This is a genomic window from Streptomyces sp. NPDC001514 (assembly GCF_053597075.1).
This window is the reverse complement of the sequence record NZ_JBSFHO010000005.1, coordinates 1-56711: the sequence shown is the minus strand read 5'-3', so window position 1 is coordinate 56711 and position 56711 is coordinate 1. Positions and strand designations below refer to the sequence as shown.

Here is a 56711-nt window from a genome sequence, read left to right as displayed (position 1 = left end):
GGCACGCCCACTTGTCCCCGCCCACCACGACGACATCGGCGCCCTCGTGCCGTGCGCGCTCGTCGAGCTCGCGGCCGAGCCGCACCGCGGCGTCGTGCCACCGTGCGACCGGGACGTGCCGGGACAGGCGCTCACCCGGGGCGACGCTGGACACGGGCCACGTACCGCACTCGGCCACCACGGTCACGGTGCCTTCGGTCCCGGCCGTCGGGAGCCCGCCGTAGTGCACGACCACCGCGAGATAGGGGATCTCCGGCAGATGCTGCGCCACGAGGGGCATCGTGTCGGGAAGCGTGCTGTAGTGCGCAAAGTCGTGCGCGGGCGGAGCCGGCAGCTCCCCGTCCAGCACCAGCGCCCCGTGGGCCGAGAAGATCGCCTGCCCGTGCATGCCGGGCAGCTCCGCATCCGTACCCACCACCCGCTCCACGGCGCTGATGGACGCCAGGTCCGCGCCCTGCCGGGCCAGCTCGTCGCGCAGACGGCGCCAGCGCAGCGCGATGGCCCGATCCGGATCCTCGATGTCGCGCGAGGTGTCCAGATAGACGGAGGTGAACGGACCCGGCTCCGCGTAGAGAGGCTGCAGGAACGACAACCTCATTGCCACTCCTTGTCGCTTGTCTCCTCCCTTCGATGATGCACGCGCCTCGCGCGGGACGGCACGAGCGGCCGCCGACGGAGGTCCGGCCGGGACCCGGGCCGGACGGCGGTCAGGCGCCCAGTGCCGAGGCCGGCTGGGCCCGGGAGCGGACGTCCGGCTTCTGGTAGATGCGGGTCAGCCGGGCCTCGACCGTCTTCACGCTCAGGTACAGCTTCGCCGCCGCCTCCTGGTTGCCGGCTTCCTGGCCGACCAGCTGCGCGAGGCGCAGCTCCGCCTCCGTGAGAGCGGAGAGGACGCTGCCGCGTGCCGCCGGGGCGGGTTCCGGAGCGCCGGTCGGGGTCTCCTTGGCGAGCCCCAGCCAGACATCTGCCCGAATCGGATTGAGCCGACGCTCATTTGAACGCTCCGCCTGTCTCCTCCGTATGTAGCTCGGTGCTTCCTCCCGCAGTCGGATGCGAGCACGGCCGACCGGAAACGACGCAGGAGTTCCAGTGAGACAGACCAGACGGAGACGTTCGAAAAGCGGCAGAAGAGTGGTCGGTGCCTCGATCGCGCTGATGCTGGCAGGGGGAGGACTCATCGCGGTCAACACCTACGCCTCCGCCGGCGAAGGATGGGGCCGCCCCGGCGAACAGGGTGACCAGCAGCAGAACCAGATCCGTTCCGCGTCCACCATCAAGTGTCCTGAGGTTGCGAACGGGCTCCCCGAGGTCCCGGAGGGCGCCAGGCCGGAGGTCGATCGTGAACTCGCCACGATGGACAGCCAGATCACCGAGGCGTACGAGCGGTTCGTCGATGAGCAGGAACAGATAGCGCGGGATCCGCAGTTCGCCGAGAACGCAGTCCTCGGGCCGCTGAAGAGCAAGCGCACGGCGAGCATCGAGCGCATCGTCATAGCGATCAGCCGTGTGACCGGGGAGCGCCCGCAGGGGCTGGAGTCCATGGCTCCTTGTACCTTGCAGGTGGACGACGCGGACGACGCGGGCGGAGCCGGCTCCGGTGAGGGCGACGGTCAGGACAACGGCAACGGCGAGGGCGATCAGGGCAACGGGAATCAGGGCAACGGGAATCAGGGTGGCGTCGGCCAGGCGGGCAACGGTCCTGAGGCATCCGACTTCGTCGACATCCAGTCCGTCCAGCCGAATGTCCAGAGCCCTCGCCGGCTCGGCGACGCCTCTCGCGGCACCTTCTCCACCGACTGCGGCGTGAACGCCAACGGCAAGTTCAATCCGGACAACGTGATCGTTGCGCCCGGTGTGAGCAATGGCGCGCACCATATGCACGACTACGTCGGCAACCAGGCCAATGACGCCTTCGCGAGTGACGACGATCTTGCAAACGGCGCGACCACGTGCCGCGACCAGGGGGACAAGTCGACGTACTACTGGCCGGTGCTGCGCCTGCAGAACGATCAGAACGAGGCCGATGCCGACGCCGACGGCGGCGGGAAGGACAAGAACGTCGGAAAGATCCTCACTCCGGGCGAGGTCACGCTGAACTTCGTGGGCAGCCCTGTCGGCAAGGTCGCCGCGATGCCGCGATTCCTGCGGATCATCACCGGTGACGCCAAAGCCTTCGTCAACGGCAACGCGAATGCCAACGCCTCGTGGAGCTGCACCGGCTTCGAGGACCGCCAGTTGAAGGACAAGTACCCCATCTGTCCCGAGGGCAGCCAGGTGGTGCGGACCTTCAAGTTCCAGAGCTGCTGGGACGGTCAGAACACGGACAGCGCCAACCACCGTACGCATGTGGCCTTCGCCGACGAGAACGGCCGCTGCCAGAACGGCTTCAAGGCCATCCCGCAGCTCGTGCAGCGGATCGTCTACAACGTGCCTCCGCCGGTCCTCGACGGTGAGAACCCCGTGGTGTTCGCGGTTGACTCCTTCCCAGAGCAGCTGCACAAGCCGGTCACCGACCACGGCGACTTCATCAACGTCTTCGACGACGATCTGATGCAGGGCATGGTGAGCTGCATCAACGACGGACGCCGCTGCGGCCCCGGCGACGCCGGCGGCCCCGGGGCCCCTCCGGCCGGCGATGGTCAGGAGCCTGGGGGTGAAGAGCCTGGTGGTCAGGAGCCTGGTGGTCAGGAGCCTGGTGGTGAGGAGCCTGGTGGTGAGGAGCCGGGGGCTGAGGAGCCCGGTGGTGAGAAGCCCGGTGGTGAGGAACTCGAGGGCCAGCAGCCGGAGCCTGAGAAGTCCGCGGTGCAGCAGCCGGAGCCTGAGAAGTCCGCGGTGCAGCAGCCGGAGCCTGAGAAGTCCGCGGTGCAGCAGCCGGAGGCCCAGAAGCCCGCGGTGCAGCAGCCGGAGCCTGAGAAGCCCGCAGTGCAGCAGCCGGAGCCCGAGAAGCCCGCGGTGCAGCAGCCTGAGGCCCAGAAGCCCAAGGTTCTCTCCGGGGCGGGTGCCGGCACATCCAGCCCTCAGGCCACGCCGGATGCTCGTAAGAACAATCCTGTCCCCGACACCGTCAACGAGCCCCAGGCAGCCGGGGGCGGGCTCGCCGCCACCGGCGCCCAGCTGTGGCCCTCCGCGGCCGGAGCCGCGCTGCTGATCGCGGGCATCGTGCTCCTTCGGACGCGCAACCGCCGGGAGCACGCCCGACATCGGTGACGTCGGCTCTGCTCCAGCCCCCGCCGGGCCATCCATGCTGCCCACGGGCTCCCGGCGCATACCGAAGCGGCCGTCTGCGGGATGCGCGGGAGCCCGGCGGGGGACACGGATGGCCTGGCCCGCTCTGTCGCCTGTGGTGGACACCCGCGTAGATTCGGACCGGCGGCGCGGCGGATCACTACGGGGGCAGACGTGGACTGGGGGACTCTCATCGCGACGGTCAGCGGTGGCTCGATCGCCATATCCGGCACGGTTCTGGCCGATCATCTGCGCCGTCGTCACGAGGACGACCGCGGTGTGGGGTCACGCAGACGCGCCGTGTACATCGAGTTCATCGCTGCCGCCGGGGCATGCCATGCCCGGCTGCGTCAGATCGCCGAGGACCCGGGTGCCGATGCCGACCTGGACGCGGTCACCCGCGCGGCGCTGAACGACGCCGGGATCTACGAAGCGCGCGAAAGGCTGTTCATCGACGCCAGCACCGCGGTCGCCGGCGCGGGGCAGGCGATGTTCGAGCGGCTTCGTGTCCTACAGCGTGCCGTCGCCGCGGGGGGCTTCGCTGACGTCGTCTGCCTTCCATCCGTGATCTTGCGTGGGTATCCCCGGCTTCAGTCGGGGAGGGAAACGCACCCTTGGCTCGGAGGCGTGAAGCGTCGTAGGTCTCTGCACGTCCGCCGTGAGGGTCACAGGGGCCGCTTCTGTCCTTCGATGTACTGGCGGATCACGGTCAGCGGTGCGCCGCCGCAGGAGCCCGCGAAGTACGAGCGGGACCAGAACGTCGAACCCATGCCGACGCTGTTTATGCGGCCGGTGTACTCGGCGCGAAGGTACCGGGAACTGACGCCCTTGAGGCTGTTGATCAGCTTGGACAGGGCGATCTTCGGCGGGTAGTGCACCAGCAGGTGTACGTGGTCGGCCTCGCCGTTGAACTCCCGCAGCTCCACTTCGAAGCTGGCGCACACGTCGCGAATGATCTCCTCGCACCGCCTGAGCATGTCGTCATCGAAGATGCCGCGCCGGGACTTCGTGACGAACACCAAGTGAGCGTGAAGGTTGTAAGCGACGTGGCGGCCCGTGCGGATATCGGGGTTTGGTTCCCAGCGTGGTGACATACACTAAGTGTAGAATGATCACGCTGACTCGAACCGAAGGGGGTGGGCCGGGTGATCCGTGCGTACAAGTTCCTCATGCGGCCCACCGTGGGCCAGACGATCGCACTGGGCGAGATGCTGCGGGATCACTGCTCCCTCTACAACGGGGCCTTGCAGGAACGCCGCGACGCCTACCGGCACGTCTCGAAGACGACGGTCCGGTACGGGCAGCAGTCCGCGCAGCTCAAGGAGATCCGGGCCTTCGACCCCGAGCGGCAGGGACGCTGGTCCTTCAGCTCGCAGCAGGCCACCTTGCGGCGTCTCGACAAGGCGTTCGCCGCGTTCTTCCGCCGTATCAAAGCCGGAGACAACCCCGGTTACCCGCGCTTTCGCGGTGTCGGCCGCTTCGACACGGTGGACTTCCCCAAGGACGGCGACGGCTGCCGCTGGGACTCCACCCCGCATGACCCGGTGACCCGCGTCCGCCTCCAAGGCGTCGGACACGTGCGCGTGCACCAGCACCGCGCCGTGGTCGGCAAGGTCAAGACCGTCTCGGTCAAGCGTGAGGGCAAGCGCTGGTACGTAGTGCTGACCGCCGAGCTGGCCGAACCCGAGCCGCTGCCCCCGACCGGCAGCGTGGTCGGCATCGACATGGGCATAGCCTCGTTCCTCACCACATCCAACGGTGAGCACGTCGCCAACCCTCGCCACGCCCGCAAGGCAGCCGCGAAACTCGAAGCCGCACAACAAGCCCTCTCCCGGTGCAAGCGCGGTTCGAAGCGCCGCCGCGAGGCCGTGCAGAAGGTTGCCACCCTGCACCGCAAGGTCCGCCGCCAGCGCCTGGATCACGCACACAAGACCGCTCTTGTCCTCGCACGCGAACACGATTTCATCGCGTACGAGGACCTCAAGATCCGCAACATGAGCGCCACCCCCGCACCCAAGCCCGACCCCGACCAGCCGGGCACGTTCCTGCCCAACGGGGCCGCCGCCAAGGCAGGGTTGAACCGTTCGATCGCTGATGCCGGATGGGGGGTGTTCCTCGCGATCCTGAACGCCAAGGCTGAGAGTGCCGGACGGGAAGTGATGGCCGTGGATCCCCGCAACACCTCCCGGCGGTGCCCCGAATGCGGACACACCGCCAAGGAGAACCGGCCCACACAGGAGAAGTTCCACTGCCTCTCGTGCGGCCACCAGGCGCACGCTGACACGGTGGGCGCCCTGAACGTTCTACGGGCCGGGCTGGTCCGTCGCGAAGCCCAACCGGCATAGCGAGAAGCCCCCACCTTCAGGTGGGGGAGGAGTCACGACGCCTACCACCCCTGGGGGGCGCGGTCTGGGAGTATCGCGTCGCGGTGCGCGAAGAACTCGAGGGGCGGTCACTGTCGCCCGCGGCCTTCGGATGGGAAGCATGGGACGGCACCGAGCGGTGCCTGACATGCCGCCCGGCGGCAACTTCGGCGCCGGACGGCGGCTCCGGTCAGACCCCGAACAGCACCACTCCCGCCGCAACCGATCCCGCCACCGCCCCGCCGTAGCAGAACAGGGCGATCACGCCGCCGAGCCTCTTGAGCCGCAGGCCGTCGTACAGCGTGTAGCGGAAGCGGTGGGCCCAGTGGAAGAGGCACAGCACGCACAGGCCGAGGAGGATCACCTTGGTGACGGGCTGCCGCAGCACGGAGAGCAGATGGGCGTGGTCGGGGGTCGGGAGCCAGCCCAGGGGGAAGGCGACGCCGAAGAGGAACAGCAGCACGGGGACGAGCAGGGCCGCGGCCGTACCGCCCGCGCTGAAGAGCAGCCACAGCAGCGGCTCCGGTGATCTCCTGCTTCTGCTCCTGCCCATCGTGCTACCCGCCCAGGATCAGCCAGGCCGTGGCCGCCGACAGCAATGCCCACAGCAGGTAGTGGAGTGCCACGATCGAGCGCGGGCGCACGCGCCGGCCGTGCAGGCGCACCACGAGGGCCCGCGGCGCCAGGCCGAACCAGGTGATCGTGTGCAGCAGGACGAACAGCAGGGCGATCATGTTCAGCGCGACGATCCATCCGCCCGAGCTCCAGGTCCGGAACCGGGCGTATGCGTCACCGCCGTCGGCGACCGCGCAGGCGAGCAGCAGCAGGTACACGACGAACCAGGCGATGAAGACACTGCTGAGTTCCCGCAGCACGAACACGAAATAGGCGCGCCGCTCCAGCCACCAGAAGGCGGGGACGGGCTTTCGGTACAACGCCGGGCGGGGCCGGGCGGACGACCGGCTCATTGCGAGCCCCGTGGCCAGAGCAGCTCCTTGAGCGACCGTGTCGCCGCCGTGAGCTTGTAACGCTGGATGGCGCCGGCCGGGTCCACGCCCTTGGGACAGGCCGTGGTGCACTCGCCGACCAGGGTGCAGGCCCAGACGCCCGCCGCCGAGCTCAGCACGTCCCGCCGGTCCTCGGCACCCTCGTCCCGCGAGTCGAGGTTGTAGCGCTGGGCGAGCGCGATGGCTGCCGGGCCGACGAAGCCCGGATCGAGCGCGTACACCGGGCAGGCCGCGTAGCAGAGCATGCAGTTGATGCACATGCTGTACTGCTTGTACTCGTCCATCTCCTCCGGCCGCTGCGGGAACTCGCCCTCGTCCAGCGGCTTGTCCTCGGCACGGATGATCCAGGGTTTCACCTCGGTCAGCTTGTTCATGAAGTCGCTGATCTCGACGACGAGATCGCGGATGACGGGGAAATTGCCCAGCGGCTCCACCCGTACGGGCCCCGGCGCGGCATCGGTCAGGAACGACGAACAGGTCAGCTGGGGTTCGCCGTTGACGGTCATCCCGCAGCTGCCGCAGATGCCCATCCGGCACGACCAGCGGTACGACAGCGTCCCGTCCACATGGTCCTTGATGTGGTTGAGTCCGTCGAGGACCGTCCATTCCTTGCGCAGCGGCACCTCGTACGACTGCCAGGTCGGCTCCGTCTCCTGCTCCGGCCGGTAGCGGGCGACCTGCAGGGTGATCCGGTCGGTGTCCGTCGTCGCCGCTTTGTGGGTCATCGCTACTGCCTCCCGTACACGCGCTCACCCGGGGACCAGCGGGTGATCGTCACCGGCAGATACTCCACGCGCGCGGAACCGTCCGCTTCACGGTGGACGAGCGAATGCGCCAGATAGCGCCGGTCGTCCCGGGCCGGGAAGTCCGTGCGCTGATGTGCGCCGCGCGACTCCTCGCGCAGCAGCGCGCACCGCACGATGGTGTCGGCCACATCCAGCATGAACGACAGCTCCAACAGGGTGATCAGCTCGGTGTTGAACGCCCGGCTGTGATCGTCGATCGCCGCGCGGCCGAAGCGTTCGCGCAGCTGGAGCAGGGTGTCTGCCGCCTTGTCGAGGGAGTCGCGGTCGCGGTAGATCCCGGCCGCGTTCTCCATGGTGTCCTGCATCGCCGTACGGATGTCCGCGATGCGCCCCCGGCCGTCCGTGTGCTCGGAGACCAGGCGGTCGAGCCGCCGTCGCTCGTCGCGGGCCCGGGCCAGCACGGCGGCGCCGGGCCCGGACCCGGCGGCGGCACGCGCCGACTCGGCCGCGGCCCGGCCGGCCCGGGCACCGAACACCAGCAGCTCCGGAAGCGAGTTGGAGCCAAGCCGGTTGGCCCCGTTGATGCTCACGCAGGCCACCTCACCGGCGGCGTACAGGCCGTCGAGACCGGTGGCACCGTCCATGCCGGTGTGGATCCCGCCCATCATGTAGTGGACCACCGGCCGCACCGGGACCAGCTCGGTGACCGGGTCGATGTTCTGGTACCGCAGACACAATTCCCGTACGAAGGGGAGCTTGGTGTCGATGAGCGCGGCGCCGAGATGGCGCAGGTCGAGATGGACGACGGGCCCGTGCGGCGTCGGTGTGGTCCTGCCCTTGTCGAGCTCGTGCACGAACGCCTGCGAGAGCCGGTCCCTGGGCCCGAGCTCCATGCTGCGCAGCACGGGCACGGGTTCGGGCCTGCCGAGGTCGTAGTCCTGCAGATAGCGGTAGCCGTCCTTGTTGAGCAGCCACCCGCCCTCGGCGCGAGCGGCCTCCGTGATCAGGATCCCGGTGAACGGCAGGCCCGTGGGGTGGTACTGGACGAACTCCATGTCCTTGAGCGGCGCGCCCGCCCGGTAGGCCAGGGCCATGCCGTCACCGGTCTTGATGTTGGCGTTGGTGGTGAAGGGATAGACCCGGCCGCAGCCGCCGGTGCACACGATGACCGCGCGGGCGATGATCGTCTCGACCCGGCCGGTGGCCAGCTCGATCGCCACCACGCCGCGCACCCGGCCGTCGTCGACCAGCAGCGTGCTGACGAACCACTCGTCGTAGCGCACGATGTCCCGGTACGACAGCGCCGTCTGGAACAGCGTGTGCAACAGGTGGAAGCCGGTCTTGTCGGCGGCGAACCAGGTGCGCATCTTCTTCATGCCGCCGAAGGCCCGGACCGCGATGTGCCCGTCCTCCGTCCGGCTCCACGGGCAGCCCCAGTGCTCGAGCCGCAGCAGCTCGCGCGGTGCCTCGTGGACGAAGGCCTCCACGGCGTCCTGGTCGCAGAGCCAGTCCCCGCCGGACACGGTGTCGTAGGCGTGCTCGTCGAGACTGTCGTCAGCACCGGCGACGGCGGCGGCTCCGCCCTCGGCGGACACCGTGTGGCTGCGCATGGGGTAGACCTTCGAGATGATCGCCACGCTCAGTCCCGGATCGGTCTCCGCGACGGCGATGGCCGCACGCAGCCCCGCCCCTCCGCCCCCGATCACGACGACGTCGTGGGACGCGATGACGTCCTGGGAAGCGGTCATGTCACCACCCCGGTGTCCGGACCGGATCAGCCTTCGTGCTCGGCGCTGTGCTCGTCCTGGAGGACCGTGCCGTCATGACGAACGGTCCTGACCTGCACGCTGCCGTCATGGAACTCATGACGTGTCCGGCGACAGCCGCAGGCGTAGGTCACGTCGTCGAGGACCAGCCCGGCCGCGTCGTTCTCCTGATAGCGCAGCCCGTCGACGATCCGGCCGCAGGGAGCCCGCTCGTCGGTGAAGTCAATGGTGTTCCCGACCAACACCCACCTCCTCGACAACCGCTGCGGAGCCGTCGTTCCCTCGGGCGCACGGTAGGCACGGCAGTGCGGCTGCGGAGCCGTCCGGCCGCGGAGCCGTCCGCGTCACTACGTACAGTGATCGTACCGCCAGGGGTGGGGCCTCGCAGGCCGGGAACGGTGCTCGCGGCGGTGGGCCACGCCTCAGCCGGCCGTGGGCCCGTCCGCCGGGATGGCCGGCGGACGCAGCCCTGGCCAGGCGCCCAGTGCCGCGGCCAGCTGGGCCCGCGAACGGACGTCCAGCTTCTGGTAGATGCGGGTCAGCCGGGCCTCGACGGTCTTCACGCTCAGATACAGCTTGGCCGCCGCCTCCTGGTTGCTGGCTCCCTGCCCGACCAGCTGTGCCAGGCGCAGTTCCGCCTCCGTGAGAGCCGAGAGGGCGCTGCCGTGGGCCGACGGGGCGGGTTCCGGAGCGCCGGCCGGGGTCTCCTTGGCGAGCCCCAGCCAGGGCGCGGCACCTGCACGTTCGAACACCGCGGCCGCGGCCTGCAGCGCGTTCTGCGCCGCCGACCGGCGTCGGCGGCGGCGCTCCACGCGGGCGAGCGCCACCAGCGCCCGGCCGCGCTCCAGCGGCAGGCCTGCCGCGCCGAAGGCCTCGGCGGTGTCCGTCAGCATCCCGGCGGCCGCGTCGGGCTTTCCGCTCGCCGCCAGATACAGCGCGTACACCCGGTCGCAGCCCAGCAGCACGGTCGTACGGCCGAGGCGCTCCGCGACCGGACGGACGTGGGCGAGCAGGGCCACGGCCTCGTCCGGGGCGTCGTTCGCGAGCAGAGCCTCGGCCAGTTCCTCGTGCCAGCGGAGCATGGAGGGGTCGACGGTCGCCTGGGCGCGTTCGCCGGACTGAACGCGGCGCAGGACGTCCAGGGCGTTCGCCACATCACCCGTGACGAGCTGGACACGGCCGAGCGCGTACAGGCTGCGGGAGAGGAAGACATGGTCGCCCTCCTCCTCGGAGGCCTGGGCGCTGCGCCGCGCATAGCTGGCGGCGCGCGCGAAGCTGCCGCCCGCGGTCTCGGCGAGGGCCAGCGCGTACCAGGCAGGGCCGGGGGAGAGGCCCGCCTCCAGGGTCAGCGCGAGCGACCGTCCGGCGTGCGAGAGCGCCGCCGCGCACTGGCCCTGCCGGGCCTCGACCTCGGCGAGCGTACGGAACAGCTCGATGGCGTCCTCGACCGGGCCGCGCCGCTCGACCAGCGGCAGCAGGGCACCCAGCTGGTCTCGCGCGTCGGTGAGCCGGTCGTCGAAGAGTGCATGGCGGATCGTCAGGATCTGGGCCGCGTTGCGGACCCCGAGCGGACGCTCGACCTTTTCGAGGGCCCGCGCCTCGGCGAGCACCCGATCGGCGTCCGGCGAGCCCAGAACCCGTTCCATGCGTGCCTGGACGGTCAGCGCCCTGGCGGTCGTCATCCGGTCGCCGACCGATGAGGCGAGCGCCACCGACTCGACGGCGGCCGCCTGGGAACGCACCGGATCGCCGTCGGCCAGTACGTACTTCACGGCCAGCCGCAGCTGGACGGCCGCCCGCAGCGCCGTGTCGCCCTCCGAGTCCTCCATGGCGTGCACATAGATCTCGTCCAGGCCCGTCAGCCCCTGACCGGCCGTGTCCAGCACCGCGAGCCGCGCCCGCACCCGGTCGGCCGGTGACGCGTCACGGGCGAGGAGATCCGTCGCGGCGCGCATCGCCAGGTCGGCGCGGGCCGCCCGAGCGGCTTCCTCCGCCGCGTCCACGAGCCGGGCGATCCGCTGCGCACCGTCGCGGACGGGGGTGGACTCGGCAGCGAGCAGGGCGAGTTCGGCGGCCAGCGCGCTGTTGCCGCGGCGGCGGGCGGTCTCCGCCGCCGCCGCGACCTCGGCCGCCAGCCGCTCGTCGGGGATGTCGGTGGCCAGCGCCCGGTGCCGTACCTCCTCCACGGGGTCGTCCACGACCCGGGCGAGCGCCGCGTGCCCCTCGCTGCGCTCGGTCCAGCAGGCGTCGTGCACGAGCGTCGACGGCAGGACGCCGGCCGTGAAGGCCACCGTGCCGTCCTCGGTGAGCGAGATCAGCCCGGCCCGCTCGGCCGCGGCGAGCTCGGCCTCGGCGGTGGGCCGGCCCGCGCGGCGGATCAGCGACGCCGTCGGGCGCAGGGCCAGCGCCGCGAACAGCAGCGTGCCGCGCACCGAGGGCGATGTGGCGCCGAGCAACTGCCGCGCGAGATCGCGGGCGCGGCCCGACAGGGTCAGCGCCTCGGCGTGGTGGACGGGTGTCCGGGCGTCGGCGAGGGAGCGGCCGACGGCGAGCGCGAGGCGCGGATTGCCGCCGCTGGCCCGGTGGATACGGCCGGCCATCCGGGACGGCAGGCGGTGGTGGATGAGAAGCTCGGCGATCTCGTGGGCATGCAGCGGCGTCACGTTGAGGACATCCGCCTCCGACGGCACCCACAGCGGCTCGGGGCCACCGGCCGCGTCCGTGTCGGGTCCGTACGCCTCGGGTCCGTACGTCTCCGGGGTCTCGACCGCGACGACCCGCAGCGCGGGCGGCGCGAGATGCAGGGCGAACCGCAGCAGATCGGCGCTGTCGGCGTCCATGCGCTGGACGCCGTCGACGACGAGCAGAACCGGTCCGCGCGCGGTGAGCGTGCGCAGGATCTGCGCGAGGGCCAGCCGCAGCGCGATGGGGTCCCAGCCGCCCTCGGGAATCGGCGCCTCACGGCACAGCATGGCGACGGCGGCGCGCTGGGGTCCGGGCAGCCCGTCGAGCACGTCGTACGCCGCGGGCGTCCCGCCGACCGGACCCGGACCGGGGCCCTCGGATCCGCCCGGGCCGGCGGACCGTCCGGTGCCACCGGAACCGCCAGGTCCGCACGGCGTGTCGTCACCGCAGGAGGCGCCCGGCCGGCCCGCTGCCGGCCATGGCCGGGTGACGGACGAGCGGACGGCGGCCACCAGCGCGGCCGCCACCGCGCCGGGTATCGCCCGGTCGGTGGGGAGCGTGGCCAGCCAGAGGACGGTGTCGCCGCGGGACTCGGCGCGGGCCGCGGTGGCGAGGGCGAGCTCCGTCTTGCCGACGCCCGCGGGGCCCGCGAGGAGGGCGCGGCCGCGGATGTGCAGGACCCGGTCGAGGCGGGCGAGAAGGTCGGCCCGGCCGACCGGCGCTGGGGGTCCCCCCACGCCCGCAGGGCGTAGGGGGAGGTAGTCCTCAGACGTCACGTACCCACCACCACCTTCCGGCGTGCGCGGGCCCCCTGCCCGTTCGAGCAGAGGATACGAAGCACATCGCCCCAGTCCAGGCCCCTTGTCCGGCATACGGACAGGTCTGGACCGGAGCGGCGGCGGGGCGCGCCCGCGGCATATGCCCGCGGACGCGCCCCTGACCAGCGATGATGCCGATGTGCGGCCGTCTCAGAAAGTGAGACCCCAGCTGTCGATGTAGCCGGTGTCACCCGAGGCCACGTCGCGGACCTGCAGCTTCCACGTGCCGTTGGCGACCTCGCTGGACGCGTCGACGGTGTACGTCGCGAGGACGTTGTCGGCGCTGTCCGAGCCGGAGGAGGCCTTCAGGTTGCGGACGGTGCCGTCCGGGGCGATGAGGTCGATCACCAGGTCACCGCGCCAGGTGTGCTTGATGTCCACGTCGACCTTGAGGGCGGCGGGGGCGTTGCCGGTGAGTCCGGTGACGGCGATCGAGGACGAAACCGTCGAGAGGTCGCCGATCGTGACATTCGTCCCGTTGGTGAACGTCGTCCCCCCCGGGGTGGTGCCGGTGACGGCGTTCACGGTCTTCGTCGCATCGGCGATACCGGCGCCGCAGCCACCGGTGCAGGTGCCCGGCAGCGGACGGGCGTTGGCCTTGATCGCGGACTCGATCTCGGCCGGGGTCAGCGCCGGCTTGGCCGACTCCAGGAGCGCGGCGAGACCGGCGATGTGCGGGGCCGCCATCGAAGTGCCCTGGTAGGGCTTGTAGTTCTCGGCCGCCTGGGTGGTGGTGCCGGAGTTCAGCGTGGAGAGGATGCCGTTCTCGGGCGTGGTGACGGTGCCGGGCGTGTCGGTCGCGCGACGGGTCTCACCGCCGGGCGCGGCGACGTCGACGATGCTGCCGTAGTTCGAGTAGAAGGAGCGGTTGCCCTCGCGACTGGTCGACGCCACGTTGATGATGTTGGCGCAGTTGGCGGGGGTGAAGCCCGACGCGTTGGCGTTGCTGTTGCCCGCCGCGACGACGACCGTCGTACCGCGGGAGACCGCGCCGTTGATGGCGTTCTGGTAGACGCTCGGGCAGGTGGAGCTGGCGCCGCCGAGGCTCAGGTTGATGACCTTCGCCGGGGTCGGGTTCGCCGGGACGCCCGGGACGCTGCCGCCCGACGCCCAGGTGATCGCGTCGGCGATGTCCGACGACGAGCCGCCGCACTTGCCGAGCACGCGCACCGGCTGGATCTTCGCGTTGTACGCGATGCCCGCGACGCCCTTGCTGTTGTGGGTCGTCGCCGCGATGGTGCCCGCGACGTGCGTACCGTGCCAGGACGAGTTGCTCGCCTTGGAACCGGTACCGCACTCCCCGTCGGTGGCGTTCCAGTCGCCCTCGTCCTTGGCGTCCGCGTCGCGGCCGTTGCCGTCACGGGCGTCGGCGGACGTCGAGATGAAGTCGTAGCCGGAGATGACGTTGGCGGCCAGGTCCGAGTGGGCGGCGTAGCCGGTGTCGATGACGGCCACGGTGACACCGCTGCCGGTGGTCTTGTCCCAGGCGCCCGGGACGTTCATGCCGCCGGTGGCCTCGAAGAGGTCCCACTGCTTGGCGTACTCGGTGTCGTTCGGCGTGACCGCCATCGCGTAGGCACGGATGTCCGGCTCCACGGACGCCACCGAGGAGTCGGCGCGGAAGGCGTCCATGACCTCGGTCAGGTCCTTCTTGGACGCCTCGCCACCGAGGTCGACCAGGGCGGCCCCGCCGGCGAGCCGGCGCTCGAAGGACAGGCTCTCACCGGTCTCGGCGCCCTTGGCCGCGGCGTCGCTCTTCGCGGCCGCGTTGGAACTGGCCTCGGCGGCCTTGGACTTGTAGGTCACGATGACCTTCTCGACCGGCGCGGCCGGCGGTGTGGTCATCGACTGCGAAGCCGGAGCGGGCTTCGGCGAGAGGTCCGCCGGGGCGGCGGCGAGCGCCACGGCGGAGGTGGCGGCGACACTCATGATCGTGGCCGTCGCGGCCACGACGGATATGAGTCTCCGTCCGGAACCGTTCAAGGTGTTCCCTTTCAAGACGCTGCGGAGCGCGGACGGGCGGCGCGGGAACCGTGGTGCGGTGTGGGGGTGCGATCCACGGTTCCCCGGGCCGGGTCGCCCGCGCGCCGCCGCCTGCGCGACGGCCCCTGGTCAAGAGCCGTCACCGGACGAAACCCAGTGTTTACATGCACCTGACAGCTACGTGCCAGAGGCCGGGAATCGCCGGTGCGGCAGACAGTAGGGAACGGCGAGATGAACCCGATACGGGGAAAACCCTTGTCGCCGCGAAAGGGGCCCCGAGGGGGCCCGCGCCCCGGCCTCGCTCACATCACGCGTCCCGTCCCGGACTCCGTAACCAAGGGCAAGGCCGCGCGGAGTGGGAAAATGAAGTCGAGTCGATCGCTCCGATTCCGGGAGGCCACGATGGATGTCCTGGTGCTGATTGGGCGCATTCTCTTCGTACTGGTATTCCTTCCTTCGGGTGTGCAGCACCTCGTCCAGCGCAAGGCCATGGGTGACTACGCCGCCGCCAAGGGCATCCCCGCCCCTGTCCCGGCGACCGTCCTCAGCGGTCTGGTGCTGCTGGCCGGAGGACTGAGCGTGCTGCTCGGCATCTGGGCGGATCTGGGCTCTCTGCTGCTGGCCGTCTTCTGCATCCCGACCGCCGTCCTCATGCACGGCTTCTGGAAGGAGAGCGAGCCCCAGTCGCGTCAGATGGAGCAGATCTTGTTCCTGAAGGATCTGTCGCTGGGCGGTGCCGCGCTCATGCTGCTCGCGTTCTTCTCGTACGTCGGCCACGACCTGGGCCTGACCCTCACCGGACCGCTCTTCCACATCAGCTGACCCGGGTCAGGGCTCCGTCCCGCTCAGGGCTCCGTCCGGCTCACAGGTCCGTCCGGGTCAGGAGTTCGTCCGGTTCAGGAGTTCGTCACGTTCAAGGGTTCGTTCCGGCCTGTACGAGGACCTCGCCGGCGGCGGTCCGGTAGTACAGCACCGACCGCCCCGCGCGCCGCCGCCGGATCAGCCCGGCCTCGTACAGGACCTTGAGATGGCGCCCCACCGACCCCAGGCCTTGGCCGGTCAGGGCCACCAGCTGCGTCGTGCTCTTCGGCGTGCCGAGGAGCACGAGGACTCCCGCCCGGGCGGGCCCCAGCAGCCGCCCCAGCGACTTGGGCACCGGCGTCCGCTCCGGCTCGGCCAGCTCGCCCGAGCACGGGTACACCACGGCGTACCGGTGCGGCTGGTCCCATGCGACCCAGCCGGTGCGCGGGGTGACCGGGACGAACAGCAGATCCGCCCCGGAGATCTCACGCGGCGGGTTGTCCTGCGTGTTGATCTGCAGGCGGCCCTCGCCGAGCCAGTGCATGCCCGGACGCATGCCCGCCAGCGCGGCGGCCCAGCCGCCCTGGCTCAACTGCCCCGTCCGCGCGACGACATCGGCCTCGATGATCCGCCGTCGTCGCGGCCAGTACGGCAGCACCGCCTCCATCCACACCCACTCGACCAGGCCCGCCGCGCGCCGGGCGAGATCGGAGCGGTGGTGCAGCAGGCCGGGGAGGGGGCCGCCCAGCGACACCTCCAGGTCCGCCCGGACGGCCGCGGCGGGCGCGTCGCGTATCCGCGCCAGCTCCTCCTCGAAGGCCGGCTCACCGTCGCCCGTCGGCGCTGGCGTGAGGAAGTCGGCGATCCAGCGGGGCCCCAGAGCGGCGCGCACGAGCAGCGCGGTGACCGGATCGCCCGCCAACCGCTCGTGGTACGCGGGCAGATGGGCCTCGAGCCAGGTCCGCCGGCCGGGATGCGCGGCAGCGCCCCGTTCCAGAGCGATCAGGCTCGCCGTGGTCTCGGCCAGCGGTGAGAGGACGAAGCGGCTGCCCGCCAGCGTGTCCGCACTGATCCGCCACCACCCCATTGTTTCGCCTCCCCGCGAAACAGTAACGCCCGTGCGCCCAGGGCTCCGAGACTCTGCGGCATGCGCACCTACCGAGAACTCTTCCGGGTACCGGAGTTCATCCCGCTCTTCCTGAACACCACCACACAGATCGCGGCTTCCACGGTGAGCGGTCTGGCCATGGGGACGCTCGTGTACGCGGCGACCGACTCGCCCCTGCTCTCGGCCCTGTCCATGTTCGGCCCCTCGCTCGCCCAGGTGATCGGCGCGACGACACTCCTGTCCGCGGCCGACCGGCTGCCACCGCGCGCCGCACTCACCGCGCTGGCGCTGGTCCTCGGACTCGGCACCGCGGCGACGGCCGTCCCAGGGCTGCCCGTGTGGGCCGTCTTCGTGATCCTCATCGGCCTCGGGACGATCGCGGCCGTCGGCGGCGGAGTGCGGGGCGGTCTGCTCAACGAGATCCTCACCACGGACGGCTATCTGCTCGGCCGGTCCGTCCTCAACATGTCCGTCGGCGCCATGCAGATCTGCGGATACGCGGCAGGCGGTGTGCTCGTCACCGTGCTCTCGCCGCGCGGCACGCTCCTCACGGGCGCGGCTCTGTACGTCGCCGCCGCGGCCGTCGCCCGGTTCGGTCTCGGGGAGCGGGCGCCACGGGCCGCCGGGCGGCCGTCGATCGCCGAGACCTGGCGGAACAACGCGCTGCTGTGGTCGTCCTCGCCGCGCCGCTGTGTCTACCTCGCCCTCTGGGTGCCCAACGGGCTGATCGTCGGCTGCGAAGCCCTCTTCGTCCCGTACGCGCCCACACACGCCGGGCTGCTCTTCGCGGCGGCCGCGCTCGGCATGCTCATCGGCGACACACTGGTCGGACGCTTCGTACCCCGGCGGTGGCGGGAGCGGCTCGGCGCGCCGCTGCGTCTGCTGCTCGCCGTCCCGTATCTGCTCTTCGCCCTGCGACCCGCGCTGCCGCTCGTGATGGCGGTCGTCGTGCTCGCCTCGGTCGGGTACGCGGCAAGTCTGCTGCTCCAGGAACGCCTGATGGCACTGACTCCGGGGGAGCTGAGCGGCCATGCTCTCGGACTGCACACCTCCGGCATGCTCGCCATGCAGGGTGTAGGCGCCGCGGTCGCGGGTGCCGTGGCACAGTACACCTCACCCGCGACGGCAATGACGGTGATGGCCGCGGCGTCCATCGCGGTCACGCTGGCCCTGGCGCCGGGGCTGCGCACGGACCGACCCGGCCGGCCCGACCGATTCGACCGGCCCGGCGGATTCGACCGAGCCGGCGGACCCGACCGCCCGGCCGACGGCTCCGTCAGCTCCCCGGTCCGCTGAGCCGGGCGGCCCGTATCGTCAGATAGTGCCGCTCCGGCAGGCTCGGCGTACGGCTCGCGGCGGCGCGGTAGTTCTCGACGGCAGCCTCGCGCTCCCCGGCCATCTCGAGAAGGTGTGCCCGCACCACATGGAGCCGGTGATGGCCCGTCAGCCGCGCGTCGGTCTCCATGGCATCCAGGAGGCGCAGGCCCGCCTCGGGGCCGTGGACCATGGCTGCCGCCACCGCACGGTTCAGGGAGTAGAACGGATTGTCGGAGAGCTGCTCCAGCACCCCGTACAGCGCCAGGATCTGCGGCCAGTCGGTCTCCTCGACCGTCCTCGCCTCGTCGTGCACGGCGGCGACGGCGGCTTGTACCTGATAGGGGCCGAGCCGGCCCCTGGGCAGGGCTCGGGTGATCAGCGCGACGCCCTCGGCGATGGCCTCGGCGTCCCACAGACTCCGGTCCTGCTCGGCGAGCGGGACCAGCTCGCCGCCCGGCCCGGTGCGGGCCGCGCTCCTGGCGTGGTTGAGCAGCATCAGCGCCAGCAGCCCGGCGACCTCGCTGTCCTCGGGGAGCAACCGGTGCAGCGCTCTGGCCAGCCGAATCGCCTCCACGGACAGCTCGACACGCTGCAACTCCCGGCCGGCGCCGGCCGCGTACCCTTCGTTGAAGATGAGGTAGAGGACATGCAGGACCGCGTCCAGACGACGCTGCCGATCGTCCCCCTCCGGCATCCGGAAGGGCACCCCGGACGACTTGATGCGCTGCTTGGCACGGCTGATCCTCTGCGCCATCGTGGCGTCCGGCACCATGAACGCACGCGCGATCTCGGTCGTTGTGAGTCCGCCCACCGACCGCAGCGTGAGGGCGATAGCCGCCGACGGCGTGAGTGCGGGGTGACAGCACATGAACAGCAGCGTGAGGGTGTCGTCCTGATCGGACCCCTCGTCGCTGTCCGCCGGGGGAGCGGTCAGCCGGTCCGCCGGCTCCCGCCGCGCGGCGAGGTCCTCCCGGCGGCGCCTGGCCTGCTCGCTGCGCACCTGCTCGGTCATCCGCCGGCTCGCGACCTGGATCAGCCAGCCGCGCGGATTGCGCGGCAGTCCCTCCTGCGGCCACTGCACGGCAGCCGCCAGCAGCGCCTCCTGTACGGCGTCCTCAGCGGTGTCGAAGTCCCCGAAGCGCCGGGTGAGCACGCCGACGACCTGCGGCGCCAGCTCGCGCAGCAGGTCCTCGACGGTTCGGTCGGCTCCCGTGGCTCCCATGGCTCCGGTGGCTCCCATGGCTCCGGTGGCTCCCATGGCTCCGGTGGTTCCCGCAACTCCCGTGGCTCCGGTGGTTCCCATGGCTCCGATGGCTCGGACAGCTCCGGTGGTTTCCGATGGCCTCAGCGACTCCGGTCGGCGTCGCTCACAGCTCCTCGGCCGGTGCGGCCATCACCTGGCGCACCTCGATCGGCATGTTCAGCGGAGCCCCGCCGGGCCCGGGCGCCGCCGAGACGAACGCGGCCAGCTCGACCGCCCGTTCCGGAGTCTCGCAGTCCACGATCCAGTAGCCGGCCAGGAACTCCTTGGTCTCCGGGAACGGACCCTCGGTCACCACCGGCGCGCCCCCCTCGGCCCCTGCCCGTACGATCTTGGCGGCCTCCGGCATGGCCAGGCCCTGGGCGTCGACGCGCTCACCGGCCTCGGCGATCTTCTTGTTGGCATCGTGCATGAATGCGATGTGCGCCTGGACCTCCTCCGGCGTCCAGGTGTCGATCCGCGGGAAGTCGACGGTCGCCTCGCTGAACTGCATCAGCAGCATGTACTTCATGGTCCGCTCCTTGTCCTGTCGGGCGCCCTCGTGGCGCTCTCACGGGTAGGTAGAAGCACGCGCCGCCTTCTCGACATGCTTGCGGACATTCTCGGCAGGATTTTTTCCGGATGGGGGATCCGGACGCTTCCGGTCAGTCTCCCCTCGGGAAGTTCAGGGGCTCGCCCGTCTCGATCAGGCTCTTCAGACTGGACAGCAGCATCGGCCAGCCCGGTTTCACGATCCTGAGGAACTCGCCCTCGGGGTCCAGCCCACCGTGCACCACGTTCAGATGCGTGACCGCGCCCATCGGTTCGAGATCGAAGGACACGACGGACGGGCGGCCTCCGTTCAGGTCCGGCCCGCCGGTCTGGCGCCAGTCGTAGGACAGGTGCTGCCCGGGCACCGCCTGCTGCACACTGCCCTCGCCGTCCGGCGACCGGGTCGTGAGCGTGGAGCCCGCCTGCCAGTCGGTCCGGAAGGTCATCCCGAAGCGCCAGCGCGGGACCATCGCAGGATCGGTCAGCGCGTGCCAGACCTCCTGAGGCGTGGCGCGAACGTACAGGTCAAAGACAAGGCTCGTCATCGAGACTCCAGCGGCGGCCCGGGATCATCGGCGTTCCAGCGTGCCACGGGGACGCGGGCCGGTTCTTCTCCCCGAGCGGGACATGCCGAAGCGATCACGCGACCAGGGGCTGCGTTCGCGCGAGGGCCGCCTTCCCGGGGCTTCGTCCCGCCGGTGCGGCCTTCCCCCGGCGCGGCGCCTCGGGCACCATGGCCGGACCTGCCCAGGCCCGGACTGATCTGCGCGGCGGTCGAGGAAGCCGCCCGTTACGACACCGCGGTCCAGGGCTTCCGGCGCACCACCACCAGGCCGTCCGGTTCCCTCAGCTGCGGCTCGCGGACGACCACCAGGTCAGGATGCGTCCCACCCTGATTCATCGCTCGCCCCAGGCGCTGCACCTGGTCTGGTGATCCGGTGCGGAATATCCTCCGCCCATGCGCGTCGCCCTCTTCGTCACCTGCGTCAACGACGCTCTCTACCCGTCCACGGGTGTGGCCACCGTTCGGCTCCTGGAACGGCTGGGCGTCGATGTCGACTTCCCGGCCGGGCAGACCTGCTGTGGACAGCCCCAGTTCAACACCGGCTACCGGCGCGAGACCGAACCGCTGGTGCGGCGTACGGCACGCGTCTTCGAGGGATACGAGTACGTCGTCACCCCCTCCGGCTCGTGCGCCGCGATGGTCCGCCACCACTATCCGCGGCTCGGCGGCGCCTCGGCTGTGTCGCTCGCGTCGCGTACGTACGAACTCACCGAGTTCCTCGTCGACGTCCTTGGCGTCACCGACGTCGGCGCGTACTTCCCGTACAAGGTCACCTATCACCCGTCATGCCACGGGCTGCGGCTGCTCGGCCTGGGGGAGCGGCCGCGGCGGCTGCTGGAGGCCGTCAAGGGGCTAGAGCTCCTCGAGCTGCCGGGCGCCGACGAGTGCTGCGGTTTCGGCGGCACCTTCGCCGTCAAGAACGCGGACGTGTCCACCGCGATGGGCGAGGACAAGGTGCGCCATGCCGCGTCGACCGGGGCCGCGGTGCTGTGCGGTGCCGACAACTCGTGCCTGATGCACCTCGGCGGCATCCTCCGCCGCCAGGACGCACCACTACGAGCACTCCACATCGCCGAGATCCTCGCCGCAACGCGGGAAACGGAAGAAGAGGCACGGGCATGAGCGGAACCTTCGTCGGCATGCCGTCCTTCCCGGAAGCGGCACACGCAGCAGTGCACAACGCGACATTGCGCGCCAATCTGCGCCACGCGACCCACACGATCCGCGACAAGCGAGCCGGAGCGGTCGCCGAACTCGCCGACTGGGCAGAGCTGCGCGCCGCAGGGCGGGAGATCAAGGACTTCACGCTCCGTCATCTCGACCGCCTTCTCGAGCAGTTGGAGGAACGAGTCACGGCGGCGGGCGGCACCGTGCACTGGGCCGCCGACGCGGACGAGGCCAACCGCATCGTCGCGGACCTGGTGAAGGCCACCGGCGAGCGGGAGGTCGTCAAGGTCAAGTCCATGGCCACCCAGGAGATCGGCCTCAACGAAGCCCTGGAGGCCGAGGGCATCGCGGCGTACGAGACCGACCTCGCCGAACTGATCGTGCAGCTGGGCGAGGACCGGCCGTCGCACATCCTCGTTCCCGCGATCCACCGCAACCGCGGCGAGATCCGCGACATCTTCCGCGACCGGATGGCCGACTGGGGCCGCCCCGCACCGGACGGCCTCAGCGACACGCCCGGCGATCTGGCAGAGGCGGCCAGGCTCCACCTCCGCGAGAAGTTCCTGCGCGCGAAGGTCGCCGTCTCCGGGGCCAACTTCATGGTCGCCGAGACCGGCACCCTCGCCGTCTTCGAGTCGGAGGGCAACGGGCGGATGTGCCTGACCCTCCCCGAGACGCTGATCTCCGTCGTCGGGATCGAGAAGGTCGTGCCCACCTGGCGTGACCTGGAGGTCTTCCTGCAGACCCTGCCCCGCTCCTCGACGGCCGAGCGGATGAACCCGTACACGAGCACCTGGACGGGCGTCGCCGACGAGGACGGACCGCGCGCCTTCCACCTGGTCCTCCTCGACAACGGCCGCACCCGCGCCCTCGCCGACGAGGTCGGCCGCCAGGCGCTGCGCTGCATCCGCTGCTCGGCCTGCCTGAACGTGTGCCCGGTGTACGAACGGGCCGGCGGTCACGCGTACGGATCCGTCTACCCCGGCCCGATCGGCGCGATCCTCACGCCGCAGCTGCGCGGCACGTCGAGCGACATCGACGCCTCCCTGCCGTACGCCTCGTCGCTGTGCGGTGCCTGCTACGAGGTGTGCCCGGTCGCCATCGACATCCCCGAGGTCCTGGTCCACCTCCGCGAACGCGTCGCCGACCAGGGCGGCAGGGGCCACCGCCTGGAAAAGGCGGCGATCAGGCCGACCGGCTGGGTCCTCGACCACCCGGCGGCCTTCGCGACGGCCGAGCGCCTCGCTTCGAAGACCCGCCGGGTCCACCCCTCGAACCCGCCGGGTGCCCGTGCCTGGACGGCCACCCGTGACCTGCCCGAACTGCCGGCGGAGCCCTTCCGCGACTGGTGGAAGAAGCACCGATCACACCGTCCGGCCACCGGGGGAACGCCCGCGGCTCCTGGCGGGGCATCAGAGGCCGGCGCACCCGCCCCGCCGCCCGCTGCCGCGCGACAGGCGGCTCCGGCGGAGGCTCCGGGTGCGGCGAGGCCCGGGACGGGACGGAGTGGCGCCCTTGCCGGCGGCGGCGAGACGGCCGCCGGCTCCAGGGCGCGGATCCTCGGCGCGATCCGGGCCGCTGTCGCCGACGCGCCGGCGGTGCCCGACGCGAGCCGGGACTACCTGCGGTCCCACACGCCCGACGACCCGGACGTGGTGCTCGATCTGCTCCACGAGAACCTCGTCGACTACCGGGCGGTCGTTCACCGCACGGACGCCGGCGGCCTGCCGCTGCTGCTCATGCGCCTGTTGGCGGAGCGTGGGAGCAGGTCGGTGCTCGTCCCTGCCGGCCTTCCGCCGGAATGGCTGGCCTCGGTGGACGCCACCCGGATCCACGACCGTGCCGCCTCCACCCCGCGCGAGCTCGACGTCGTCGACAGCGTGGTCACGGGCTGCGCGATCGCCATCGCCGAGACCGGGACGATCGTCCTGGACGGCGGCCCCGACCAGGGCAGACGCCGGATCACCCTCGTCCCGGACCACCACATCTGCGTCGTACGGGCCCCGGAGCAGATCGTCGCCTCGGTGCCGCAGGCACTGCCCCGGCTGGATCCCACCCGTCCGCTGACCTGGATCTCCGGGCCGTCCGCGACCAGCGACATCGAGCTCGACCGGGTCGAGGGCGTGCACGGCCCCCGGACGCTGGAGGTCGTGCTCGTCACCGGCTGACGCGCAGCCGCGGTGCCCGGCCCGCCGCCGGGACCGCGGCCCCCTCCCGCACCAGCTCATCGGAGAGCGCCCCCGCCCAACGGGTGAGCCCGTCCACGTCGATTCCGTAGGGCATCGCCGTGGCGTACGGCGCGATGGCCTCCGCGCCGCGCGCCAGCAACGCCGCGCCGCCCGTGGCGTTGCCGCGGGCGGCGTGCGTCAGCCCCACCGCGAGCTGCGCAAGGCCACGCCACAGCCCGCGCTCCGCCTCCGGGCCGGACTTCCAGGCGTCCTCCAGCACCTCGTGCGCATGGAACGGCATGCCTGCGTCCAGCAGCCGCTGGGCCTCCAGAAGCGTCTCGTCCGGGTTGCGGACCACGCCCTCGGGCTGACGCTGCACGCCCTTCTCCCCGTACGGGAGCGGGCGCCCCAGTCCGTCGCGCGGGCGCGCGCTGCGTGCCCTGCCGTCGGCGTCGCGGTCTCTCGGCGTCCTGTTCACCCCCCGATTGTCACTCGCCCGACCAGGCCTGTCAGACCGGCGCCCGCCGCCCGCTCGAACCGGTCGCGTGCCTGCCCGGGATGACACCGGGTCAGGCCGCCTCCGTGCGACGCGCCCTGACGGCCCGCGCCGAGCAGGGCCGCGCGTTCATCCTGGTCGTGGAGTGAGGTAATGTTTTCCTGCGCGCACGGCGGGGCCCAGCCCCGACGGTCCGCGCATCGGGACGTGGCGCAGCTTGGTAGCGCACTTGACTGGGGGTCAAGGGGTCGCAGGTTCAAATCCTGTCGTCCCGACTTTTCGAAGTCGCAGGTCAGGGGCCGTTTCAGAGCAATCTGAAACGGCCCCTTGATCGTTTTGGGGACACTTGGGGACCAACCCGCGCTGACCGCGTCAGTGGACGGCGACGATTTGTGCCGGTAGCGACCGAGGTGCCCGGAGCACGCTCAGGTGGGCCGAGAGTGCGGCTCCGGCGGCTGTGATCTTGTGCATGTCCGAGGGCAGATAGCGCTGCGTGGTCGTGAGCGAGCCGTGCCCCGCGATCTTGCGCAGGACGTGCACCTGGACCCCCGCGTCGGCGAACCAGGTCAGGCCCGTGTGCCGGAGGTCGTGCCGACGTAGATGCTCGTACCCGAGCTTGGTGACCACCTCGTCCCAGTGGGTCGCGTCCCGGAGGACCGCCGTGGTGATGCGGCCGCCGCGCGGTCCGGTGAACATCCGGGCGTCGGGATCGGGCCGGCGGCGAGGACGCGCTGCGACGAGGGGGCGGATCTCCTCAATGATGGGGACTTGGCGGGCGCGTTTGCCCTTGGTGCCCTTGTCGACCAGGCCGCCAGGTGCGGGCGTCGTCTGACGCCGGACCGTCCAGATCCAGTTGGTGGTATCGATGTCCCCGACTCGGCAGCCGGACACCTCGCCGATGCGGGCTGCGGTGCTCGCGGCGAAGAGAACGACGTCGCCCCAGCCCCTGTAGTTGTCGTACGAGGCGGCAACAAGGGCTTCGGCCAGCTCGAGGAGCACTTCCCATTCCGGCAGGGCCAGGGCGCGCGGGTCGAGGAGCTCGTCCTCCGCTTGGTTGTACAGCCTCTGCCGGCCGGTGACACGGGCCGGGTTGACTTTGATGATGCCGTCGCGGAGCGCCTGCTGACGCGGACCAGGACGGCGATGGTGTTCTTGAGCTGTGCTTGGCCGTCCGGAATGCTGCCGGGCTCACTGCGCCGAATGTACTGCACGGAAGGGGCGTTTCCTGGAATGATTTGTACGTATCGGCGGGGTCGGTCCTCGCACGTCCCCTCCTCATGGGGAAGAGCGCGGGGTACGGGGGGAAGGGTGCTTCCGTGGAGGCACAGATCAATGTCGGGCTGGTCCACATCAGCGCCGTCCTGCTGCAGCAAGTTCTGTTCGAGCCCTTGCCCCGACTCCTGGCCGCCGAGGACCGGCGTCGGCTGTCGCCGCTGTTCTATCGCATATCAACCCCCCTTGGTCGGCTCCGCCTTGACATGGACGCTCGCCAGGAGCTCACCGATCCGCCCGGAGTGCAGGCATGAGACCGGTGCCTTGGGCAGCGCGGGCTGGTGCCGCAGCCGTACTCGCTTTTGCAGTGGGGTTCGCCGTCGGCCGTGTCCTCAACGGCGGTAACGGGAAAGGGTGGGCCCTGATACGGCTACCGGGGCACAGGGGGTGGTCGTTCGGTTGGGTGGACCGATGGGCGGAACGAGCCCAGCGGCTCGCCGAGCTGGGTCGGCTGGACGAGGCAGAGGATCTGCTGTGGCGCGGACTGACCCGGGTGGACACAGCGGTCGGCGGCTGGAACGACGCGCGGTACACGGCGTTCGTCCGGCTCGGTGAGGTCCTCGACGACGTCATCAGCGAGCTCGGCGATCTGGATGGTCTCCGGCGGCTCCTGATCTGGCTGCGCGTCCGGGCGGGCACGGCCGGCCGCCCCGAGGGCGAGATGTTCGCCCTGGCCAAGCTTGCTCTGGTCGACGGCATTGTGGGTGACTTCGCCACGGCCGTCACCCGTGGACGGGAGCTGCTCACGCTGTGGTCGGGCGAGGAGGGCTTGGAAGAGGCGGCCGAGGAGTGGGGTACCTGGCTCGGCCAGACCGCGCGCGAGGCCTATCACGCGGGCGAGTACGAGCACGCGGCCGAACTGGCCGATCTGGCACTCGCCCTGAAGCCAGACCAGCCCTTCGCCCTGTTCGCCGCCTCCTACGGCGCCCACCGGCTGGGCCGACTGGAGCGGTCGCTGGAGTTCTTCGACCGGTTCATCGCCGCCCACCCCGATCGAACGAGTTCCCACGAGGGCAGGGCGGTGGTCCTGTCGCACCTGGACCGCAAGGCTGAGGCGGTCGAGGCGATCGGGGTGGCCGTGCGGCACGATCCCGACCAGCCGCGCTACCGGCTTACGCGGGCGCAGCTCCTCACTGACGCCGACCGTCCCGCCGCCGCTCTGCCGGACCTCAACGTCTGCGTCGACCTCGCCGCGGCCGAAGCCGCTGTGCTGGCCGCGGATCCTGGTGCCGACCTGCCCTACGTCGACACCCTCCCGACCGAGGACCTGGTCGAAAGAGCGGTGGGTCTCCGGATCGCCGTGCTGGAGGGGCTGGGCCGCGAGGACGACGCCGTGCTCTGCCTGCACGAGGCCCTCGCCGACCCGCGGCTGCGCCGCTTCGAGCGGCTCCGAGACGCGCTGACGGCCTGGCCGGGCGACGGCCCCGCCGCGATCCGCGACCGGCTGACCACCCGAATCGCCGCGGGTGTCGAGGAGGCGCCACTGCGGCTTGCGCTGGCCCGTTGCCTGATCGTGCTGGACGAGGTGGACCGGGCGCTGGAGGTGCTGGACAGGATGCGCCTGGAGCCTTACGACCTCGAGTCCTACGATGCGATGCCCGGCCTGCTGAACCTGTTGGCCGTCCGCCACCCCGACGCACCGGGTGTCCGGCGGCTCCTGGCCGATGTCCTCATCGTCCGCTGGCGCCCGCAGGCCGCTCTCGTCCACTTGGACGTGCTGCTGAGCCTGAAACCGGGCGACTGGTACGGGCTGCTGCTGCGTGGCATGGCCCAGGTCACCCACAACGAGCCCGGCTGGACCGAGCCGCTGAGCGGCGCGAGCGTCACCGCGGCCCTCGAGGACCTGGTCGACTCCGCCGAGGCCGCCCCGCCCGGTGAGCGCCGCCCCCTGAGCGCCCTGCGCTGGCTGCTGCAGCTCGCTCTGGCGATCCCCGACCTCCGCGACGCCCTGCTCATCCTTCTCGGCAAGGAGGCCGAGCCGTACGACCGGATCCTCGCCGCCCTGCCCGGGCTGAAGACCGTCGTCCAGCGGCTCATCGTCTTCGAGCACGTCCTGAACCCCGCCCAGGCCCTCGCCGAGAGCGACGAACAGCTCGGGCTCGCCCGGGCGGAGGCGGCAGCACTGGGCCTGCCGCAGCTCGCCGCCCAACTCGACCTGCGGCACGCCGACGTCCTGCTGCGCCGCTCTGAGGTACAGGCCGCGATGGACCATCTGGCGGCCGCCGAAGCCGTTGTCGCCTCGCTGGGACAGTTCCCGAACGCCGAGTACCTGCCCAGCCTGAACACCGAGGAGACCCAGGCGGTAGTGGCGCGGGCCCACCACCGGGGCCGCACCCACATGGTCTTCGATCTCGACCACGTTGAAGTGATGATGACCGCGCACGGCTACCTGCAGAAGTACATCGACCTGATCGGAGCCGATATCCAGGCCCGGCTCGGCGACGTGTCCGGCGCGCTCGCGCTGCTGGCGGAGCGGCCCCCGTGGGAAGACCCGCCCGAGCACCTCATCCGCAGCAGGCGCCTGCTCACCGCACGGCTGCTGCGCGACACACGACGCTGCGACGACGCCCTCGCCACACTGGGGAACACGGCGAACGACCTCGACGCCGCCCACCTGGAGGCCACGGTCCTCCGGCTCCAGGGCGACCTGAGTGGCGCGGTACGTGTCGAGCGCAGAATCCTCGACGAGCTGGAGCTCGACGCCGGCCACCGCATGGTCACGGCGGCCAACCTCGCCGACGCCCTGCGGGCAGGCGGCGACGCCCGCGCCGCGCTGCGCACGTTGGACGACCACCCGCCACCGGCCGACGCCCAACCGCAGGCCAGGGCCGGCTGGCACCAGGAGCGCGGCTGGGTCCTCGACGCACTCGGTCGCCCCGAAGAGGCCCTCGCCGACCTGCTCGCCGCCCTCGACCTGGGGGACCGGGTACGGGGCGGGTTCCGCGCCGATGACGACCGGATCAGCTGGCATACCCGCAACCTGCCGCTGCTCGCCGACGCCGTGTCCGTCGCGGTCGCCGCGGGCCGCCTGGACACCGCCCTTGAACTCGCCGAACGCGCCAGAGCCAGGGCCTTCGTCGACGGACTCGCGCTCGGCCCGATCCCGCGCGGACCAGAGGCCGCCGAACTGGAAGCCCCTGTCGTCGCCGCCCGCGAGCGGCGCCGCCTCCTGCTGGACCTGGCCGCCGATCCCGGCGCCGACACGGCCGCAGCGACCGTCGAGCGGCTCCGCGAGCTCGGCACCGACCTGGGCGCCGACCTCCCCGTCCCCGGCGAGCGGATCGCCGAGGAGATCTCCCATGAGGGCCCGGCGCTTCGCCGGCTGGAGCAGCGACTGCTCCAGGCCGCGCTCGGCGCCCGCGAGTCATTGGCCGGGCGGGTCAGCACGGCCGCCGAGATCCGCGCGCTGCTGGCGCCCGGCGTCCTGCTCGCCGAGTTCACTGCCTCCGGTCTGCTTCTGGTCACCCCTGACGGCACCGCCTGGCACCCGGCCGAGACCCCGGACGAGAGCCTTGTCCAGCTGCGCGAGAACAGCCGCCCGGACGACCTGATCTGCCTCGTGCCCTCCGGCCCGCTCCACCACCAACCCCTGCACACCTCACTGATCGACCGCAACCCCGTCTGCTACCTGCCGAGCGCCTCGGTGCTCGCGCACTGCCGTGCCCGCCGCCCCCACCCGCCGCCACGCCCCTTCACCGCCGTCGTCCTCGGCGACTCCCGCGACGACCTGCCCAACGCCAGGGTCGAGGCGACGGCCGTCGCACGGCTGCTCGGCGCCCGCCCTCACCTCGGCGGCGCTGCCACCCGGGATCTCCTGACCGACACCTACGACGTCGTCCACATCGCCTGCCACGCCGCCTTCGACAAAGACCACCCCGAGCAGTCCGGCATTCTGCTGGGCTCCGGGCGGCTCACCGTCGAGGATGTCTACGACCTCCGGCTGAACGCCGGGCTCGTCGTGCTCAGCGCCTGCGAGAGCGGCCTCGCCGACAACCGCCCCGGCGACGAGCTGATGGGGCTGGTCCGGGCGTTCCTTCACGCGGGCGCCGCCGCGCTCGTCGTCAGCCTCTGGCCCGTCGACGACCTGTCCACGGCCCTGCTCATGTCGGAGTTCTACCGGCGCTGGCGTGGCGAGGGCACCGACCCTGCCCGGGCGCTCGCCGCAGCTCAGCTGACGATCAGGGACCTGACGTGCGCCGATGCCATCGGCAGGATCGACGCCGAGGCTGAAGCCGCTGCCGACCGCACCGCGGCACTGCTGGAGACGTCCCGGCTACGCGCCCGCGCCGGAGACCTCCCCGCCGCGATCGACGGCTACGAGACGCTCCTCACCGCCTCCGATACCCCCACTGACCTGATCCAGCGCAGGCTACGGCTACTGCGGCTGAAGGCGGAGGCCCCGGAAACCGTCGACTACGGGCGCCGTCCCTTCGCCGACCCATACCATTGGGCGGCCTTCATGCTCGTCGGAGATTGGCGGACCGGATGATCGCCGTACGGATCAGCACCTTCCCCGACGGCGCCGTCCTCGCGCCGGCCGACGGCCTCCCGTCCGGCCCTGGCCCCTTCCTCGTCGCCGTGACGCTCGACGACACGGTCATCTCGATCGTCCCCCGGGACGTCCTGGAACCGCTGGCCGCCATGCCACCCAGCGACCTCCTCACCCACCTTCCTCCACTGGTGACCGTCGAATTGGACGACGACCGCATCGAGGAGACCGTGCTGCTGGACCTCGCCGACTTGTTCGGCCTCCTGCCGGAGGTGCCAGGCGCCCTCGTCGAGCGCGACGGCGCCCCAGTCGGCGTCCTGACAAGGGCCGACACCGCAGCGGCACTGCCCTTGGAGCTGCTCGACGACGGCTCCACCCGCCTCGGAAACGCCCCCGACGTCCCCTCCCGGCGTTACATCTGCCGTCGCTGCGCCCCGCCCTCCCGCCGCCTGCCCCGATCTACCGCGGCCGGCCCGCCGGTGTGCGCGTTGGTCTGGTCCCATGGCCCGATGGAGCTCGAAGGAGGCTGACGGTCCGGTGTTCGCCACCGTCCTGAAAGAGATCACCGGGTACTTCGACCGGCGCGCCCTGCTGTCGACCTTTCTGCCGACCCTGGTTGCCGCCGGCTCGCTCGTCCTGGCTGCCGTCCTGGCATCCCAGGACGCGAGCGCCGCCGCACGTGCCTGGGGCGGCCTTCCCGGCACCGTCCAGGTCGTCGCGATCGCGGGCTTCCTTTTCGCGGTCGCGCTGTGGTCGTTCGCCCTGGCCAACCTGCGCTCCCTGCTGGACCAGCTCTTCCAGGGCCGCTGGGGCGAGTCCGCCCCCGCCGCGGCGCTGGCCAGCCGCCGCACCGCCCGGCTCCGCACCGAACGGACCCGCGACGTCACCGAGGACGAGCGCCTCGAAAGGATCGAGACGGCCCTGCTGACCGCCGTCGAAACTCTGCCCCGCCCGGGTGGCCCGGTCCGCCCCTTCCCTGGCGACCCGGCCGCCGAACTACCCACTGCCGAGACCGCCTGGTCCGACGCTGCCGCTCTCCCGGCGGACGCCGCGGCCGACGTCCTGCCCGGCCTGAGCACCCGGCTGGCCGACCTGGCCGACAGCGGCGACCCTGTGCTGGACGACCCGCGCTTCGCGCGGCTCGTGGCCTCCGCCACAGAACTCACCGAGCGCCGCCTCCAGGACGTCCGCTCCCGAAGGGCGTCGGTCCAGCAGCGGTTGTTCGTGCTCTACCCCGCAGACCCCGTCGAGGTGGCCCCCACTCGGATCGGCAACATCCTGCTGGCCGCCGAGCAGCATCCGCGTCTGCGCTACGGGCTGGACCCGGTCGTCGTCTGGTCCCGCCTCCAGCCGCTGCTGCCGGACGCCTTCGCCGCCTTGCTCAAGGACGCCAAGGCCGCCCTCGACCTGATGCTCACTCTGACCGTCTACCTGCCGGCCGTCGGCGCCCCGATCGCACTCCTTGCCGCAGCGAACGCCCGCCTCGACGGAAGCGCTCTGGCCTGGGCAGTGCTCGTCGCGGCGCTGCTCACCGTCGCTGCCCTGCCCCGACTGGTCCGCCCCCGTCCGGCCGCGGCTGCCAGCGTGGTCGTCCTGGCCATCCCGGCCCTCCTCGCAGCCCTGACCGGCCCCCCGACCGGCTTGGCCGCCTCCCTGCTGCGCACGGCCGTAGCGGTCACGCTCCTGGCGGGCCTCGCGGGGCTCACCGCGATCGTCCACGCGGGCGCCCGGGAGGCCGCGCTGGCCTTCTCCGACCAGCTCAAGTCGGCATTCGACCTGCACCGTCGCCGGGTGTTGCAGGAATTCGGCCTTGAATCCCCCGCCGACCTCGCGGCCGAACGCGCACTCTGGCTGGACCTCTGCCGGTTCCTCTACCGGGGCGACCAGCCTGTCTCGGCGGCCTTCCGCTACCGTGACGACCCGCCACCTGACCCTTGAGCCCCGGCAACGGGGCCGCGTCGTCCTGCGGAAACAGGGACCACCCAAGGCGTCGCCGTCAGGGTTTGTTCGAGGATGGCGGAGGTGGGTGCTGGTGCTCAGTGCGAGGCGCTTTTTGAGGTTGGGATGGATCTCGCCGTAGGGGGTCATGTTGCGTGAGCTTGAGGCGGGGTGAAGATAGTCATCGTTCCCCGAAAGTCCCTGTTCAGCGAGGCAGCAGGATCACGTGGCCGGCCCGAGGTCGGCGAGGCGGGCTTCGAGGTCGGCGACGCGACAGTCCTGGAAACGGAGGTTGGGAGCCCAAGGACTGCTCTTCCTCGCGCTCACCGACGGCAAGGGCCGCTGCTGTGGATCTCCGCGGCCCGCCCGGGACGCTGCAGCTGATCGCGTCCGTCCGCGCGGCCTGCCAACACGCCTTCGCGCACCCGAAGAACTGGCGCATCCTCACCAAGCTCCGCCTTCGCGCCCGACAGGCCACGGGGCGCTGTTGCGCGCCCTGCTCGTCCTGACGAACCTCGAAGTCAAGGTCAGAACACCACGCTCCAGCCCTCCCGCCGCGCCTGCTGCTCCGTGTACGACACTCCGTGCACCTTCAGGCCGGCCGCGTTCAGGAGCGTAAGTGCGCCCCCGCGGTTGCCCAGTTGCACCTGCGGCGTGAGCGGTGCCGTCAGGGTCGCCGCGGCGGCCAGACGGATGGCCGGGAGCGGGCAGGTGTGGCCGAGGCGGTCCTTGAGGTGCCAGCCGGTGAGGTCGATGGGGTCGGGGGAGGCGTTGAGGAGGGTGACGTGTTCCGCCTCGGGGGCCGGGCCGCTCGGGTTGACCAGGGCCGCCACGATGCGCACCGGCTCGCTGCCCGGTTGGGGGCGGGAGCCGTTGGTGTCCAGGGCGTGGCCGGTGACGTCGTCGGTGTGCCAGGACTGGCTCTGGAAGGCGAGGAAGATCCCCACCCAGCGGTCCTGCCCTGGGAAGTGCAGGAGCAGGGCGCCGTCCTGCCATACGCCGTCGTCCTCGCGGAAGCGGGGGCTGTTGCCCTGGTTCATGTGGATGTCGTGCACACCGTTGCCGGGGCGGAAGCCGAACACCTTGTCCGGCACGCCCGGTTCGGGGCCCCAGCGCTCCCCGAAGACGTACAGCCGAGCTCCCGTATCGGCGATCGCCCGGCGCGTGTAGTGGTCGAGCAGGTCGGCCAGGTCGTTGTCGGGGCCTTCGGCGTCCGGGGGCAGCGGGCGCATGGTGGCGGGGTCGAAGAGGTTGCCGCGCACGAAGTCGAGGCCCGGGCCGCCGGGGCCGGGCGGCAGCGTGTTCCAGCCGGAGGTCAGGCCGGTCAGGCGTTCGGTGACCGGGTGGCGGAAGTCGTCCTGGACGACGTACAGCAGCTCGGAGGGCGTCTCCTGGGAGAGCACATTGATGGAGGCGCGGTAGGAGGTGCCCGCGTCGTCGGCGAGATGGATCTGGAAGTGCGGGCTGTCGGCGGCGCCCTCGCGGCGGGTGTCACGGGCGCGGGCGACGAGGACTCCGTAGGACTTGAGCGGCATGGCGGACAGCCTCCTGTGGTCGAGGGGCGGGGTCGGGTCCGCGAGGCGGCCTCACGGTGAAAGCGGGATGACGTCCATGAAGACCGTGCGCTCGGCGAGGCCGACGGCGGGCGGGGCGTCGCCCTCCGGTACGCCTGCGTCGAGGGAGACGCGTTCGACTTCGCGGACGACCAGGCGCACCGGTCCCGGCGGCGGGACCAGCTCGGCGAGCCACAGGCCGACGGGGCCCACGACCTGCTGGCCGGGCACGCGCTGCCAGCCGGGCAGCGGCTGTTCGCCCGCGGTGGTGAACTCGCCTGCCGTGCCCGGCGGGCACTGCTCCAGGGCGGCGACCACACAGGTGGCCATCCCTTCGGGGGCGAGGCCCTCCAGGAGCACCCCGATACCGCTTGCGGAGCGCCGCACATGCAGGGTGCGGTCCGGCAGCAGTTGCACCATCTCCGTGCGCACGACGGTGGACAGCTCCAGGCCCGGCAGGCTGGCCTCCTGATAGCGGGCCACGGCCAGCTGCACGAAGGGGCAGTAGGAGGCGGCCGCGGGGACCGGCAGTTCGATGTCCGCGCACCAGCGACCCAGTTCACCCTGGTACGTCACCTCATATGGGATCGCGGTGACCTGTTCGAGGGCCTCGGCGAGCGGGAGGGTCGGGTAGCGGCTGGGCGGCAGGGCGGAGCCGGTGAACATGAACGCGGTGGCATCCGTCGGCGGCAGCGGGGTCGGATGGATCGGGTCGCGCCGCACCCGGGTGACGTACGGGCGCCGCACGTCGGAGGGTTCGGCCTCCGGCGGTGCGACGAGGACGGCGAGGCGCTCGCCCTCGCCCGAGCTGTACCAGGGCCGGGCCAGCTCGACACGGAGCCGCCCGCCGTACCGGGCCCGCTTCAACTCCTGCCATCCGGCTTCCAGTTCGCGGCCCTCCCAGCGGAAGGCGGGCGTGACGGCCAGGACCACCGGGGCCGCGGGCCGGGCCGAGCTGGGGACGCTGACCGGGCCCAGCTCGGCGGAGGTGGCGCGGTAGGGGGTCTCGTCGACGCCGTCGCCCGGAGGTGGGGCGAAGCAGTCACGGAAGCGGGTCAGCGCGGTCAGGGAGTAGCGGATGCTGCGGTGGCGGGTGTCGGTGAACTGGTGTCGCAGCGCGGGGATTTCGGTGGCGGTCAGGTCGAGGCGGACGGACGTCACCTGCTCGGTGAGCTGGGCTGTGCCGGGGCCCTGTGCGTCATCGTCGCGGTACTCGGTCCACGCGGCCGCCAGGTCCAGCTGGGCGGAGCTGGCCACGTCGACGTTCATCAGGGTGTGCGTGGTGTCCGTGTCGACGAGGTCGGTGTGGGTGGCGCCGAGGGTGCGTTGCGCTTGGAGCGCGGCGTGCGGGACCTTGAGCGGGCGGCGTACGGCGTGCACCAGGTGCAGGGTCCGGGCCGGGCTGACCATGGGATGGCGGCCGTCGCGGACCAGGTCGATGACCTCGCCGAGATCGAGCGCGGCCTGTTCACCGCCGGGCTTCGCTTCCTTGCCTGTCCGCCCGTCGCCATTGTGCTCGTGCTCGTGCTGGTGGCGGTCGAGCTCGAGCCAGCTGCTCATTTCGAAGTCGATGATCTCCTGGTTGGCCAGTGACGAGGTCAGTTCCAGACGCATCTGCCGGCCCGGTTCCAGCTTGACCGCGAGGGTGGCGCCGTTGTCGGTCCACTCCACCGGAGCGTGGCCGGCCTGTCCGGCGGCGACCGGGTGCAGGACGACGGTCTTGGCGCGGAAGTCGGGCCAGCGGCCGTCCGGGACGGCCCAGGCCTTCTCGGCATAGGCGCCGCCGGACGCCATCCCCGGCTCCTCGCGCACGTAGGCGGCGACGCCCTCGCAGGCGGGGTCGGGCAGCCAGCTGTAGGTGCCGTCCTCGGTGTAGGTGCACGGGGCGGTGGCACGGCGCAGCCACGCGGCGCACGTCTCGTCGGTGTGGCCGTCGAAGGCGCCGTGCTGCTCGGCGAGTTGGAAGGAAGCCGGCGGGGGCAGCAGCATGCGCCGGTCGTTGGCCGGATAGCCGGCGGTGAACGACTCCGCCGGCAGCGCCGGCTCGGCCTGCGGATCGCTGCGCACGATGAGGCGGTCCAGCATGCCGCCCGGCCCCAGCGCTTCCGGTTTCAGTACGTCCGTGCCGGTGCCCTTGCCTCTCGTCAACAGTCCTGTGGGTACGGCTAGTTCGGCCGGAAGCACGGGTTCATGGCGGGCGTAGAGCACCTCCGGGGAGGCGCCCTCGCTGATGCCCGGTTCATCGAGCGTGAGCCCGCCGCCCGCCAGGTCGGCGACCCGGATGCGCATCTCGTACTCGCGGCCGAACCGCAGCTCGGGCAGGCCCACCGGGCTGAACTCCCAGCGGAAGGCGAAGGGCAGCGGCGCCCGGTCGACGGCCAGGTCGGGGGGCGGTGCGTCGAAGCGGGGCGGCGGGCACACCAGGCTCCAGCCGTTCCAGCGGGCGACCACCTCGTCGGTGCGCAGCGTCGGTGTGCCGGAACTGCGGTCGACAACCGCCCCGTTGGCCTTGATCTGGCCCTCCTCCTCGTCCGGCGCGGTGATCGGATGGTCGGCGTCGGCGAAGTAGGCGGCCCGGCGGCGGCTCAGTGAAGCCCATGCGCCGTCGCTGATGCGCACGTCCACGCGGTAGCCGAGCAGGAGGTCGTCCGCGTACAGCTCGGCGTCGCCCAGCGACTTGCGTACGGCAGATAGCTGCGCGGAGCGGGTGCGTTGCCGCAACCGCTCGGACCGCTTGACGTGCAGCAGGCTGATCCCCGCGGAGCGCAGCGCGGGCAGCGTGGCCGCGCCGTCCCGGGACTGTTGTGCGGCGCGCGCCGCGTCCTGCAGCCGGTCGAGGCCGGTGGCCACGTCGAAGGTGGCGAACTGCCAGTCGTCCCCGGCCAGGGGTACCAGACCAGCGCTGATCTCGGAGCCGTCGCGCGGCGCCGGCAGGAACAGCCGCGAGGTGAGCAGGTAGCGTGTCTGCGGGCAGGCCATGACCGGCCCGCGCTCGAGCTCCGGCCCGGGCGTGCAGCGGATGCGCAGCACCGCACTCCCGGACTGGGCTGCCCGGCCCAGCAGTTCCGTGGCGGGCAGCGTGAACTCCACGATCAGGCCGAGTGCGCGCAGCACGGCCGGATGCTCGCGCAGCAAGGACACCGCGCGATGGAAGTCGGGCGGCTCCTGTGCGGGCGGCGCCGGCTGTTCGTGGACGGCCTCGGGGGCGGGCACCGCCAGCGCGCGCAGGTGTGCCTCGACGGTCTCGGGTGCGGCGCCGGCCCGTGCGGCGTCGCGGTACAGGCTGCTGACGGTGTCCTGGTGGGCGGAGGTCTGTGTGACGTCGGGCGTGGGGTAGGCGGCGCGGGCCTGCCAGGGTTTGACCGTCGTGCCGGGCGCGAAGAACCGCTGCCACAGGCCCTGTTGGACCTGCTCACCGTCGCGGCGTACGACACCGGGCACCAGCTCGCCGGCCGCGCCGGGCTCCGGCGCGACCTCGACGTCCAGGGTGCAGCCGGCCAGCAGCGCCGGCCAGTCGGCCAAACCGGCGCCTTGCAGGGTGCCCGCCGGGCCACCGTCGAGGCGGGGCACGATCACCGCCCGCAGCACCGCCGCACCGCCGGGCGTGCGCCCACCCGGCACCGCCACCCACAGCAGCTCACTCATGACGCGAACGCCTTTCGATAGGCCGCCCAGTGTGCGGCGGTCGGCCCCGATTCCTCCGCCGCGTCCAACACCCCGTACACCGCCGGGTGTTGTTCGTCGCCGCCGGAGATGACCCACTCGCCGCTGTCCAGTTCGACGGAGTCGGAGTACAGGGTCAGGTCGAGTTCGAGGACGAGTGTGGCCCGGCCGACCAGACGGTTGCCGTCGCTGCGGTAGTCCAGCGAAATCATCAGCTCGACGGAGACGGACACCAGGCCGAGCACCTCGATGCTGCCGCCGATCCGCACGAACCCGGTGAGCGTGGCCCGGCCGTCGATGAGGGCGTAGCGGATGCCGCCCAGGACATGCACCTCACCGGAGGCGACGAGGAAGTCGACGGCCGCGGTGGCGCCGAACTCCAGGGAGATCTCCAGCCGGGACAGGCCCTCATGGGTCGCCTCCAGCTCGGCGTATCCGCCGCCGCCGAAGGCCAGCACGCTCAGATTGAAGGGCCGCTCGCGGGAGGCGAAGGCGATGGCCACCGAGACCGGATCGGTGTGGAAGGGCACCTTCACCGCGGCGCTGAAGCTCAGGCCCCGCATCACGAACGCCCCCGACTGCACGTCCGGCACCGGCAGCGTGTAGCGGGCGGTGATGCCGGCGGGGGAGACGTCGACGGCGGGGGCGGCCTGGCCGAGGTCGACCTTCTCCTGCAGCAGCTGCAGAAGTTTCAGATCGCCGAGAAAGGTGGCGTTCACGCCGGTGACCGCGAGGTTCGGCGCTCGCCCCGCCTCCTGGGTGAACTCGACCTTGTCGAAGGTCAGTTGGAGCAGGGGTTGGCCGGCCGGGATCTGCAGGCCGAAGCCGGTGACGGTGCAGGTGGTGGTCGTCACCGTGCCCGAACTGACCACCGTGAGCCACAGCTTGGGATCCACGCCGGCCCTGGCCTTGATGAACGGCGAGGGCTGCTCCGCGGCGCCGGTCCGGGGATCGGCTGCGGCGAGCGTGACCTCCTGCCAGGCCATGGTCACGGTGGGCGGCGCATGGTCGGGCAGCTCCGTGGTGATCACGGGAGCGCCCGGGACCTGCCGTACGAGATCGGCCAGGCTGAAGCCGAGCAGGGTGGCCCCCTCGGCGAACAGGTCCCGGGCGTCGAGGGATCGCAGACCGGCGGCCGAGACCAGACCGGCTGCCCGGGCGACGGCGTCGGCCTGGACGACGGGGGCCATCAGGCCGCCCGAGCGGTCCGTCTGCCGGGTGAAGTCGAGGCCGACCGACCGGCCGATGACCTCGACCGCGGCGTCGTCTCCCGCGTCCTCCATGACGCCGACGATGTCGTAAGCGATCGCCGCGGCGGGCCCCTGGGCGAGCAGGTCCCGGCTGAAGGCGAACAAGGCGGACCTGTCCTCGCCGAGCAGGGTGCGCAAGCCCGGCAGACCGGCCTCGAACGCCCACACCTTGAACGGCCCGGCCGCCTCTTCGGCGGCTCCGGGGGCGGGGCGCGGCGGGCCCAGGCGCGGCCGGAAGGAGCGGCCCTGGCGCACGGGCACGAGGTTGAGGCGGCGTACCTCCTGCACATCGCTGCTCTGTGGCTGACCGCTGCCCACCAGGTCCAGCTTCTGGGCCCCGGCCAGATCGACCACGCAACGGTCATGGGCGGCGTACTCGGTGCGCAGCGCCTCCTCGATCACCGGATCCGCCAGGGTGTCGTACGCCTCCCACACCGGGGTTCGAGGCAGCTGCTGGTCGCTGACGAACAGCATTGGCAGGGACATGCGCAGCTCGCCGCCGGGCCCCGCACAGCGCACCGGGAAACTCACGGGCTGGCAGTCTGCCGCGCGCGGCAGGAAGAACACCGGCAGCGGATCGTCCGGAGCGCTCTGCAAGAAGGCGATGCCTTCGCGCAGCAGTTGGGCGCTGGTGAACAGGCCGAGGTACTGCTGTGCCTCCTCCACGCCCTGCTGGGCGAGGTCCTCCAGCTGCGGGGCGTCGCCCATCGAGCCCCATAGGCCGCTGTTGCGCTGCAGCTCCCGCAGTTCCTCCTCGGTCCGGGCCAGCCCGTTCTGCAGGCCGGCCAGATCGGCCCGTGGCCTGCGTGCCGTCGTCCACTCCTCCGCCGAGGGCGGGTTCACGCCGGAGAAGACCCGGCCGAGCAGCTCCACGTCGGTGAACGGGAAGGCGCGCCGGTGCTCGGCGTCCTCGATCGGCCCCATGAACGGGTCGGTGACGGTGAGCGTGTACTGCTTGCGCAGCACGGCGATCGGGTCGCCCTCGTAGGGGTCGAAGACGCGGTCACTGATCTCGGTGTACTCCACTCGGAAGCCGAACGGGTACAGGATGCCCTTCAGCGCCGTACGCACCCGCATGTCCCGGCCCAGGACCGCCTCGTGGTCCCAGGCGAAGTCCGACCAGGTGCCGTGCGCGGTCAACGAGCCGCCCAGCGCGCTCAGTTCGAGGCGCTCCACGTTCGCCGGCCCGTGGTGGCGCACCAGGCGGCGCATCGCCTGGCCCAGTGGCACGGAGAACGGGTCGGTTCGGCCGGCGCTGTGTGGCACGAGGAGCAGACCGGCATCCGTGGCGTCCTTCGCCACGGTTGAGGAGCGCAGTCGGGTGCGCCACAGGCCCACAGCGCCGGAGGACGCGGCCTGCAGCGGCCGGGTGGGGTGCTCGCAGACCACGCGCGCAGCCGCCGTATCCGTATCCGTATCCGTGTCGGTATCGGTGTCGTCAGAGCGGGGCACGGGCGACATGACCAGCTTCCAGGGCAGCTCGATGGCCGTCCGGCCCTCGCCGCGGGCATCCGAGCCGGCCGCCACGGTGGCGCCGCGCAGCGCCCCCAGCACGCCCTCCACGCTCAGCTCGACCCGGCGCACCCCGCCCGGAGCGTTCGCTTCGGGGACGAACACGATGCGGCTCGCCTCGGCGAGCCGCGCCCCCCACACGCCGTACCCGTAGGTCTTGCCGGGATCCTCCGGCGGGGTCAGCGGAACCCCGTGCTGCCAGGCGGGCGCGGTCTGTTCGCCGATGTGCTGCGGCGGCAGGACCAGCGTCAGCTCGGCGTTCGCGGCCGTGGACTCCAGGACCGGAGGAGAGGCCTGGGTGCCCGGGTCGGCCAGCCGGTAGTGCGTCCAGTCGACGCCCATCACCACCAGGTCGTCGGGGCGCATCAACAGCGCCTTGACCATGGGTGGTTGGGGGGTGAGCCAGTCCGCGTCGGTGCCGGGCGGCGCGAGGGTGACGGGTGTGGGCTCGACGATCTCCCAGCGCCAGTCGATGAAGTCGTACCACCAGCGCAGCAGGCTCCCGTCGGGGAGCAGCCAGCACAGGGTGAACTGGCCCTGGCGGATCACCGCGGCCGGTTCGCCGACCGGGGCGCGGTCGAGAATCGTGCCCTCCACCCAGGTGCGTCCGGGGGCGTGCCACCACAGGTGACACAGCTCGCCGCGCTGCGTCCGGAAGATTTCGACGTGCTCGCGGTCCCAGCCGAACACCGGCGGCACATGGTCGAACTGGCCCGGGACCTGCGTGTCCGGCCCGTACCAGCGGCCCGGTGCGGGGTCGCCGTCCCACCCCCAGTGCTGCAGCCGGCCCTCCGGGTCGAGAGCGAACACATCGAGCCGGTCATCGCCCCACGACACGGCGCGTGGCACCGAGGTGACCGTGCCGCCCAGGCGTTCGACGAGGACGGTGTCCATGCCCCACGGCGGCGCCCACGCCAGGTGCAGCAGTCCGCCCGAGCCGTCCCGGGCGAACAGGTGCAGATCACGCGGGGCCCGCGCCATCACCACCGGCTGCCCGTACACGTAGATGTCGACGTCCTCGACCGGCTCCCACACCATGCCGCTCAGCGCCCAATGCCGCAGCTGATCCGAGCCGCTGCGCGCGAACACATCGATGCGGCCCGGCTCGCGGACCACCGCGACCGGGTCGTGCACCAGACGCCACTCCTCGCGGGTCTCCGGCCCCCACATCCGGCGCTCGGCGTCGTCCCACCCCCAGTGCTGCAGCCGCCCGTCGCCGCCGCGCGCGAACACGTCCAGCCGCCCGGCATCACAGGACAGCGCTACGGGATCCCCGGCCAGCATGCCGCCCAGGTCCGCCGGCCCCCACCAGGCGGACCCGTCGTCGCTCCACCAGTGGTGCAGCGTGTCCTGGCCGGAGCGCGCGAACACATCGAGGCGTCCCTCGCCCCGGGCGACCACGGCCAGGCGGCCCGGCATTCCGCTGAGCGTCATCGTCCAACTCCTTTGGGGCCGGGCCGGTCACACGGGGGCGTGGCCCACATGCCCGCCGAGGTCGAAGTGCATGACGTCACCGCTCTCGTGCGGGCCGAAGTCGCTGGCGCCCCAGCGCATCCGGCCCCGGCCGGCCAGCACCTTGTTGCCGACGTTGACCAGGGAGCACACCAGCTCCCGGCGCAGCGGGAGAAAGCCCCGGCAGGGGTTGCGGGTCACCGTCACCGGCTGGGCCGGACTGCCGAACAGCATCGGCACCCGGACCATTTCGTAGTCGCGCAGCATCTGCCAGTACAGCTCCTCCGCGCCCGGGAGATCCGGATGCAGGGCCAGCCAGTCGGAATCCGCGTACAGGTTCTGTTCCATCTGCGCGATGGCGTCCTCGGGCCTCATTGGCCGCTCGTCCCCACCGATCGCCTCGAAGGCACTGTCCCAGGCATCCAGGTATTCCACGTCGGGGATTGGGGGCCGCTCGATGTGCACCGGCTGCGCCGAGACCGCCCACCACAGATAGGAAGCCAAGGCGTCGGACACCAACTTGAAACGGTCGTACGTGGTTTCGATGCTGTCGCGCACCCGGATGCTCACATTGGCCGGCTGCCCGGAGCCGGTGAAGAAGGAGACGGCCCGGTCGTACACCTCGACGGCCCGCCGGCGCACCCTCTCGGCGTCCAGCGTGCCCGCTTCGCCGCCCAGGATCTGCCCTGTCCCGCGCCCGGTGCGGGTAACGATGTACGGACTCTGGTCGTAGTTCAGATCGACGGCCGACCCCGACCCGTGGAAGGCGTGGCCCGAACGCCAGCCGATGAGGGGCTCATTGAGCCCGGCCCAGGCGAGGAAGCCGCCCTCGGGCTGCCCCTGGTCCGTCCAGGTCTGCCACAGATCCTGCTCCACGGCGGTCAGCACCTGGGCCATGACGGAACTGACCCACTGGCCCGGGCGTACGGGCTGCCCGAGAAAGGTGAACTTGTCGTCCGTGCGGTCGTCGGCCATGTCTGCTCCCCCGAAGTCGTGGTCGTGTCCGGCGCTGGTGCGTCGCGGCGGCCGATGTGTGGCCTCAACGGTCCGGCCAGCGGCCGATGCCCTGCTCGTCGAGGAGCGCGGCCAGTGCCGCCACGGTCTCGGCGCCCACGCCGTCGACGCCCTTGGCGTCCGGCGTCTGCTGCAGGTGCTGGTCCCTTTGGAAGCGGGTCAGCGCATTGCGGGTGCCGCGCCCGAAGGCGCCGTCGAGTCCGTTGGGGTCGTACGCCGGCTCGCTGAGCCGTTCGGACAGCAGCTCCAGTGCCGTCTGGATACCGATGTCCAACGTCAAGGGAACCGGGAACCGGCCGGAACGCATGTTGTCGGCCAGCGACAGCGACGGGTCGTACACCAGCACCGAGAAGTCGCCCGGCTCGGGCGCCGCGATCCAGTCGGCCAGGGTGAACAGCAGGCCGTTGCGCACATTGCGGGGCCGCACACCCGGGTTGTCCCTCTCGCTCATATGGGACTCACGGGCCGCGGTACGCCAGTCACCGACGGCCACCGCGTCCAGGAAATGCGGGAAGTCGAATCCAGGCCCCAGCGCCCAGGCCATGCTGAACAGGGCGAGCTGCGCGTCGGCGGGCCAGTCCGCCAGCTTGCCCAGGGCCGGTCGGCCCTGAAGATAGGCCTCGTTGGAGGAGAGCTTGTCCCGCACCAGGGTGTCGATCGTCTCCTCGGAGATACGCAGCCGAGTGATCGCCTCGCGCTCCTCGATGGGCAGTTCGGCGGTGCCACTCGCCTTGACGGTGTCGTACTCCGCGTCGATCTGCTCATGGGAGGCGTTGCCGCCGCCGGCGAGGAACGTCCAGCCCAAGTCGTAGGCGTATGCCTGCAGATACGCCCTGCTGCCGATGGCGTCGGGGTCGTCGGCATCGAGGAGGTTTCCGATCCCGGTGGTCACCAGCTGCTTGCTGTCCAGGTACATGAAGCGCACCCGGCCCTCGAGGGGGACGGTGAACGCGGTGAACGCGTCGGCGACACTGGCATGCATGGCCCCAGCTCCTCGGGCAGGCACGGGGGTGTGCGTCGACCGGCAGCCCGAATGCTCCCGGCCGCCCCCGCACGGCCTGAGTGGCAGGGTCGGGCCGGGGGGTGCGGGGGGACACGAGTAGCGGGCTACTCGACTTCGCCGGGTGGTGGCTCGCGCCAGGACTGGGGCCCGGCGGCCTTGCCTCTCGCGGGTGCACCGGGCACCGCCGTGCGGCCACTCAATCGCGCGGCGGCACCGGGGCCAGGAGCGCGGACAGTTCCGTGCGTTGCGTGGTGCCCAACTTCGCGTAGGCGCGGTAGAGATGGCCCTCCACGGTGCGCACCGAGACGCCGAGCCGGTCGGCGATCTCACGGTTGGACAGGCCCTGCGCCGCGAGTGTGACGATCTCGCGCTCCCGGCCGGTCAGCGGCAGTGGGCGTACCGCCGCCGCGAGCGTCGGGGTGCGGGCGCCCTCGCAGGCCGCGGCGAGCAGCTGGGCCCGGGTCGCGGCGCTGCGGGCGGCGGCATTGAGTCCGGCCCGGGTGTGGGCGGACGCCGCCTGCGCGGCCGCGTCCGCCGCCGCCAGGACATCCCCCATGTCCGCCAGGCGGGCCGAGACCTCGAGCAGCGCCGCCCCGTCGTCGGCGGCCAGGGCGGCGGCCTGCGCCGCGGCCGCGGCGGCCCGAGGCCCCTGCATGCCGGAGGCCGCTTCGGCCAGCCGGCCGGCGAGCGTACGGTCGCCGAAGCACACCGCCACATGCAGGGCGAAGACTTCGTGCGCCATCTGGTCGTGCGAACGGGCCAGTTCGGCCGAGCGGTGAGCCTCGGTGATCGCCTCGCCGAGCGCGCCCTCGGCGGCGGCCACCCAGGCACGCGCCAGCAGCAGTTCGGGGTCCAGTAGGACCAGGCCGGGATGCCGCTCGCGCTCCAGTCGGGTCAGCGCGCGGCGGGCCTGTTCCGGCTGGCCGGACATGGCGAGCGCCTGGGTCAGGCTCATCAGACAGCGGTACGCGAAGCCCTGCGTGTCCACCGGCGCGAGACCGGCCCGCGCCTCGCGCAGCGCCCTGATCGCGGTGGCGAGACGGCCGCCGTACAGCGCGGCATGCCCGCTGAGCGCGCCGTCCATGAGCTGCAGCATCCCGGTCGCCTCGGCGCCCTGTGCTGCCCGGACCTCGGCGATCGCCTGCGCTTCATGGATCCGGCCTGCCCGCCGCAGCCCGGCCATGTGCAGGTCGCACAGGCCATACCCGGGCACCGCGGCATCGAAGGAGCGGGCCGCCGCCGCATAGGCCCGCGCGGCTACGGCCGCCGCCTCGTCGGCACGGCCCAGGTCGCACAGGCCCGCCACGTGGCCGAAGGAGGCCAACAGCAGGGCCTGGTCGGGCAGTTCCCCGCTGGCCAGCGCTGTGCGGGCGCACTCCACGGCCGCGTGCGGCCGGCCCAGAAACGCGTGGAACGCCGCACGCGCCCCCTCGATCACCCGCAGCGCCCCGGGGTCGGTGATGTCGCGCACCGCCTCGTCCAGGACGCTCTGGGCGCTGTCCGGACGCCGTCCCGGCCAGAACAGATTCGCCGCGCGCGGCACCGCCACCGTCAGCCGCTGGCCATCACTGGAGGCGTACTCGGCGAGGGCGGAGAGCTCGGCATCGGCCTCCGCGGCCCGGTTCTGCCAGGACAGCGCGTACGCCAGACACAACCGGGCCTCGAAGCCGCCCGCCGCGGCCGCGGCCCGCGCCAGCCGCTCCGACAACGACAGGTCGAAGAGGGCGATGGCCCGCTGCGCTGCCCGTGTGAGCAGTACCGGATCAGGCGGCAGGTCGGAGTCGAGGCTGAGCACCGCGCGACGCAGCGCGTCCTCGGCGCGGCGCGCTCCGGTGGCAGCCAGCGCGGTGGCGATGAGCCCGCGCAGTCGGCGGGTGCGCAGCCGGCCCAGACGGGCCCGCTGCAGCTCGCCGTAGAGCGGATGGGCCAGCCGGGCCTGCAGCCGTCGGCCGTCCTGGTCGATGCGGACCAGCCCCGCCGACTCGGCCTGCTCGATCGCCTCCGCGTCGGCCAGCGTTCCCAGCAGAGCCACCCCCAGCGGCTCCCCGAGGGCGAGCAGGTTGACCACCTGCTGCACCGGATCGGACAGCCGCCCCATCCGCGCATCCACCAACTCCGCAAGGCTGGGGGAGACTTCGGGACGCCCCGACCAGCGCCACACCCCTTCGGTCCGCCACAGCCGCAGCGCCTCCAGCTCGCTGTCCACCAACTGCCGCAGAAACAGGGCGTTTCCCCGGGTCAGCTCCCAGATCGCGGACGCCGCCGCCCGGTCTAGGGGTCCGTCGAGGACCGCTTCGAGCAGCGCGGCCGTCTCCTCCTGCGACAGCGGCTGCAGCTCCAGGCGGTCCAGATGGCCTTCCTTCCACAGCGCGGTCACCGCGTCGGGCGCGGGCGCCCCACTGCGCAGGGTCACCACCACGGCGGCCTGCCCCCGCACGGCCATCTGATGGACGAGCAACGCCGACAGATCATCCAGCAGATGGGCATCGTCCACACCGATCACCGCACCGCCCGGGCCGGCCCCCGCCACCAACGCCTCGGCGGCCTGCGCCACCACCCCCGCCGGATCCGCGGCCGGGGAAGGGAGCACCCCCGCGAACGCCCCCAGCGGCAGCGCCCGCGCGGAGGCCGTCGCACTCGCCGACACCACCTTGGCCCCACGCCGCTCGGCCGCCGCGAGCACCTCCCACGCCAGCCGCGTCTTGCCCACCCCGGAGGCCCCCGCCAGAACCATCCCGCGGGCCCCATCCCTACGCCGCATCGCCGCCTCAACGAAACGCAGCTCCTCGGCCCGCCCCGTCAACGGCCAGTCCCGCCCCATGCGCGAATGGTAGGACGATGGGCCGCTATTTCAGGCCGAAACGTGCTACGTCGCCTCGGAGGGTGGCGCCCTGTGCCGCAATGCGGCAAGCTTCGCCTCCGCCAACGCCAACAGCGGGCCCAGCGCCTCGAGTTCAATGCCCAGCCGAGCGGCGATCATCTCATCGGCCACCTCGGCATTGCGCAGCCGCAACGCCAGCGCATACCCCGCAGGCAGCCTGGCCAGCGCATCCTCGCGCGGATCCCTCGGCGCGGACATGCGGCCACGGTGGCGCGAGCGGGGCGGGGGCGCACGAGTAGGGGGCTACCTCATCCCCGGCACGCACGCCCGCTCTGGTCGAGCAGCAGCCCGCGTCCGCTGCCCCGGAGTGGTCCCCACGGCGTACGCAATTGCTGATGCCGTACTAGAAATACGCCACGAGCACACCAGCGGCCCCTGAATTCGTCACCAGCGCCGTTGGATGGACGGCTTCTCCCCACCCCGCACGCGGCCGGACCGGACATGTGCAAGCAGGAGCCGGCCTGCTAGCACAAGGGATTTGGGGACCAGTTGGGGACCACACGGTGTGCGCGGTGGCGAGCGGCCTGGGTGTTCACGCACAACTCATGCCCAGAATTAGTCCGTTTTATCGTGGTGATCACCTTGGTCCTCACTCCTGGGGGTCAAGGGGTCGCAGGTTCAAATCCTGTCGTCCCGACTTGCGAAGTCGCAGGTCAGGGGTCATGTCGGAATAGTCCGGCACGGCCCGTTGATTGTTTCCGGCTCGCTGGATGCCTTGCAGCACGGACATTACGGCGTGCTTCCCCGCCGTCGACACGCAGTAGTGACCCCGCATTCATTTGGCGTCAAAAGTGTGACGGGCGCGGATTGCCTGACCGGTTCCCAGTTGCCGTGAATTCCCGATTGGTTGAGCGCCCTCGCTCGGAATGTGCGATCGGCGCGCGAACCATTCCTTGCAAGCCGAGTGGGCGCGGCGGACGGTCGCGACCCGTGCACTTCCCCAATTCCCTTCCGTGGTGCGGCGTCCGCTCCTGTCCTCTCCCCGTCGACAGTTTCGTTGACAGTGGGCCAGTGAAGGAGGAGGGTGGAAATGACCCGAAAGTCCAATTTATAACTAATTGCTCGGAGGTGCATGAAGATGCGCCGCAGGATCGTTGCCGCAGTCTCCGCAGCAGCCGCAGGGCTGGCCATCGGCGTGATACCCGTCAGTGGAGCGAATGCCTCGAGTGACCTGAGGGATCACTACAGCTGCTCGGACTGGCGGTACAGCGGGTGGGACGACAGCGACGACTGCGATGACGATGACGACTACGACAACGACTACAGGGACTACGACAACGACGACGACGGCCGTGGCGGCAATGGCGACGACAACGGGCGTGGCGGCAATGGCGACGACAACGGGCGTGGTGGGAACGGCGACCACGACAACGGTGGTCGCGGCGGCGATGGCCATGACGGCGGCGGTCGCGGCGGCGACGGCGGCGGCGACGGCGGCGGCGGAGGTCGCGGCCGGTGAGCGCACATAGCTGATGTCGACACAACAGGCCACGGGCCCGGATCACCACCGGGCCCGTTTTCCTGTGGCGAGTCGTCAGGGCGTTTCGTCGGCGAACGACTGCCGGCCCCCTGGCGTGAAGTGCTGAACGATGGTTCACTTCTTCCCATGGCCTATCGCAAGACCCCCGCTGTCCAGGACCGGCTGACCGCCGCCCGTGAGCGGCTCGTGGACGAGGCGATCACTGTCGTCGCCGAAATGGGCTGGTCGCAGGCATCCGTGACCGCGGTGGCCGCGGCGGCAGGTATGTCGGTCGGGTCGGTGTATCAGCACTTTGCGTCGAAGGCGGCGCTCGCCGTGGAGGTGTTCCGCCGGGCTGCCGGGCGGGAGGCCGACGTCCTCGGTGAGGTGCTGCGCGACAGCGAAGGGGATCCGGTCGAGCGGCTCACGCACGGCGTGACCGTCTTCGCGAGACGTGCCCTGGAGAGCCGGGGCGTGGCGTATGCCCTGCTCGCCGCGCCGTCCGAGCCCGCCGTCGAGTCCGAGCGGCTGGAGTTCCGGCGGCGCTATCGCAGCATGTTCGCCGAAGTGGTCCGGGAGGGCATCGCGGCCGGACTGCTGCCCGAGCAGGACCCGGAGGTCACCGCGGCGGCGCTCACCGGGGCGATCGGTGAGGTGCTCGTCGATCCGTTGTCCGGGCCTGCCGAAGGGGCCGACGGCGACCGTCTGGTCGCCGAGCTCGCCGCCATGTCCCTGCGCTGCGCGGGTGCCCCGCCAGCCGCGCCGCCCCGTGAGTTGGAGGACTCCGATGCGCAGTAATCCCGTACGCACCCACCAGGTGACCAACCAGGTGCCGCCCCTCGTGGGACACGACGTGGCGGACGACCCGGTCCTGCTGGAGGGCGTACGGAACGAGGGCGCCGAGTGGTACGAGGAGGACCTGCACCGCCTGGGCCGGCTCGCCGGTTCGGAGGAGGCGCGGCGCTGGGGGGACGAGGCCAACCGGTACGAGCCGGTGCTGCGCACCCATGACCGGTACGGCAACCGCATCGACGAGGTGGACTTCCACCCCTCGTACCACGCCCTCATGGACGTGGCCATCCGCGAGGGCCTGGGCGGCACGCCCTGGGCGGAGGACAAGCCCGGCGCCCACGTCGCGCGCGCGGCCGGCCTGATGGTGTGGGGTTTCACCGATCAAAGCCATCTGTGCCCGGTGTCCATGACGTACGCCGTCGTCCCCGCCCTGCGGCACGCCCCGGAGCTGGCGGCCACGTACGAGCCGCTGCTCACCGGCCGGGTGTACGACCCCGGGCTGCGCGCCCCCGAGGGCAAGCCGGGCCTGCTGGCCGGAATGGGCATGACCGAGAAGCAGGGCGGCTCGGACGTACGAGCCAACACCACGGTCGCCGTCCCGCAGCCGGACGGCACCTGGCGGCTGCGCGGCCACAAATGGTTCACGAGCGCGCCGATGAACGACATCTTCCTGGTCCTCGCCCAGGCGTCCCCCTCCCAGGGACAAGGCGGCCTGTCATGCTTCCTGGTCCCCCGAGTCCTCCCGGACGGCAGCCGCAACACCTTCCGGATCCAGCGGCTGAAGGACAAGCTCGGCAACCGTGGGAACGCCAGCAGCGAGCCGGAGTTCGACGACACCGTGGCCTGGCTGGTCGGCCCCGAGGGGCGTGGGGTCAGGACCATCATCGAGATGGTCACCATGACGCGCCTGGACTGCATCCTCAGCTCCGCCTCCGGGATGCGCACCGCGCTCACCCTCGCCGCCCACCATGTGCGCCACCGCTCGGCGTTCGGCGCGCAACTCCTCGACCAGCCGCTGATGCGCAATGTCATCGCCGATCTCGGAATCGAGTCCGAGGCCGCGACGACCCTGGCACTGCGCGTCGCGGGCGCGGTCGACCGGGCGCAGCGCGGCGACGAGCACGAGCGGAGCTTCCTGCGCCTGGCCACGGCCGTCGCCAAGTACTGGGTGTGCAAGCGCCAGCCGGCGATGGTCGCGGAGGCGCTGGAGTGCCTGGGTGGCAACGGCTACGTCGAGGAGTCCGGCATGCCGAGGCTCTACCGGGACGCACCGCTCAACGGCATCTGGGAGGGCTCGGGCAATGTCGGCGCCCTTGACGTCCTGCGCGCGTTGACGCGTGAGCCGGACTCCCTGGAGGCCTTCGGCGCCGAGATCGCGGCCGCCGCCGGGGCGGACCGCCGCCTCGACGACGCCTGGCGACGGCTGCGCGACGAACTGCGGCCGGGCGAGGACGCGGAGCTGCGCGCCCGGTGGCTCGTCGAGCGGATGGCGCTGGTGCTCCAGGGCTCGCTGCTCGTCCGCCACGCCCCTGCCGCCGTCGCCGACGCGTTCTGTGCCTCCCGGCTGGGTGGGGACCAGGGGCTGGCCTTCGGGACGCTGCCGACGGGCGTCGACCGGGCCGGGATCATCGCCCGCTTGCCGGGCGCCGGCGCCTGGGCCTGAGCCGGCCACCGGAGCTTGAGCCGGGCACCGGAGCCTGAGCCCCGACCGGCTCCCGGGACGCGGACGGCGCCGTGCGGGGGGATCCTGAAGACAGGACCCCCGCGCGGCGGCGCACGGCCCGTGGGGAGCGGGTGAGGAGGTACGCCATGACCCGGAGGCTGGAGTGGCAGGTCGGGCTTGTCCTCGTCGAGGAGGACGGTACGACGAGGGCCCGGGCCGTGCTGGAAACCGGCACCACGACCTACACCGGCCACGGCGTCGCCCGGTGCAACCCCCAGGACGTGGACGTCCCGGAGATCGGCGACGAACTCGCGGCGAGCCGTGCCATGAAGGACCTCGCGACCCAGCTGATGCGCGTGGCGAACCGCGACCTCGAGAGCGTCGGGGCCGGACCGGAGGACGGGCTCGTCCCCTATGGCTGGCCCGAGGCCGCGACGTAAGGCCGCGACGCAGAGCTGCGAGCCAGAGCTGCGAGCCAGATCTGCGCGCGTACGGCCCGGCCGTCAGAGGGTGTAACCGCTGCCGTACGGGGCGTACAGGTCCAGCAGACGTATCCGCGCCGCGTGCAGCCGGTGCGCGAGCACTCTGCCGACCCACTGCCCGATCGCGGACCCGAACGCCGGGTCGGCGTCCATCATCATGCGTACGGTCACCGCGTCGAACTCCTGGGCGCGGACCGGCGTCATCGCCTCGGCGCTCAGCTGCCACACATAGGGCGGGAACAGCCACGACCAGCCCACGAGTTCACCGAAGCCGAGGTTCTCGATCACGGCCGGCTGCCGTCCCGGCACCGCCATGTGAAGGGTGACCGTGCCGGACCTGATGATCCAGAAGCGGTCCGCCCTGCGGCCCTCCTCGAAGACGTGGGCCCCTTCGGCGAACTTGACCTCGTCGGCGATTTCCAGCAGTCGGCCACGATGCTCGGCCGATAGGGCGGCTGTCATACGGATGGAAGAGTAGTCGCTCATCGCTGGGCCTCCGTTCCGAGCGCCGGCTCACCTCAAGCGTCGCACGGCCGCACGCGGTCTGCGGTGCTCAGGATCGCGCCCGGAGCGCTATGTGCCGGCGGCCGCGGCATCCCTGAGCGCGTCGAGCAGGACCCGCAGCGCGGGTTGGGCCGGTGCGGACTCCCGTACCGCTGCGTGGATGGCCCGCACCGGCTCCGGGCGCCGCACCTTGCGCACGACGACGCCGGGATGCGCGTTCCGCAGCCCGACCAGCGGGATCAGGCTGATGCCGAGCCCGGCCGCGACGAACCCCTGCGCCGTGGCGTAGTCCTCGCTCTCGACCACGAACTCCGGGGCGAAACCGGCGGCGGAGCACGCGTCGAGCACGGCATCGAGGCAGGGCCCGGGCCACTCACTGCCCACCCAGGGCTCGTCGGCGAGATCGGCCAGGTCGAGCACGCGCTTCGCGGCGAGCGGATGGCCCTTGGGCAGGACGGCGCGATAGGGATCGTCCAGCAGATGCTCCAGGCGGATGCCGTCGACGGGACGGCCGTGCGTGCGGACGACGAGGGCCACGTCGGCCCGGCCCTGCTTGACGTCCGGCAGGGGGTCGTCGGGGTCGATCAGCCTCAGGTCGACCTGCACGCCCGGGTGGTCACGGCGCAGACGGGCGAGCGCGGGGGCCACGAGTGGTGCGCCGACCGTGGCGAAGTAGCGGACCGACAGCCGCCCCGTACGCCCCTCGCGCAGATCGGCCAGCGCCGTCTCCGCCTCGGCGACCTGGCGGCTGATCGCGGCGGCGTGCTCCGCGAGCAGGAGCCCGGCCGTTGTGGGCCGGACGCCACGACCGACCCGTTCGAGCAGCGCCATGCCTGCTTCCTTCTCCAGGGCCGCGATCTGCTGACTGACGGCGGACGGCGTGTACCCGAGGCGGGTGGCCGCCGCCGTCACCGAGCCAGTGCTGACGACCGCCCGCAGGACCTGCATCCGCCTCACATCGAGCATGTAGGACAGGTTAATCGTTCATGCAGAACATTTCACTTGTCCTGCCGAGTCAGGTGAGTGACCGTTACCTGCGAGCACGACGAACGCGACCAAGGCGAAGAACGCGACGAACGCGATGGGCGTCGACGAGCAACAGCGGGCAGGGGAGAGACCACATGACGAGCGGCGGCGGGCGAGGAACAGCGGTACGGATGGGCGTGCTCGCCCTGCTCTGGGGGTCCGGCTTCCTGTGGATCAAGCTGGCCCTGAACCACGGCCTGACCCCACTCCAGATCACCGTCGCCCGCTGCGTGCTCGGCGCGGCGGTCCTGCTCGCGCTCGCCTGGTCCGCCCGGCAACGACTGCCGCGCGACCGGGCGACCTGGGGCCGTCTCGTCGTGGCCGCCTTCTTCTGCAACGCCCTGCCGTTCTTCCTGTTCAGCATCGGCGAGCAGACCGTCGACTCCGGAGTGGCGGGCGTGCTCAACGCGACAACTCCGCTGTGGTCGCTGCTGATCGGCATCGCGATCGGCACGGAACGCGGGGGCGCCCTGCGTCCGGTCCGGCTGGGCGGGCTTCTGCTCGGCTTCGCGGGCACGCTGCTGATCTTCGCGCCCTGGCAGCAGAGCGGTCTGATCGGCTGGGGTGCCCTCGCCCTCCTCGCGGCCGCGGCCAGCTACGCCGTCGCCTTCGCGTACATGGGCCGCAAGCTCACCGGCAGGGGCACGGCCCCCATCGCCCTTTCCGCGGCCCAGCTCGTCACCGCCAGCGCTTTGAGCGCGCTCGCCGTGCCCGCCGGGGGCGGGCTCACGGCCGTACGCCCCGACGCGGCCGCCCTGATCGCCGTCACCGTCCTGGGGATCTTCGGCACCGGGCTCACGTTCTACCTCAACTACCGCCTGATCGCCGACGAGGGCGCCACGAGCGCCGCCACGGTCGGCTATCTGCTGCCGGTCGTCTCGGTGGCGCTGGGGGCGGTCGTACTCGACGAGCAGATCGGCTTCCGGGTCGTCACGGGCATGGTCGTCGTCCTCGTCGGCGTCGCCATGACACGGAGGCGCGACGCGAAGTACACGGACGCGAGCGCAGTGGACGCCAAGGGGCCGGCCACCGAGGGACCGGACGCCAAGGGACGGGACGCGGAGGGACCGGACACGGAGGGACGGGACGCGGAGGGACCGGGGGAAGCGCCGTCCGTCACTGCGGCGGCCAGTCCTTCGTGATCTCGAAGCTGTGGGTCTCCCGCCCGAGCTCCTGGCCTTCCTTGTCCACGAACGTGCCGGTGACCTGATACACGTCACGTGCCAGATGTCCGGTCGGCAGATGCTCCGCCGGCAGCACGACCTCGTAGGGGCCACCGCTCCGGTAGTCACCCAGCAGCGTCTCCCTGTGGGTCATGGTCACCCCCTGCCTGCTGCGCTCGTCGATGACCCTGAGCCCTTCGATGTCGTGCCGGCAGCGGACGGAGAACGCCAGTCGCACCCGGAACTCCGTGCCTTCCCTGAGCGTGAGCGGGGCCGGCCGCGGCCGTTCGTCGTCCGGGTCGCCCTGGTCCTCAGGAGGCAGCGGTACCGGGATGTCGGGACGGCCCTCCACCTGGATCGTCACAGCCACCAGCTCGAAGTCACGGGGTGAGTTCATCGCGTACGCCAGCTTTCGCCGCTCATGGGAAGGAAGGGCCCGTATTCAGCCTAGTCATCGGAGTGCGGGTGGGCCGGTTGCCGGACGGCGGAAGCGGGGAGTGGTGGGCGGTGTCATAGTCGGGGGTGTCACGGGGGGCTGCACGGACCAGGAGAACGGGGCATGGGGTCAGCAGGGGACGGATGGCCGGGGAGTGCCGGCGCAGGCGGTCGGTTCGGTGTGGAGGTGCGGCCGGGGCCCGGGCCGGGGGTCGTGGTGGTCTCGGTTGCGGGTGAGCTCGACCATGACACGGCCGATCCGTTGCGTTCGGCCCTGGACGAGGCCATTGGCGGTGGTGCGCGGCGGATCGTGGTCGACTGCTCCGGGTTGTTGTTCTGTGATTCGACCGGTCTGAACGTGCTGCTGCAGGCTCGTCTGGCCGCGCGGGAGGCGGATGCCGGGGTGGAGCTTGCGGCGTTGCGGCCCCAGGTCGCCCGGATGTTTGCCATCACGGGCGCCGGGGCGGTCTTTCCCCGGTATGCGAGCCTCGGTGAGGCGTTGGCGGAGCGTCGGCAGGAGTAGCCGTGAGTGCGGCCCTTCCGGCGCAGGGGCAGACCCGCAGACTCGCATTGTCGGGGCCTGGGGGCGCTGTCGGGCGCTGTCGTGACTTCAGCCGTGCCGCGCTCGCCGACTGGGGGTGGATCCCGGACGGGGGTACGGACGAGGAGCCGTACGCCTGGCTGGAGTCGGACACGGCGTACGAGGCGTACGAGGTGGACGAGGCGGCCGAGTGGCGGGCCGTCGCGGAGGACGTCCTCATGGTCGTCTCCGAGCTCGTCACCAATGCCTGTCTGCACACCGACGGGCCACAGGAGCTGGTGCTGCACTGCACGGCCGAGCGGCTGCGTATCGAGGTCAGCGACGCGAGCCCGGTCCCTCCCCATCCCCGCCCCCATGCGGACCCGGCGATCCCCGGCGGCCACGGGCTGATCGTGCTCGGACGGCTCGCCCGCGCCTGGGGCTCCACGCCGCACGGCACGGGCAAGAGGGTGTGGGCCGAGATCACGGCACCCCGCCATGTGTAGGCCCTGTCAAGCGCCGCCTTTCCGGTGGGGCCGCGGACGCCGTGCACGCGCGCCAGGGGCGGGGGTCCCGTTGCTGTACTCGATACCGTCGGCGCTGCCGGCGTCGCCGGGGCCTATGCCCTTGCCCGCGCACTCGTCGCGCAGTTGCTCCGCCTTGCGGCGCAGCCGCGCCCGGTGCTCGGGATCGTTGCAGCGCTCCGCGCCGCGGCTCAGCTCCTCGGCCATCACCCGCAGCTCCTCGGGCGTCCTGACGGGTTCACCTGCTGGCGTCATGGCTCCTCCTTTCGGGGCCATGTGCCAGGCAAACACGGCAGGGTGACATCCGCATCACATGTCATCGCTCTGCGTGACGGTCATGGGGAGGGCCGTCCGTCGCCGCCGCTCCCCCGGCCGGGCGGCACGGACGGCGGGTTCCCGTCAGGGCAGGTAGCGCTCCAGCGCCGCGGCGCCCTTCTCTGCTATCTCCTTGCGGGCGCGTTCCAGGTTCGCCGGCGTCGGCTCGCGGCCGGACGCCATCACCAGGTCTTCGGGGTCGAACGGGCGTTCCGATCCGGTCCAGATCCGTATCGGCGCCCGCTTGCTCTCCGGCTCTGCGCTCTTGTCCTGCGTCATTTGTGCCTCCGGGGCGATCCGGTGTCGAAAGGCTGACTACCAGCATCAACCCGTATCGCCCGAAGTGCAGCCCGACGTGAGTACGGATACGGTGCGTGCCGACACGGCGACGGACCGGGTATCGCCGTCGCGACACTCCGGCCCGTCGTCAGCCGCCGGCGGCCCGTACGGCCCGCTCAGGCGATCGACGCCGAGACGATCGCCGCCACCGCGAGATTGCAGGACGCCGTCACCCACACCGCCGGGTGCGGCTCCGGGTCGACCAGCGTCGCCCCCAGCTTCCCCGGCGTGACCAGGTCCACGATCAGGAACGCCACGGCCATCAGCACCAACCCCAGCACACCGAACGCGGCCGTCGAGGCGAGGCCCTTGCCGAAGTCGTCGTACGTCGTCCAGATCGAGGTGAAGACGATGCCGCCGATGCCGAGGAGCGCGGAGCTCAGCAGAACCGACGCGTTGCGGTTGCGCTCCTCCCAGATCTGCCGGCCGAGCTTGCCGGGCGTCAGCACGTCCACCAGGACGATGCCGAGGATCAGCAGGACCACGCCGAGGGCACCGTATGCGGTGGCCCGGCCAAGTCCGTTGACTATGTCCGTCATTGAGAAGCCAGTCTCCGTATCGAAAGATGATCGTGGTCAAGGCGCGGCAAAATGTATCGCACGGTCTGCGCGCACCCCAGGGCACGCCTCCCCCCGACCCCGTCACCCGGTCGGCCCAGCAACACTGAGTTGCGGCTCCGCCCGGCACCGAGAGTGGGAGACGTACACGCCGTCCCGCACCAGGAGACCCTCATGGCATGCCTCAACCGACGTGACCTCGGCCTTCTCGCCCTGCGCGTGGGGACCGGAACGGTCCTCGCGGCGCACGGCGCACAGAAGCTCTTCGGCTGGTTCGGGGGCGGTGGACTCGAAGGCACGAGCAAGGCGATGGAGGCCATGGGCTACCGGCCGGGAAAGCAGAGCGCCATCGCCGCGGGGCTGGGCGAGGCGGGCGGCGGAGCACTGCTCGCCGTCGGGCTGGCCACCCCGGCGGCCGGGGCGGCAGCGGCGGGCGCCATGGCAGGTGCGGTGGCCGTGCACTTCCCTGCCGGGTTCTTCGCCCACGCCGGCGGCTACGAATACCCGGCCTTCCTCGGCTTCACCGCGGCTGCCATCGGGCTGGCGGGACCCGGCCGTTACTCCCTCGACCACGTCACCGACCACCGCCTGGACCAGGCATGGACGGTGGCGGTGGCCTTCATCGGCAGCGCGCTGGCCGCGGCGGCGGTCCTCCGCAAGCGGGCCGGCAACCAGGCGGACGAGGCACCGAGCAGTGAGGGTGCCCCGAGCAGTGAGGGCGACGCGGGCTAGCCCCTTGATCCGCTGATTCGGAAGACAGGCCCTGGGCCCTGTCCGTTCGACCGGCCCGGACAGGCCCTAGCTGTATTGATCACGAGCGTTGTTAACAGTGCTGGGTCTTGATCATGGCGAAGACCTCCGGTGTGGTGGAGGTGTCTAGGCTCCACACCACGCACGG

The 56711-nt window shown here is 71.6% G+C and carries 46 protein-coding genes, 1 tRNA gene and 3 pseudogenes (1 of these 50 running past the window's edge); 21 read left to right on the top strand and 29 right to left on the bottom strand.

Annotated elements, in window-relative coordinates:
• Positions 1–598: the 5' portion of a baeRF2 domain-containing protein gene (locus ACWCXB_RS07960; RefSeq protein WP_450720203.1), read on the bottom strand. The gene continues 497 nt to the left of window position 1, outside the view; 598 of the gene's 1095 nt are visible here — the first part of the coding sequence; the start codon lies at positions 596–598; its stop codon lies beyond the left edge, outside the window.
• A 109-nt stretch (positions 599–707) separates the two neighbouring features.
• Positions 708–1178 carry a helix-turn-helix transcriptional regulator gene (locus ACWCXB_RS07955; protein ID WP_450720201.1) on the bottom strand — a complete coding sequence of 157 codons (471 nt, stop codon included), beginning with the start codon at positions 1176–1178 and terminating at the stop codon, positions 708–710.
• Here ACWCXB_RS07955 and ACWCXB_RS07950 point away from each other — a divergent pair.
• Positions 1156–3207 (top strand): DUF1996 domain-containing protein, encoded by a 2052-nt coding sequence (locus tag ACWCXB_RS07950; RefSeq protein WP_450720199.1) that lies wholly within the window; start codon positions 1156–1158, stop codon positions 3205–3207. The two genes, ACWCXB_RS07955 and ACWCXB_RS07950, sit on opposite strands and share 23 nt — an antisense overlap.
• Positions 3208–3890: 683 nt before the next feature.
• On the opposite strand, the gene tnpA is transcribed toward ACWCXB_RS07950, so the two are convergent.
• Positions 3891–4319 (bottom strand): IS200/IS605 family transposase, encoded by a 429-nt coding sequence (tnpA, locus tag ACWCXB_RS07945; RefSeq protein ID WP_450720197.1) that lies wholly within the window; start codon positions 4317–4319, stop codon positions 3891–3893.
• 51 nt (positions 4320–4370) lie between these two features.
• Between tnpA and ACWCXB_RS07940 the strand changes: the two genes are divergently transcribed.
• Positions 4371–5570, top strand: coding sequence for an RNA-guided endonuclease InsQ/TnpB family protein (locus tag ACWCXB_RS07940; RefSeq protein ID WP_450720195.1), 1200 nt, complete (start codon positions 4371–4373; stop codon positions 5568–5570).
• Positions 5571–5778: 208 nt separating this feature from the next.
• Here ACWCXB_RS07940 and frdD read toward each other — a convergent pair whose 3' ends face one another.
• From frdD to ACWCXB_RS07905, 7 genes are all read right to left on the bottom strand, one after another.
• On the bottom strand, positions 5779–6141 hold the full coding sequence (gene frdD / locus ACWCXB_RS07935; RefSeq protein WP_450720193.1) for a fumarate reductase subunit FrdD: 363 nt from the start codon (positions 6139–6141) through the stop codon (positions 5779–5781).
• A gap of 4 nt (positions 6142–6145) precedes the next feature.
• Entirely contained in the window at positions 6146–6556 is a 411-nt protein-coding gene (locus ACWCXB_RS07930) for a hypothetical protein (protein WP_450720191.1), read from the bottom strand.
• Positions 6553–7320: a succinate dehydrogenase iron-sulfur subunit gene (sdhB, locus tag ACWCXB_RS07925; protein ID WP_450720189.1), complete on the bottom strand. Its 768-nt coding sequence runs from the start codon at positions 7318–7320 to the stop codon at positions 6553–6555. Before sdhB ends, ACWCXB_RS07930 begins: the two co-directional genes overlap by 4 nt.
• A gap of 2 nt (positions 7321–7322) precedes the next feature.
• Positions 7323–9089 carry a fumarate reductase (quinol) flavoprotein subunit gene (gene frdA / locus ACWCXB_RS07920; protein WP_450720187.1) on the bottom strand — a complete coding sequence of 589 codons (1767 nt, stop codon included), beginning with the start codon at positions 9087–9089 and terminating at the stop codon, positions 7323–7325.
• Positions 9090–9115: 26 nt separating this feature from the next.
• The gene (locus tag ACWCXB_RS07915) at positions 9116–9352 is read right to left on the bottom strand and encodes a hypothetical protein (protein ID WP_450720185.1); all 237 of its coding nucleotides are present in this window, start codon (positions 9350–9352) and stop codon (positions 9116–9118) included.
• Positions 9353–9529: 177 nt separating this feature from the next.
• Positions 9530–12529, bottom strand: a complete 3000-nt coding sequence (locus ACWCXB_RS07910; RefSeq protein WP_450720183.1) for an AAA family ATPase — start codon at positions 12527–12529, stop codon at positions 9530–9532.
• 231 nt (positions 12530–12760) lie between these two features.
• Entirely contained in the window at positions 12761–14455 is a 1695-nt protein-coding gene (locus tag ACWCXB_RS07905) for a S8 family peptidase (RefSeq protein ID WP_450720562.1), read from the bottom strand.
• Between the two features lie 540 nt (positions 14456–14995).
• Here ACWCXB_RS07905 and ACWCXB_RS07900 point away from each other — a divergent pair.
• Positions 14996–15415, top strand: a complete 420-nt coding sequence (locus tag ACWCXB_RS07900; protein ID WP_450720181.1) for a DoxX family protein — start codon at positions 14996–14998, stop codon at positions 15413–15415.
• Positions 15416–15506: 91 nt separating this feature from the next.
• Here the strand turns inward: ACWCXB_RS07900 and ACWCXB_RS07895 are convergent, their stop codons facing one another.
• A complete protein-coding gene (locus tag ACWCXB_RS07895) occupies positions 15507–16481 on the bottom strand; it encodes a winged helix-turn-helix domain-containing protein (protein WP_450720179.1) in 975 nt (324 codons plus the stop codon).
• Positions 16482–16541: 60 nt separating this feature from the next.
• Here ACWCXB_RS07895 and ACWCXB_RS07890 point away from each other — a divergent pair, with 60 nt between their 5' ends.
• Positions 16542–17798: an MFS transporter gene (locus tag ACWCXB_RS07890; RefSeq protein WP_450720177.1), complete on the top strand. Its 1257-nt coding sequence runs from the start codon at positions 16542–16544 to the stop codon at positions 17796–17798.
• Here the strand turns inward: ACWCXB_RS07890 and ACWCXB_RS07885 are convergent.
• The 3 genes from ACWCXB_RS07885 to ACWCXB_RS07875 all read right to left on the bottom strand — a co-directional run bounded on the left by ACWCXB_RS07885 (position 17779) and on the right by ACWCXB_RS07875 (position 20156).
• Positions 17779–19041 carry an RNA polymerase sigma factor gene (locus ACWCXB_RS07885; protein WP_450720560.1) on the bottom strand — a complete coding sequence of 421 codons (1263 nt, stop codon included), beginning with the start codon at positions 19039–19041 and terminating at the stop codon, positions 17779–17781. The two genes, ACWCXB_RS07890 and ACWCXB_RS07885, sit on opposite strands and share 20 nt — an antisense overlap.
• A 145-nt stretch (positions 19042–19186) precedes the next feature.
• Complete coding sequence (locus ACWCXB_RS07880) at positions 19187–19591, bottom strand: YciI family protein (RefSeq protein ID WP_450720175.1); 405 nt, start codon at positions 19589–19591, stop codon at positions 19187–19189.
• A gap of 133 nt (positions 19592–19724) precedes the next feature.
• The gene (locus tag ACWCXB_RS07875; protein WP_450720173.1) at positions 19725–20156 is read right to left on the bottom strand and encodes an SRPBCC domain-containing protein; all 432 of its coding nucleotides are present in this window, start codon (positions 20154–20156) and stop codon (positions 19725–19727) included.
• Between the two features lie 207 nt (positions 20157–20363).
• Between ACWCXB_RS07875 and ACWCXB_RS07870 the strand changes: the two are divergent.
• The 4 genes and pseudogenes from ACWCXB_RS07870 to ACWCXB_RS07855 all read left to right on the top strand — a co-directional run.
• A pseudogene (locus ACWCXB_RS07870) lies at positions 20364–20545 on the top strand (hypothetical protein); the annotation flags it as partial.
• A 24-nt stretch (positions 20546–20569) separates the two neighbouring features.
• Complete coding sequence (locus ACWCXB_RS07865; RefSeq protein ID WP_450720171.1) at positions 20570–21298, top strand: (Fe-S)-binding protein; 729 nt, start codon at positions 20570–20572, stop codon at positions 21296–21298.
• Positions 21295–22710 (top strand): annotated as a pseudogene (locus ACWCXB_RS07860) (lactate utilization protein B); the annotation flags it as partial. The gene ACWCXB_RS07865 and the pseudogene ACWCXB_RS07860, both read left to right, overlap by 4 nt.
• A gap of 372 nt (positions 22711–23082) precedes the next feature.
• Positions 23083–23511, top strand: coding sequence for a LutC/YkgG family protein (locus ACWCXB_RS07855; protein ID WP_450720558.1), 429 nt, complete (start codon positions 23083–23085; stop codon positions 23509–23511).
• Here ACWCXB_RS07855 and ACWCXB_RS07850 read toward each other — a convergent pair.
• Complete coding sequence (locus tag ACWCXB_RS07850) at positions 23501–23989, bottom strand: DUF309 domain-containing protein (protein ID WP_450720169.1); 489 nt, start codon at positions 23987–23989, stop codon at positions 23501–23503. The two genes, ACWCXB_RS07855 and ACWCXB_RS07850, sit on opposite strands and share 11 nt — an antisense overlap.
• A gap of 219 nt (positions 23990–24208) precedes the next feature.
• On the opposite strand from ACWCXB_RS07850, the gene ACWCXB_RS07845 reads away from it, so the two are divergent.
• Positions 24209–24282, top strand: a tRNA-Pro gene (locus ACWCXB_RS07845).
• Between the two features lie 97 nt (positions 24283–24379).
• Here the strand turns inward: ACWCXB_RS07845 and ACWCXB_RS07840 are convergent.
• Positions 24380–25164: pseudogene (locus ACWCXB_RS07840) on the bottom strand (tyrosine-type recombinase/integrase); the annotation flags it as partial.
• 159 nt (positions 25165–25323) lie between these two features.
• Between ACWCXB_RS07840 and ACWCXB_RS07835 the strand changes: the two are divergent.
• From ACWCXB_RS07835 to ACWCXB_RS07820, 4 genes are all read left to right on the top strand, one after another.
• The gene (locus tag ACWCXB_RS07835) at positions 25324–25533 is read left to right on the top strand and encodes a hypothetical protein (protein WP_450720167.1); all 210 of its coding nucleotides are present in this window, start codon (positions 25324–25326) and stop codon (positions 25531–25533) included.
• A gap of 149 nt (positions 25534–25682) precedes the next feature.
• Positions 25683–29768 carry a CHAT domain-containing protein gene (locus ACWCXB_RS07830; RefSeq protein WP_450720165.1) on the top strand — a complete coding sequence of 1362 codons (4086 nt, stop codon included), beginning with the start codon at positions 25683–25685 and terminating at the stop codon, positions 29766–29768.
• A complete protein-coding gene (locus ACWCXB_RS07825) occupies positions 29753–30298 on the top strand; it encodes a hypothetical protein (protein WP_450720163.1) in 546 nt (181 codons plus the stop codon). The genes ACWCXB_RS07830 and ACWCXB_RS07825 overlap by 16 nt, the downstream gene beginning before the upstream one ends.
• A 7-nt stretch (positions 30299–30305) precedes the next feature.
• Positions 30306–31706: a hypothetical protein gene (locus ACWCXB_RS07820; protein WP_450720161.1), complete on the top strand. Its 1401-nt coding sequence runs from the start codon at positions 30306–30308 to the stop codon at positions 31704–31706.
• A gap of 527 nt (positions 31707–32233) precedes the next feature.
• Here the strand turns inward: ACWCXB_RS07820 and ACWCXB_RS07815 are convergent.
• The 7 genes from ACWCXB_RS07815 to ACWCXB_RS07785 form a co-directional block, all read right to left on the bottom strand.
• Positions 32234–33241 carry a DUF2278 family protein gene (locus ACWCXB_RS07815; RefSeq protein WP_450720159.1) on the bottom strand — a complete coding sequence of 336 codons (1008 nt, stop codon included), beginning with the start codon at positions 33239–33241 and terminating at the stop codon, positions 32234–32236.
• Positions 33242–33292: 51 nt separating this feature from the next.
• On the bottom strand, positions 33293–36904 hold the full coding sequence (locus tag ACWCXB_RS07810; protein ID WP_450720157.1) for a hypothetical protein: 3612 nt from the start codon (positions 36902–36904) through the stop codon (positions 33293–33295).
• Positions 36901–41118: a hypothetical protein gene (locus ACWCXB_RS07805; protein ID WP_450720155.1), complete on the bottom strand. Its 4218-nt coding sequence runs from the start codon at positions 41116–41118 to the stop codon at positions 36901–36903. Before ACWCXB_RS07805 ends, ACWCXB_RS07810 begins: the two co-directional genes overlap by 4 nt.
• Positions 41119–41145: 27 nt before the next feature.
• Positions 41146–42111: a hypothetical protein gene (locus tag ACWCXB_RS07800; RefSeq protein ID WP_450720153.1), complete on the bottom strand. Its 966-nt coding sequence runs from the start codon at positions 42109–42111 to the stop codon at positions 41146–41148.
• Positions 42112–42175: 64 nt separating this feature from the next.
• Positions 42176–43132, bottom strand: a complete 957-nt coding sequence (locus ACWCXB_RS07795; RefSeq protein ID WP_450720152.1) for a peptidoglycan-binding domain-containing protein — start codon at positions 43130–43132, stop codon at positions 42176–42178.
• Positions 43133–43349: 217 nt separating this feature from the next.
• A complete protein-coding gene (locus ACWCXB_RS07790) occupies positions 43350–45974 on the bottom strand; it encodes a LuxR C-terminal-related transcriptional regulator (protein WP_450720150.1) in 2625 nt (874 codons plus the stop codon).
• 45 nt (positions 45975–46019) lie between these two features.
• Positions 46020–46232 carry a hypothetical protein gene (locus ACWCXB_RS07785; RefSeq protein ID WP_450720148.1) on the bottom strand — a complete coding sequence of 71 codons (213 nt, stop codon included), beginning with the start codon at positions 46230–46232 and terminating at the stop codon, positions 46020–46022.
• Between the two features lie 874 nt (positions 46233–47106).
• Between ACWCXB_RS07785 and ACWCXB_RS07780 the strand changes: the two genes are divergently transcribed.
• The 4 genes from ACWCXB_RS07780 (at position 47107) to ACWCXB_RS07765 (ending at position 50388) form a co-directional block, all read left to right on the top strand.
• Positions 47107–47493 (top strand): hypothetical protein, encoded by a 387-nt coding sequence (locus ACWCXB_RS07780; protein ID WP_450720146.1) that lies wholly within the window; start codon positions 47107–47109, stop codon positions 47491–47493.
• Positions 47494–47640: 147 nt separating this feature from the next.
• Positions 47641–48291, top strand: a complete 651-nt coding sequence (locus ACWCXB_RS07775) for a TetR/AcrR family transcriptional regulator (RefSeq protein ID WP_450720144.1) — start codon at positions 47641–47643, stop codon at positions 48289–48291.
• The gene (locus ACWCXB_RS07770; RefSeq protein ID WP_450720142.1) at positions 48281–49948 is read left to right on the top strand and encodes an acyl-CoA dehydrogenase family protein; all 1668 of its coding nucleotides are present in this window, start codon (positions 48281–48283) and stop codon (positions 49946–49948) included. The genes ACWCXB_RS07775 and ACWCXB_RS07770 overlap by 11 nt, the downstream gene beginning before the upstream one ends.
• Positions 49949–50094: 146 nt before the next feature.
• Positions 50095–50388, top strand: coding sequence for a DUF1876 domain-containing protein (locus ACWCXB_RS07765; RefSeq protein WP_450720140.1), 294 nt, complete (start codon positions 50095–50097; stop codon positions 50386–50388).
• A 63-nt stretch (positions 50389–50451) separates the two neighbouring features.
• Here ACWCXB_RS07765 and ACWCXB_RS07760 read toward each other — a convergent pair whose 3' ends face one another.
• Positions 50452–50916, bottom strand: coding sequence for a Crp/Fnr family transcriptional regulator (locus tag ACWCXB_RS07760; RefSeq protein ID WP_450720138.1), 465 nt, complete (start codon positions 50914–50916; stop codon positions 50452–50454).
• Between the two features lie 87 nt (positions 50917–51003).
• Positions 51004–51900: a LysR family transcriptional regulator gene (locus ACWCXB_RS07755; RefSeq protein ID WP_450720136.1), complete on the bottom strand. Its 897-nt coding sequence runs from the start codon at positions 51898–51900 to the stop codon at positions 51004–51006.
• A gap of 155 nt (positions 51901–52055) precedes the next feature.
• Between ACWCXB_RS07755 and ACWCXB_RS07750 the strand changes: the two genes are divergently transcribed.
• On the top strand, positions 52056–53102 hold the full coding sequence (locus ACWCXB_RS07750) for a DMT family transporter (protein ID WP_450720134.1): 1047 nt from the start codon (positions 52056–52058) through the stop codon (positions 53100–53102).
• On the opposite strand, the gene ACWCXB_RS07745 is transcribed toward ACWCXB_RS07750, so the two are convergent.
• The gene (locus ACWCXB_RS07745; protein ID WP_450720132.1) at positions 53077–53520 is read right to left on the bottom strand and encodes a hypothetical protein; all 444 of its coding nucleotides are present in this window, start codon (positions 53518–53520) and stop codon (positions 53077–53079) included. The genes ACWCXB_RS07750 and ACWCXB_RS07745 overlap by 26 nt on opposite strands.
• Positions 53521–53682: 162 nt before the next feature.
• Here ACWCXB_RS07745 and ACWCXB_RS07740 point away from each other — a divergent pair, with 162 nt between their 5' ends.
• Together ACWCXB_RS07740 and ACWCXB_RS07735 are read left to right on the top strand one after the other, a co-directional pair.
• Complete coding sequence (locus ACWCXB_RS07740) at positions 53683–54081, top strand: STAS domain-containing protein (protein WP_450720130.1); 399 nt, start codon at positions 53683–53685, stop codon at positions 54079–54081.
• 2 nt (positions 54082–54083) lie between these two features.
• Positions 54084–54584: an ATP-binding protein gene (locus ACWCXB_RS07735; protein ID WP_450720128.1), complete on the top strand. Its 501-nt coding sequence runs from the start codon at positions 54084–54086 to the stop codon at positions 54582–54584.
• A 6-nt stretch (positions 54585–54590) separates the two neighbouring features.
• On the opposite strand, the gene ACWCXB_RS07730 is transcribed toward ACWCXB_RS07735, so the two are convergent.
• The 3 genes from ACWCXB_RS07730 to ACWCXB_RS07720 form a co-directional block, all read right to left on the bottom strand.
• Positions 54591–54857, bottom strand: coding sequence for a DUF6381 family protein (locus tag ACWCXB_RS07730; protein ID WP_450720126.1), 267 nt, complete (start codon positions 54855–54857; stop codon positions 54591–54593).
• Positions 54858–55001: 144 nt separating this feature from the next.
• A complete protein-coding gene (locus tag ACWCXB_RS07725) occupies positions 55002–55196 on the bottom strand; it encodes a hypothetical protein (protein ID WP_450720124.1) in 195 nt (64 codons plus the stop codon).
• 176 nt (positions 55197–55372) lie between these two features.
• Positions 55373–55795 (bottom strand): DUF350 domain-containing protein, encoded by a 423-nt coding sequence (locus tag ACWCXB_RS07720; RefSeq protein ID WP_450720122.1) that lies wholly within the window; start codon positions 55793–55795, stop codon positions 55373–55375.
• 192 nt (positions 55796–55987) lie between these two features.
• Here ACWCXB_RS07720 and ACWCXB_RS07715 point away from each other — a divergent pair, with 192 nt between their 5' ends.
• Positions 55988–56545: a DoxX family protein gene (locus ACWCXB_RS07715; protein WP_450720120.1), complete on the top strand. Its 558-nt coding sequence runs from the start codon at positions 55988–55990 to the stop codon at positions 56543–56545.
• The last annotated feature ends 166 nt before the right edge of the window (positions 56546–56711 follow it).

Coding starts and splice junctions, on each gene's coding strand:
- ACWCXB_RS07950 (WP_450720199.1), top strand. CDS start 1,156: ATGCTGGCAGGGGGAGGACTCATCGCGGTCAACACCTACGCCTCCGCC.
- ACWCXB_RS07955 (WP_450720201.1), bottom strand. CDS start 1,178: ATGAGTCCTCCCCCTGCCAGCATCAGCGCGATCGAGGCACCGACCACT.
- tnpA (WP_450720197.1), bottom strand. CDS start 4,319: ATGTCACCACGCTGGGAACCAAACCCCGATATCCGCACGGGCCGCCAC.
- frdD (WP_450720193.1), bottom strand. CDS start 6,141: ATGGGCAGGAGCAGAAGCAGGAGATCACCGGAGCCGCTGCTGTGGCTG.
- ACWCXB_RS07930 (WP_450720191.1), bottom strand. CDS start 6,556: ATGAGCCGGTCGTCCGCCCGGCCCCGCCCGGCGTTGTACCGAAAGCCC.
- sdhB (WP_450720189.1), bottom strand. CDS start 7,320: ATGACCCACAAAGCGGCGACGACGGACACCGACCGGATCACCCTGCAG.
- frdA (WP_450720187.1), bottom strand. CDS start 9,089: ATGACCGCTTCCCAGGACGTCATCGCGTCCCACGACGTCGTCGTGATC.
- ACWCXB_RS07905 (WP_450720562.1), bottom strand. CDS start 14,455: ATGACCACACCGCCGGCCGCGCCGGTCGAGAAGGTCATCGTGACCTAC.
- ACWCXB_RS07900 (WP_450720181.1), top strand. CDS start 14,996: ATGGATGTCCTGGTGCTGATTGGGCGCATTCTCTTCGTACTGGTATTC.
- ACWCXB_RS07895 (WP_450720179.1), bottom strand. CDS start 16,481: ATGGGGTGGTGGCGGATCAGTGCGGACACGCTGGCGGGCAGCCGCTTC.
- ACWCXB_RS07890 (WP_450720177.1), top strand. CDS start 16,542: ATGCGCACCTACCGAGAACTCTTCCGGGTACCGGAGTTCATCCCGCTC.
- ACWCXB_RS07885 (WP_450720560.1), bottom strand. CDS start 19,041: ATGGGAGCCACGGGAGCCGACCGAACCGTCGAGGACCTGCTGCGCGAG.
- ACWCXB_RS07880 (WP_450720175.1), bottom strand. CDS start 19,591: ATGAAGTACATGCTGCTGATGCAGTTCAGCGAGGCGACCGTCGACTTC.
- ACWCXB_RS07875 (WP_450720173.1), bottom strand. CDS start 20,156: ATGACGAGCCTTGTCTTTGACCTGTACGTTCGCGCCACGCCTCAGGAG.
- ACWCXB_RS07865 (WP_450720171.1), top strand. CDS start 20,570: ATGCGCGTCGCCCTCTTCGTCACCTGCGTCAACGACGCTCTCTACCCG.
- ACWCXB_RS07855 (WP_450720558.1), top strand. CDS start 23,083: ATGCGCCTGTTGGCGGAGCGTGGGAGCAGGTCGGTGCTCGTCCCTGCC.
- ACWCXB_RS07815 (WP_450720159.1), bottom strand. CDS start 33,241: ATGCCGCTCAAGTCCTACGGAGTCCTCGTCGCCCGCGCCCGTGACACC.
- ACWCXB_RS07810 (WP_450720157.1), bottom strand. CDS start 36,904: ATGAGTGAGCTGCTGTGGGTGGCGGTGCCGGGTGGGCGCACGCCCGGC.
- ACWCXB_RS07805 (WP_450720155.1), bottom strand. CDS start 41,118: ATGACGCTCAGCGGAATGCCGGGCCGCCTGGCCGTGGTCGCCCGGGGC.
- ACWCXB_RS07800 (WP_450720153.1), bottom strand. CDS start 42,111: ATGGCCGACGACCGCACGGACGACAAGTTCACCTTTCTCGGGCAGCCC.
- ACWCXB_RS07795 (WP_450720152.1), bottom strand. CDS start 43,132: ATGCATGCCAGTGTCGCCGACGCGTTCACCGCGTTCACCGTCCCCCTC.
- ACWCXB_RS07790 (WP_450720150.1), bottom strand. CDS start 45,974: ATGGGGCGGGACTGGCCGTTGACGGGGCGGGCCGAGGAGCTGCGTTTC.
- ACWCXB_RS07785 (WP_450720148.1), bottom strand. CDS start 46,232: ATGTCCGCGCCGAGGGATCCGCGCGAGGATGCGCTGGCCAGGCTGCCT.
- ACWCXB_RS07780 (WP_450720146.1), top strand. CDS start 47,107: ATGAAGATGCGCCGCAGGATCGTTGCCGCAGTCTCCGCAGCAGCCGCA.
- ACWCXB_RS07775 (WP_450720144.1), top strand. CDS start 47,641: ATGGCCTATCGCAAGACCCCCGCTGTCCAGGACCGGCTGACCGCCGCC.
- ACWCXB_RS07770 (WP_450720142.1), top strand. CDS start 48,281: ATGCGCAGTAATCCCGTACGCACCCACCAGGTGACCAACCAGGTGCCG.
- ACWCXB_RS07765 (WP_450720140.1), top strand. CDS start 50,095: ATGACCCGGAGGCTGGAGTGGCAGGTCGGGCTTGTCCTCGTCGAGGAG.
- ACWCXB_RS07760 (WP_450720138.1), bottom strand. CDS start 50,916: ATGAGCGACTACTCTTCCATCCGTATGACAGCCGCCCTATCGGCCGAG.
- ACWCXB_RS07755 (WP_450720136.1), bottom strand. CDS start 51,900: ATGCTCGATGTGAGGCGGATGCAGGTCCTGCGGGCGGTCGTCAGCACT.
- ACWCXB_RS07750 (WP_450720134.1), top strand. CDS start 52,056: ATGACGAGCGGCGGCGGGCGAGGAACAGCGGTACGGATGGGCGTGCTC.
- ACWCXB_RS07745 (WP_450720132.1), bottom strand. CDS start 53,520: ATGAACTCACCCCGTGACTTCGAGCTGGTGGCTGTGACGATCCAGGTG.
- ACWCXB_RS07740 (WP_450720130.1), top strand. CDS start 53,683: ATGGGGTCAGCAGGGGACGGATGGCCGGGGAGTGCCGGCGCAGGCGGT.
- ACWCXB_RS07730 (WP_450720126.1), bottom strand. CDS start 54,857: ATGACGCCAGCAGGTGAACCCGTCAGGACGCCCGAGGAGCTGCGGGTG.
- ACWCXB_RS07725 (WP_450720124.1), bottom strand. CDS start 55,196: ATGACGCAGGACAAGAGCGCAGAGCCGGAGAGCAAGCGGGCGCCGATA.
- ACWCXB_RS07720 (WP_450720122.1), bottom strand. CDS start 55,795: ATGACGGACATAGTCAACGGACTTGGCCGGGCCACCGCATACGGTGCC.
- ACWCXB_RS07715 (WP_450720120.1), top strand. CDS start 55,988: ATGGCATGCCTCAACCGACGTGACCTCGGCCTTCTCGCCCTGCGCGTG.